Origin of the sequence: Streptomyces cyanogenus, from assembly GCF_017526105.1 — a bacterium.
Classification (GTDB): domain Bacteria; phylum Actinomycetota; class Actinomycetes; order Streptomycetales; family Streptomycetaceae; genus Streptomyces; species Streptomyces cyanogenus.
Genome location: NZ_CP071839.1, coordinates 4,903,762 through 4,959,927, shown reverse-complemented (window position 1 = coordinate 4,959,927; position 56,166 = coordinate 4,903,762). Strand labels below are relative to the sequence as shown.

Here is a 56,166-nt window from a genome sequence, read left to right as displayed (position 1 = left end):
CGCCGGGGAGTTCGGCGCGCTGGTCGGTCGTCATGCCGGCCAGGCGCGGGACCCAGGCCTCCAGGGACTCGCGCTTGAGTTCCCGCTGGACGTAGAGGCCCTCGGCGCTGCGGGCGGCGCCGGCGATGCGGGCGAGCTGCTTGAAGGTCTTGGAGGTGGCGACCACGTGGTCGGGGGCGCCGATGCGGCTGAATTCGCCGACCGTGCGGGCGATCTCCGTGCGGACGTGCCGGCGCAGGACGCGGACGTCCTCGGGGGCGGGCGGGTCACCGGGCAGCCAGCCGGCGGTGAGGCGGCCGGCGCCGAGCGGCAGGGAGACCGCCGCGTCCGGCTCCTCGTCCATGCCGTAGGCGATCTCCAGGGAGCCGCCGCCGATGTCCAGGACCAGGAGCTTGCCGGCGGACCAGCCGAACCAGCGGCGGACGGCGAGGAAGGTGAGCCGGGCCTCCTCCTCGCCGGTGAGCACCTGGAGCCGTACGCCGGTCTCCTCGGCCACGCGCGCGAGGACGTCGTCGGCGTTGGTGGCCTCGCGGACGGCGGAGGTCGCGAACGGCAGCAGGTCCTCGACGCCCTTGTCCTCGGCGGCCTGGAGCGCGTCCTGTACGACGGCGATCAGCTTGTCGATGCCTTCGTCGCCTATGGCACCGCTGTCGTCGAGGAGCTGGGCGAGCCGAAGTTCGACCTTGTGCGAGTGCGCGGGCAGCGGGCGCGCGCCGGGATGGGCGTCGACCACCAGCAGATGCACCGTGTTCGAACCCACGTCCAGGACACCTAGTCTCATGTACGGAACGCTACTGCCAGAACGTCCGTGCTCGGTCCCCGGAGCGGTGCCCGGCCACTTACCCTGGACGGGTGCCAAAGACGAAAAAGGCGAAGGTCGGCAAGGTCGACAAGGCGGACAAAGCTCACAAGTCCGCCAAAGCTGCCAAGGAGGCGAAGATGAGCGACGAGAAGGGGCTCGACTTCGCCCGCGCCTGGGTGGAGTTTCCCGATCCGGCGGACGACGAGCAGGTGTTCCGCTGCGATCTGACATGGCTGACCTCTCGCTGGAACTGCATCTTCGGCAGTGGCTGCCAGGGCATTCAGGCGGGGCGCGCGGACGACGGGTGCTGCACGCTGGGGGCGCACTTCTCCGACGAGGACGACGAGAAGCGGGTCGCCGAGCATGTGGCGCGGCTCACGCCGGAGATCTGGCAGCACCATGCCGAGGGCACGCGCACCGGGTGGGTCTCCGAGGACGAGGACGGCTCCCGGCAGACGCGGCCCTTCCAGGGGTCGTGCATCTTCCAGAACCGGCCCGGCTTCCCGGGCGGGGCGGGCTGCTCGCTGCACATCCTGGCGCTGAAGGAGGGGCGCGAGCCGCTGGAGACCAAGCCGGACGTGTGCTGGCAGCTGCCGATCCGGCGGACGTACGACTGGATCGACCGGCCGGACGACACGCGGGTGCTGCAGGTGTCGATCGGGGAGTACGACCGCCGGGGCTGGGGGCCGGGCGGGCACGACCTGCACTGGTGGTGCACCTCGGCCACGTCGGCGCACGGCGCGGGTGAGCCGGTGTACGTCTCCTACCGGGCCGAGCTGACGGAACTGATGGGCAAGGCCGGCTACGACCGCCTGGTCGAGCTCTGCGAACAGCGCCTGGCATCCCAACTCCCCCTCCTGGCCCCCCACCCGGCCGACCCCGCCCCCTGACAGGCCTCACCACAGGGCACCACCCCGGGGCTCATCGCCGACCCCCCCGGGGCCCCGGCAGCCGGGGCCCCGCGGAGCAAGCCGCCTGCGGGGCGGGACGCCTGCGGAGTGGGCCCCCTGAGGAAGCGGGACGCCCGCGGAGGCGGGACGCCTGCGGAACGGGCCGCCTGCGGAATGGGCTCCGTGTGGGGGCGGGCCGCCCGACCCGCCCGCCCGAAAGGCTCCCCCGCCCACAATCGCCGCCGCCTGGCCCAGACCCCGCCGGCGGCCGCCCAGGCCCCTCCCGCCCCGGCATCCGGCCACCCCCCGACGAGCGGCTGGCAGGCACCGATCCCCCTGGCTGACCGGATTCCCGCCCCGGCTGAGCAGCTCCCACACCGGCCACCGTCCACCACAGGGCAGAGGGCTGACGGCACCCACCCACCTGGCTGACCGGATTCCCGCCCGGCCGAGCAGCTCCCACACCGGCACCGGCCACTACCCGACAGAGGCAGGCTCGGCCGACCAGCCTCCCGCCCCGACGCCCCGCCCAGCCACGCGACCGAGGCTGACGGAAGCCCACCCGCCCCGGCCGACCAGCCTCCAGCCCGGGCTGAGCAGTTCCCACACCGGCCACCGTCCACCACAGGGCAGAGGGCTGACGGCACCCACCCACCTGGCTGACCGGATTCCCGCCCGGCCGAGCAGCTCCCACACCGGCCACCGTCCACCACACGGCAGAGAGCTGACAGCACCCACCCACCCGGCCGACCAACCCCCGGCACCCGACCGTCCGCGCCCCCCGGGAAGGCCGTCGGTGGGAGCGTGGTGCTGGAGCGGGGCCTAGCTGTTCGACGGGCTTGGGGTTTCTGGGGTGCTCGGGGTGGGTGCGGGCGGCTCGGAGGCCGTGGGAGACGGGGTCGGCGGGGGCGGGGTGGGATCCGTGGACGGTGGGGACTGGGTGGTCGGCGGGGCTGTGGGGGGCGCGCTGGGCGCGGTCGAAGGGGGCATGGCGGTCGGGCGGGAGGTGGGGCGGGTGGGAGCCGTGCCGTAGCCGTCGATGGTGACCACCGCGCCCGCCGGTGCCACGGCCACGCGTGCGTGCCAGTGACCGGACGGCTCGCGCAGGTGATCGACGTACACCTTGACCGTCAACGTCTGCCCCGGCCGGAGGGTTCCCGAGGACCGGCTGAAGTAGAGCCACTCGGCCGACGTGGTCACCGACCAGCGGACCTCGGACGCCCCGGACGCCGTGAGGGTGATCAGCGTCGTGTCGCCGTCATTGGCGGCGCCGACGGCCAGCTGCCCCGCCCCCTGCCCGCCCCTGCCGCCGACGCTGACGACCTCCACCGAGACGTCCGCCTTGCCGTCCTTGCCGATCCGGGCACCCGGCTTCAGGCTGGCGTTCCCCGCGTTCTCGTAGCCGCCGGCCGTGTCGCTGCCCAGCGCGTCGGGGCCCTGCGCCTCGCGCGCGGTCGCGGAGTGACCGTCGTCCCCGGCCGGCCCGCCCCGGTAGGCGGCCCACAGCGCGAGCACCGGCGCGGCGACCACCGTGGCCACGACCGTCGTCGTGACGGCCCGCGCGCGGAGCCGGTCCCGGCGGGCCGCGCGGTCCTTGGGGTCCATCGGGAAGCCACGCCGGTCGAAGCGGGGTACGGCCGCGCCCCGCGCGCGCGGGTGGTGGGCCAGGGCCATGTGGAGGGCCGCGCGCGGGGCCTCCAGGACGGGCAGCTCGGCGGGGGTGACCGTGGCGCCGGGCCAGTGGCCGGAGGCGGCGCGCTCGGCGGTGCGCCGGCAGCGCGGGCAGTCGTCGACGTGCCGGACCAGCTCCCGGCGCAGGGCCGTGCTGAGGACCAGCCGGCTGTCGCCGGTGAGGTGGGCCACACCCGGACAGCCGCCCGTGTGGACGACGGCGAGGGCCGCGCGGGTCCGTTCGACCTCACAGGCGGCGGAGGCGAGCAGCTCGCGCGCGGCGGCGGGCTCCATGCCGAGGACGGCGGCGACCTCGGGCGTGGCGAGGTGGTGCCGTACGGCGAGTTCCAGCGCCTCGCGCTGCTCGGGCGTCGTACCGGCCGCCTCCGGCCATGCCAGCAGGGCGAGTTCGCGGCGCCGCTCCTCCTGGACGTCCGGTGCGACGGGCGGGCCCGGGACCGCTTTCCCGGCTCCGCCGCGGCCCGCCGCGTGCGTGGCCTGACGTTTCTGCTTGGCCTCGGCCAGTTTCCGCAGGCAGGCCCAGCGGGCCAGGGCGTACAGCCAGGCCCTGCGGTCGCCGGCGGCCACCGGGAGCCGGTGGCCGCGCCGCTCGGCCAGGGCGAGGACGTCACCGAGGGCGGCGGTGGCCGTGTCGTGGTCGCACAGGACCGACAGGCAGTAGGTGAACAGGCCGTCCAGGTGCGGCTCGTAGCGCGCCGGCGTGCGCTGGGCGACGGTGCGCGCGGCGGCACGGTCGCGCGCCTCTCGCTCTGCACGCCGCGCTTCCCGCGCTTCACGCGTCTCGCGGTGCGCCCGGTGCGCGCCGGTCGTGCGGGTCGTGGTCTCCGGACTGCTGCTCATCACCCGTGCGACCGTAGGCGGCGGCGGAGTGCCCGTTCTGGAACCTTGAGCACTTTTAATCCGTACGGGTGAAACGATCCCTCATAAGGGGACAGGAGCCCTTCGTTCCGCGGCTGGATCCCGGTGGGCGATGGCCCGTCAGGCACCGCCCGTCCGTGCTCCCCGGCCCTTCGTACCCGGCTCCCGGGCGCGTTGTCAGTGCCGCGGGCTACGGTTTCCGCATGGCTGCCCGTACCAAGACCACCAAGGACCGCCCGTCCTACCGCTGCACCGAGTGCGGCTGGCAGACGGCCAAGTGGCTCGGCCGCTGCCCGGAATGCCAGGCCTGGGGCACGGTCGAGGAGTACGGCGCGCCCGCGGTCCGTACGACGGCTCCGGGCCGTGTCTCCGCCTCCGCGCTGCCCATCGGCCAGGTAGACGGCCGGCAGGCCACCGCCCGCTCGACCGGCGTGCCCGAGCTGGACCGGGTGCTCGGCGGCGGTCTGGTGCCGGGCGCGGTCGCCCTGCTCGCGGGCGAGCCGGGCGTCGGCAAGTCCACCCTGCTGCTGGACGTGGCCGCCAAGTCGGCGAGCGCCGAGCACCGCACCCTCTATGTGACCGGTGAGGAGTCGGCGAGCCAGGTGCGGCTGCGCGCCGACCGCATCGGCGCCCTCGACGACCACCTCTACCTGGCCGCCGAGACCGACCTGTCCGCGGTCCTGGGCCACCTGGACGAGGTGAAGCCGTCCCTGCTGATCCTGGACTCGGTGCAGACGGTCGCCTCCCCGGAGATCGAGGGCGCGCCCGGCGGCATGGCCCAGGTGAGGGAGGTGGCGGGCGCCCTGATCCGGGCCTCGAAGGAGCGCGGCATGTCCACCCTCCTGGTGGGCCACGTCACCAAGGACGGCGCGATCGCCGGTCCCCGCCTGCTGGAGCACCTGGTCGACGTGGTCCTGCACTTCGAGGGCGACCGGCACGCGCGCCTGCGCCTGGTGCGGGGCGTGAAGAACCGCTACGGGGCGACGGACGAGGTCGGCTGCTTCGAGCTGCACGACGAGGGCATCACGGGCCTCGCCGATCCCAGCGGCCTGTTCCTGACCCGCCGCGCCGAGCCGGTCCCGGGCACCTGCCTGACCGTCACCCTGGAGGGCCGCCGTCCGCTGGTGGCCGAGGTGCAGGCGCTGACCGTCGACTCCCAGATCCCCTCCCCGCGCCGTACGACGTCCGGCCTGGAGACCTCCCGCGTCTCGATGATGCTGGCCGTCCTGGAGCAGCGCGGCCGGATCAGCGCGCTCGGCAAGCGGGACATCTACTCGGCGACGGTCGGCGGGGTGAAGCTGTCGGAGCCGGCCGCCGATCTCGCGATCGCGCTCGCCCTGGCCTCCGCCGCCAGCGACACCCCGCTGCCGAAGAACCTGGTGGCGATCGGCGAGGTGGGGCTCGCGGGCGAGGTCAGACGGGTCACGGGCGTGCAGCGCAGGCTCGCCGAGGCGCACCGGCTGGGCTTCACGCACGCGCTCGTACCGACCGATCCGGGGAAGGTGCCGCACGGCATGAAGGTCCTGGAAGTCGCCGACATGGGGGACGCGCTCCGGGTCCTGCCGCGCACCCGTCGCCGAGAGGCCCCACGGGAGGCGGAGGAGCGCCGGTAGACTTTGCCCTGGTCTCGCCCGTCCGTACGAACCGAGTGCGGGGAGGGGGGCGCGTCAGAACCTGCGACCGGAGGAGTGCAGTGGCAGCCAACGACCGGGCAGCAGCTCCCGGAAAGTCCGGTGGGAGTGCCGGTTCCGATGGCCTGATGCGCGCCTCGCTGAGCGCCGTGGCACCTGGTACGGCGCTGCGTGACGGCTTGGAGCGGGTCCTGCGCGGCAACACCGGCGGGCTCATCGTGCTCGGCTCCGACAAGACGGTCGAGGCGATGTGCACGGGCGGCTTCGTGCTGGACGTGGAGTTCACCGCCACCCGGCTGCGGGAGCTGTGCAAGCTGGACGGCGGCATCGTGCTGTCGTCGGACCTGTCGAAGATCCTGCGCGCGGGTGTGCAGCTGGTGCCGGACCCGACGATCCCGACGGAGGAGACGGGCACACGGCACCGCACGGCGGACCGCGTCTCGAAGCAGGTCGGCTTCCCGGTCGTCTCGGTCTCCCAGTCGATGCGGCTGATCGCCCTGTACGTGGACGGTCAGCGGCGCGTGCTGGAGGACTCGGCGGCGATCCTGTCCCGCGCGAACCAGGCGCTGGCCACCCTGGAGCGGTACAAGCTCCGGCTGGACGAGGTCGCGGGCACGCTGTCGGCGCTGGAGATCGAGGACCTGGTGACGGTCCGGGACGTGTCGGCGGTCGCCCAGCGGCTGGAGATGGTCCGCCGGATCGCCACCGAGATCGCCGAGTACGTGGTCGAGCTGGGCACGGACGGCCGGCTTCTCGCCCTGCAGCTGGAGGAGTTGATCGCCGGCGTCGAGCCCGACCGCGAGCTGGTCGTGAGGGACTACGTCCCGGAGCCCACGGCCAAGCGGTCCCGCACGGTCGAGGAGGCGCTGGCCGAGCTGGACGCCCTCACCCACGCGGAGCTTCTCGAACTCGGCACGGTGGCACGGGCGCTGGGCTACACCGGGTCTCCCGAGACCCTCGACTCGGCCGTCTCCCCGCGGGGCTTCCGGCTGCTGGCCAAGGTTCCGCGCCTTCCGGGTGCCATCATCGACCGGCTGGTGGAGCACTTCGGGGGCCTGCAGAAGCTGCTGGCCGCGAGCGTCGACGACCTGCAGACCGTGGACGGGGTCGGCGAGGCCCGCGCGCGGAGCGTGCGCGAGGGGCTGTCCCGGCTGGCCGAGTCCTCGATTCTGGAGCGCTACGTCTGAGATTCGGCCGGGCCGCCCAGGAGCTCGGGGGCCGGGGGACGTACGGCGGCTGGAGGTGCGTGGGGGCGTTCGCGCAGTTCCCCGCGCCGCCCGTCTCAGTCGGCCGACAGCACGAACGAGGCCTGCGCCTTGCCGAATCCGGGGGCCTTGGCCTCCAGCAGGTACGTACCCGGCTTCGCCGAACCCCCGGAGGGCGTCGCGCAGTGGGCCGCGCTCGGCGTGCGGTCCCACTTCACGGTGTAGGTGATGCTCTTGCCGGCCGGTACCCGGAACACCAGGCTCCCCGGGCCCTCGGGGCAGTCGGCCGAGGACCAGAACGTGTCGTCGCCGTCCGCCGGCGTGATGGTCAACACCGCCTTCTTCGGACCGAGATCCACCTTGCAGTCGGCCGACGAGCTGTTCTTCGCGCTCAGTTCGAAGGTCGGCGTCTGGTCCGGCGAGTAGGAGTTGTGCACGCTGCGCAGGCCCAACGTGACCGCGCCCGAGGTGCAGTCGGGCAGCGAGGAGGACGCCGGGAGCGTGTCGCCCGTACCGACGCCGCCGCCCCCGGCAGCCGTACCCGAGCCGCCACCGGAACCGGATCCCGAGGAGCCGTCGGTCGAGCCGTCCGAGCCGCCGCCACCGGAGGCGGAACCGGAGCCGCCGCCGCTGGAGTCCCCGCCGCCCGACTCCTCGCGGCCGCCCGGGCGTTGGCTGATGGCGGGGCCGGACGAGCCGGGACCCGGCGTGATGGTGTGGGTGGGATTCTTGCCGTCGGACCCGTCGGCGTTCTTCCTGCCGTCACCGCCGCCGGCGGTGACGATCCACGTGATCACCAGCGCCAACAGGGCGACCACGGACAGCAGTACGACCCTCCGACGCCAGTAGATGGAGGAGGGAAGCGGCCCGACCGGATTGCGCAGAGATCCCACGGCGCAAACTGTACGAGAGATCGTCGCGCAGGCTTGCGCCACCCGCCGCGCCGGCGTGAACTTTTCCGGATCATCATCCCGGCAACTGCCGGAGACGACACGGTTCTTCACATTCCGCCACGCTCGGTGACCGTACGGTCACCCATCCTGCCCGCCAACCCGTGGCAGGATCGGAAGGCCATGACTGAGAAGCTGCACGCCCCCGTGATCGCCTGGTTCGACGCCCACGCCCGCGACCTCCCCTGGCGCCGCCCGGAGGCGGGCCCGTGGGGCGTGATGGTCAGCGAGTTCATGCTCCAGCAGACCCCGGTGAACCGGGTGCTGCCCGTCTACGAGGAGTGGCTGTCCCGCTGGCCGCGCCCGGCCGACCTCGCGAAGGAGGCGCCGGGCGAGGCGGTGCGCGCCTGGGGCCGGCTCGGCTACCCGCGCCGCGCGCTGCGCCTGCACGGTGCCGCGGTCGCCATAACGGAGCGGCACGGCGGGGACGTACCGACGGACCACGCGCAGCTGCTGGCGCTGCCCGGCATCGGTGAGTACACGGCCGCCGCGGTGGCCTCGTTCGCGTACGGGCAGCGGCACCCGGTGCTGGACACCAATGTCCGCCGGGTCCTGGCGCGGGCGGTGACGGGGGTGCAGTACCCGCCGAACGCGACCACGGCGGCCGAGCGGCGCCTGGCGCGGGAGCTGCTGCCCCAGGACGAGCGGACCGCCGCGCGGTGGGCCGCCGCCTCCATGGAGCTCGGGGCGCTGGTGTGCACGGCGAAGAACGAGGGGTGCGGGCGGTGCCCGATCGCCACGCAGTGCGCCTGGCGGCTCGCGGGCAAGCCGGAGCACGCGGGCCCGCCGCGCCGGGGGCAGACGTACGCCGGCACGGACCGGCAGGTGCGCGGCAAGCTGCTGGCCGTGCTGCGGGAGGCGCACGCGCCGGTGCCGCAGGCGGTGCTGGACCGGGTGTGGCACGAGCCGGTGCAGCGGGCCCGGGCGCTCGACGGGCTGGTCTCGGACGGTCTGGTGGAGCCGCTGCCGGGCGGCCTGTATCGGCTGCCGCTGGGCTGACGCACAGCCAGGTCACAGCGCGGCGGCGGCTGTTACGCGCCCCCGAGGCCGACAAAGCCCCATGTAAAGGGACATTCAGGCCGCTCTCCTTACCCCGCTCGTACTTCCGTTACACAACCGACGGATAGCCGATTGCCAGCCGCAGGCTGGTTCGCACAGCCCCGTGACAACCACTCCGTAGCTTCTTCTCCGTGCCCGGCGGACCACCGGGCGCGGGAACAGCAGGACTTCCGGCCCGAGCCGGAAGCACAACGGGGAACGGAGGCGGTTGAACATGGCCCAGGGCGAGGTGCTCGAATTCGAGGAGTACGTCCGCACCCGGCAGGACGCGCTGCTGCGCAGCGCACGCCGGCTGGTCCCGGACCCGGTCGACGCCCAGGACCTGCTGCAGACCGCGCTGGTACGGACGTACGGCCGCTGGGAGGGCATCGCCGACAAGCGGCTCGCCGACGCCTATCTGCGCCGGGTCATGATCAACACCCGGACCGAGTGGTGGCGGGCGCGCAAACTGGAGGAGGTGCCCACCGAGCAGCTGCCGGACGCCTCCGTGGAGGACTCGACCGAGCAGCACGCCGACCGGGCCCTGCTGATGGATGTCATGAAGGTGCTCGCACCGAAGCAGCGCAGTGTCGTGGTGCTGCGACACTGGGAGCAGATGTCCACAGAGGAGACGGCCGCTGCCCTCGGCATGTCGGCCGGTACGGTCAAGAGCACGCTGCACCGGGCGCTCGCCCGGCTCCGTGAGGAGCTGGAGGCCCGCGATCTGGACGCACGCGCGCTGGAGCGTGAGGAGCGGGAGCGTTGCGCGGCCTGACCGGGGCCGGGCCCGACCGGGCCCGAAGCAGTACACAGGCGGTGATCGCGGTGGGGGCCGCGCTCGCCGCCCTCGCCCTTTTCGTCGCCGCGTGCGGCAGTGGGGGCACGGGCGCGCGGGACGAGGGCCCGGCGCACGCCTCGGCGGTGGCCGGAGCCGTCGACTCCCCCTCCCCCAGACTGGCGGAGAACTACCGGCGGGTGGATCCGGTGGCGCTGGTCAAGGGCGACCCGGAGGTGTCGGGCGCGGTCAAGCGGGAGCTGAAGCCGTGCAACGGCGACGAGTACCCGGTCGACGTCTCCTACGGCAATCTGACCGACGGACCGGTGGACGACGTCGTCGTCAACGTACTGACCTGTGCCGACGCGGTCGGCATCGGCTCGTACGTGTACCGGGACGACGACGGCTCGTTCAGGAACGTCTTCAGGAGCGAGGAGTCCCCGGTCTACGCCGAGATCGACCAGGGTGTCCTGTCGGTGACGCGGCAGTACTACGAGAAGGGCGACCCGATCTCCACCCCGTCCGGTGAGATCGTGACCCCGTACAGATGGACCGAGGGACGGTTCACCCCGGGGCAGTCCACCCGCAACGAGTACAGCAAGTCGGCCGGCGGGGGTCCGACGCCCGTGCCGGACAGCTGACACCCCCGTAGGACCCTCCCCTGACCCCACGACACCATGAGGACTGAGAGCACCGGGATGGCAGACCAGACCCACGTCCTGTTCGTCGAGGACGACGACGTCATCCGCGAGGCCACCCAGCTCGCGCTGGAGCGGGACGGCTTCGCGGTCACCGCCATGCCCGACGGCCTGTCGGGCCTGGAGGCGTTCCGGGCGGACCGCCCCGACATCGCGCTGCTGGACGTCATGGTGCCGGGCCTGGACGGCGTCAGCCTGTGCCGCCGGATCCGGGACGAGTCGACCGTGCCGGTGATCATGCTGTCGGCGCGCGCCGACTCCATCGACGTCGTCCTGGGCCTGGAGGCGGGCGCCGACGACTACGTGACCAAGCCCTTCGACGGGGCCGTGCTGGTCGCCCGGATCCGCGCGGTGCTGCGCCGCTTCGGCCACGCCGGCGGGTCCGTGCAGGACGGGTCCGCCTCCGAGGCCGGCGGCGGCACGCTGACCTTCGGCGACCTGGAGGTCGACACCGACGGCATGGAGGTGCGCCGGGCCGGGCGGCCGGTGGCGCTGACGCCGACCGAGATGCGGCTGCTGCTGGAGTTCTCCTCCGCGCCGGGGACCGTGCTCTCCCGCGACAAGCTGCTGGAGCGCGTGTGGGACTACGGCTGGGGCGGGGACACCCGGGTCGTGGACGTGCATGTGCAGCGGCTGCGGCAGAAGATCGGCCAGGACCGGATCGAGACGGTCCGCGGCTTCGGCTACAAGCTGAAGGCCTGAGCGGAGCGGCGGTATGCGGGGGTTTCTGCGGCACCAGGTCCGGCGCATGGAGCGCGTGGGCCTGCGCACCGGACTCAGATGGAAGGTCAGCGCGGCGATCGCGCTGGTGGCCGGGCTGGTCGCGATCGTGCTGAGCCTGGTCGTGCACAACGCGGCCCGCGTCTCGATGCTGGACAACGCGCGCGAGCTGGCCAATGACCGGCTCAAGATGGCCCAGCGCAACTACGAGCTGAACCGGGGGCGGGTCTTCCCCTACATCAAGGTCGACGACCCGGAGCTGCCGGCCACGCTGCGCGAGAAGGTCGAGCGGGGCCGCCGGGCCAGCGATGTCTCCGAGCACGACGGCGTGGCGGACATCTGGGCGGCCGTCCCGGTGAAGGACGGGCATGTGCTGTCCCTGCACAGCCATCTGGCCGACCGCAGCACCGACATGCTCCGGGACCTGGACCAGGCCCTGGTGATCGGCTCGGTCGCGGTGGTGCTCGGCGGCAGCGCGCTGGGCGTGCTGATCGGCGGGCAGCTGTCCCGCCGGCTGCGCAAGGCGGCGGACGCCGCGACCCAGACCGCCAACGGCGTGACCGACATCCGGGTGCAGGAGGCCATCGGCGGGGTCGTACGGGACGAGGCCGACGAACTCGCGCGCGCGGTGGACGCCATGGCGGACGCGCTGCGGCAGCGTCTGGAGGCCGAGCGGCGGGTCACCGCCGACATCGCGCACGAGCTGCGCACCCCGGTGACGGGGCTGCTGACGGCCGCCGAGCTGCTGCCGCCGGGCCGGCCCACGGAACTGGTCCTGGACCGGGCCAAGGCCATGCGCACCCTGGTCGAGGACGTCCTGGAGGTGGCCCGGCTGGACGGTGCCTCGGAGCGGGCGGAGCTGCAGGACATCATGCTCGGCGAGTTCGTGACGCGCCGGGTCGCGGCGAAGGACCCGGACGTGGCCGTACGGGTGGTGCACGAGTCGGAGGTCACCACCGACCCGCGGCGGCTGGAGCGGGTGCTGTTCAACCTGCTGGCCAACGCCGCCCGGCACGGCCGGCCGCCCGTGGAGGTGACCGTGGAGGGCCGCGTCATCCGGGTCCGCGACCACGGCCCCGGCTTCCCGGAGGAGCTGCTCGCCGAGGGACCCAGCCGGTTCCGCACCGGCAGCAAGGACCGCGCCGGGCAGGGCCACGGGCTCGGGCTGACCATCGCGGCGGGCCAGGCCCGGGTACTGGGCGCCCGCCTGACCTTCCGCAACGTACGTCCCGGGGGCGCGGCCCCCGGTATCCCCGCGGAGGGCGCGGTGGCCGTCCTGTGGCTGCCGGAACACGCCCCGACCGACACGGGCAGCTACCCGATGCTGCCGACGTCGGGCAGCAGCTAGTCCCGAGACCTGTCGTCGGGATCGTGCTGATCGTGCCGGGTTCGCGGGGGCCGGCATCGCGCTCCGCGCCCGTTGTCGTCGGTTGCCCCGGGGCCCCCTCCGCCGTGCGGTGCACGGCACCGGACCCCGCTCACTGCGGCCTGATCCCGGCTGAAGCCCCTGGCCGGGGGGCCGCGGCAGCCGACCCGCACGGCCGGCTCGGTGGACCGGGGCGCCCCGGCGGCTCAGGTCGTGGCCAGCACCAGTTCCTCCGCTCTGGACGGGCGCAGTCCGTCCGGGCGGGCGGTGAAGTAGCGGCGGGTGAGTTCCTCCGCCGGTATGTGGCGGGCGTCGCGGAAGCCGGTGCCGCGGATCAGGTCCAGTATCTGCGGGGGCGTGAAGTAGCTGAGGAACGGTGTGCCGGCGGCGCGCGCGCCCCGCTCCGCCGCCTGGTGGAAGGGCCGCAGCGCGGGCTCGACGTCCTCGGCCGGCCGCAGGAACGTGGTGGCGAGCACGGAGCCCGGGGCGAGCGTCGCCACCTGCCGGAAGCTCGCCTCGACGGCGTCCCGGGTGAGGTACATGGTCACGCCGGTGCAGGCCACGACCGCCGGGCGGCCCGGGTCGAGACCGGCCGCGAGCAGCCGCCCCCACCAGTCGCCCTCGAAGTCCACGGGGACCAGCCGCAGCCAGTCGGGGACGCCGTAGCCGAGGTCGGTGAGCCGCCGGCGCTTCCACTCCTGCGGCCCGGGCCGGTCGGCCTCGAACACCCGCAGGCCCGCGGCGATCTCCGGCCGGCGCTGGGCGAAGGTGTCCAGGCCGGCGCCGAGGAGGACGTACTGGTCCACGCCCCGGGCGGCCTGCTCCGCCACGAGGTCCTCCACGAACCGGGCACGGGCCGCGATGGACGCCCGCACCGGCCTAGTCTCCCGTTCGTCCATGTCGGGCCGGGAGCGCCAGTCGTCGCCGGGATCCGCCAGCCGCAGCCCGATCTCGTCCTCGATGACGTGCGGCGGTGGATCGGCCCGCAGATGCAGCGCCCTCCACAGCGCGGTCCGCACCGCCGTGTGGTCCGGCAGCACGGCCGGCCGCGCGGTCACCCGAAGTCCTTGGAGAAGTCCAGCTCCTCGCTGCGCTGGGTCAGCGAGTACCAGTTGCCGTTGTCGTCGCGGAAGATCGCCTCGATGCCGTACGGCCGCTCCTTCGGCTCCTGGACGAACTCCACTCCGCGTGCCTTGAACGTCTCGTAGTCACCCCGGCAGTCGTCCGTGTGGAAAGCGCCGGCGCCCAGCACTCCCTTGGCGACCAGCTTCTTCAGCGCCTCGGCGGACTCGGGGTCCAGGCCGGGGCCGTCCAGGCTCATCAGCGCCAGCTCCAGGCCGGGCTGGTCCTTGGCGCCGACGGTGATCCAGCGCATGTCGCCCAGGGCGAGGTCGGTGCGCACCTCGAAGCCCAGCTTCTCGGTGAAGAAGGCCTTCGTCCGCTGCTGGTCGGTGGTCCACACGGTGCTGATGGCCAGGCCTTTGATCATGGCTGCGCTCTCCTGTCGCGAGGCTGCTGTTCCTGCTCGTCACCGTAGGCAGGGCCGGCAGCCGCGCGCTTCTTCGATGTTGCGGTGTTGAAACCGCCGGCCCAGAGCATGGCGTAGCAGCCGGGTATGAGGGCGGCGCCGCGGCCGACGTGCTCGGTCCGGTACCCGCTCGGGGTGAGGCCCGTACGCGCCTTGAAGCGGGCGGAGAAGGTGCCGAGGCTGCTGAATCCGACCAGGGTGCAGATCTCGGTCACCGTGAGGTTGGCGCTGCGCAGCAGTTCCTCCGCGCGCTCGATCCTTCGGTGCGTCAGGTACTGGCCGGGCGTCTCGCCGTACGCCTCCTTGAAGGCGCGCAGGAAGTGGTACCGCGAGTACCCGGCGTGGGCCGCCACCGCGTCCAGGTCGAGCTCCGGGTCGGCCCAGTCCCGGTCCATGGCGTCCTTGGCCAGGCGCAGGCGGCGGATCTTGTCCATGCACCGATGGTGGCACGGGGGTCTGACATCACACCCGAACCGGCCTCGACCAGCACGGACACCGCAGACTCACCAGCGGGCGGGAACGGCCGAAGGCCCCGGCGGCGGACACGCACCGGGGCCTTCGGACTCGGGGCTTTCAGACGGCCTCCACCACGGCCTGCGGCGCCGCGTCGGCACCCTCCGCGGAGGGCTTCGGGCCGCCCTTGAGCGGCACCTCCTTGACGAACAGCGCCGCGATCAGCACCACGAGCGCGATGCCGGCGCCGAGCAGGAACGCCGCGTGCGTGCCCGAGGACACCGCGTGCTGGTAGGCCTCGCGCGCGACCGCCGGCAGCTTCTGCAGGCTCTTGGCGTCCAGCTGCGCCGACTTCTCGGTGATGTTCTTGCCCAGCGCGCCGGCCCGCTCGGCCATGACGTCCTGCACCCGGTGGTTGAACAGGGCGCCCATGATGGCCACGCCGAAAGAGGAGCCGAGCGTACGGAACAGGGTGGTCGAGGAGGACGCGACGCCCATGTCCTTCATCTCCACGCTGTTCTGCGCGACCAGCATGGTGATCTGCATCAGGCAGCCCATGCCCGCGCCGACGACGGCCATGTAGATGCCGGACGTCAGCCGGGTCGTACCGGTGTCCATCAGGGACAGCAGATACATGCCGACGATCATCAGGACACCGCCGGCGATCGGGAAGATCTTGTACCGGCCGCTGTTGGTGGTGACCCGCCCGGCGACCATCGAGGTCACGAGCATCGCGCCGAGCATCGGCAGGAGCAGCAGACCGGAGTTGGTCGCGGAGGCACCCTGTACGGCCTGCTGGTACAGCGGCAGGAACAGGGTGGCGCCGAACATCACGAAGCCGGTGATGAAGCCGATGACCGACATCAGCGTGAAGTTGCGGCTCCTGAAGATGTGCAGCGGCAGCACCGGCTCGGCGGCCCTGGTCTGCCAGAAGACGAACCCGACCAGCGCGGCCACGCCGATGCCGATCAGCTCCATGATCCGCGCGGAGGTCCAGGCGTACTCGGTGCCGCCCCACGTGGTGACCAGCACGATGGAGGTGATGCCGACGGTCAGCAGGACGACGCCCAGGTAGTCGATGCCGGCCTTGGACCGCTTCCTCGGCAGGTGCAGCACGGCGGTGACCAGGGCGAGGGCGACCGCGCCCAGCGGCAGGTTGATGTAGAAGGCCCAGCGCCAGCCCCAGTTGTCGGTGATGGTGCCGCCGACCAGCGGGCCGCCGATCATCGCCAGCGCCATGACGCCGGCCATCATGCCCTGGTACTTGCCCCGCTCCCGCGGCGGGATCAGGTCGCCGATGATCGCCATGACGCCGACCATCAGACCGCCGGCGCCCAGACCCTGCACGGCCCGGAACCCGATCAGCTGGCCCATGTCCTGGGCCATGCCGCTCAGCGCCGAGCCGATGAGGAAGATCACGATCGAGCTGAGGAAGGCGCCCTTGCGCCCGTACATGTCGCCGAGCTTGCCCCAGATCGGGGTGGAGGCCGCGGTGGCCAGGGTGTAGCCGGTGACGACCCAGGAAAGGTGTTCCAGGCCGCCCAGTTCGCCCACGATCGTGGGCATCGCCGTGCCGACGATCATGTTGTCGAGCATCGCGAGCATCATCGCGATCATGAGTGCGAGCAGCACAACTCGCACACTCCTGGGCTGTTTGCCCTCTGTGGTGGATTCGACCGTGTCCGCCATCGTCTTCCCGATTCCCCCGGGGCGGCTACTTACTTGCCGCCCGGCTAGTTGTCACTACACTGGGAAGGTAGACGCGCTACTAGCCGGGCGTCAAGTAAGTTTCCGCGGGAGCGCGAGGAGTACGAGGATGGGCGTCACCATGGACGGCACCAAACAGCAGCGCCGCGGCAACACCCGCCAGCGCATCCAGGACGTGGCGCTCGCACTCTTCGCGGAGCAGGGCTACGAGAAGACCTCCCTGCGCGAGATCGCCGAGCGTCTCGACGTCACGAAGGCGGCCCTGTACTACCACTTCAAGACGAAGGAAGAGATCATCGTCAGCCTCTTCGAGGATCTGACGAAGCCGATCCTGGAACTGATCGAGTGGGGCAGGGGGCAGCCGCACACGCTGGAGACCAAGCAGGAGATCATCCGCCGCTACAGCGAGGCGCTCCAGGACGCGGAGCCGCTGTTCCGTTTCATGCAGGAGAACCAGGCGACGGTACGGGAACTGCGCATCGGCGACACCTTCAAGGACCGGATGCGCGGCCTGCGGGACATCCTCATCAACCCGGAGGCGGACCTGGTCGACCAGGTCCGCTCCGTCAGCGCGATGTTCACGCTGCATGCCGGGATGTTCGTGATGCAGGACATCGAAGGCGACCCCGAGAAGAAGCGCGAGGCCGTTCTCGAGGTCGCCTTGGACCTGATCACACAGGCGCACGAGCACGCCCGCGGGACGGATTAGATTCGTTCGGACCAGGCCCGGCCCGATCCGAACGACGGGCTCCGGGTCAGACCTTCACGCCATGGGCGCGCAGGAACGCCACCGGGTCGACGGCCGAGCCGTAGTTGGGGGTCGTCCGGATCTCGAAGTGCAGGTGCGGACCCGTGGAGTTGCCGGTGGAGCCGGACAGGGCGATGTGCTGGCCGGTCTTCACGATCTGGCCGGGCCTGACGTCGACCCGGGACAGGTGCGCGTACTGCGAGTACGTGCCGTTGCCGTGCTGGATGACGACGGCGTTGCCGTACGCCGGGCCGTCACCGGCGCCGTTGGGGCCGGCCTTGACGACGGTGCCGCCGTGCGCGGCGACGACCTCGGTACCGGTCGGCACGGCGAAGTCCTGGCCGCTGTGCTTGGCGGCCCAGTGGCTGCCGGCCTGCGCGAAGCTCGCGGAGAGCGTGTAGCTCTTCACCGGGTCGACCCAGGAGCCGGCGGACGCGGTGGCGGCGCTCGCGACCCCGGTACCCAGCACGGCCGCGGCGCCGAGTCCGGCAGCCAGGACGGTCACACGGGCACGGAGCGAGGACGAGCGGGAAGAGCGGGACGTGAAGCGCTGGATCATCGGGACCTCGTGGGCTCGGGAACAGATCGGCCACCCGGCGCACAGACGTCCGGGGGACGTCCGGCCAAGCGGCCATCCCTTGGTAACCGACCACGCCATCCATCCCAAAACGGTGCATCTACGGCAGCAGCTAGTAGACGACCGCGAATCCAGCCACTTTCTTGACAGCCCGCCCTTCCGGCCGACAAGCCCGTGACGACGGGAATCTCCCGTGCGGGATTCCAGGGTGAAAGTCCGTTTCTGTCCCGATTTGCCGGGATACTAGATCCCACTAACCCGGCTAGTACCGGACATTTCGCATGTGCCCCTTATCACCGGCATTCCAAACCGACGATCACGGAAATGTGACGCAGACCTCTAGGCGCCTACCCTCCAGTAACCCTACGGTTCCCCTCGCGCCATCCTCGCCTCAGATCATACCCCTGACATTCGAAGACGCGAGAGGACCCCCCACCGATGACCAGACGCCCCTGGGCGCGCCGCATCTCCGTGACCGCCGTCTCCGTGGCCGCCCTGGCCGCGACGGCCGCCCCGGCCGAGGCGGCGACCACGAGCACCGCCTCCGCGAAGGTCGACTACGCCACCTGGCAGAAGGACTGCCAGACCGTCATGGACCAGGCGCTTCCGTACCTGAAGGACCGCATCGCCGCCGCCCGGCCCGGCGAGAAGCAGGCGATCGTCCTCGACATCGACAACACCACGCTGGAGACCGACTTCGGCTTCAGCTACCCCCAGCCGGCCAACAGGCCGGTCCTGGACGTCGCCCGGTACGCCCAGCAGCACGGCGTCTCCCTGTTCTTCGTCACGGCCCGCCCCGGCGTCCTGTACTGGCCCACCGAGTACAACCTCGAACACGACGGCTACGACGTCTCCGGCCTCTACGTCCGCGGCCTGTTCGACCTCTTCAAGGACGTCGCCGCCTACAAGACCGCCCAGCGCGTCGACATCGAGAACGACGGCTACACGATCATCGCCAACATCGGCAACAGTGCCACCGACCTGTCCGGCGGGCACGCCGAGAAGACCTTCAAACTGCCCGACTACGACGGACAGTTGTCGTAACACGGACGCAGACTCGGCACGGGCCGCGGGCTCGGCACGGACCCGCGCCGGGAACGCCGAAGGGGCCGGTGCCCGAAGGCACCGGCCCCTTGTGCTCGGCCGCTCCGCAGGAGGCTTACGCGTCCTTGCTCAGGTTGGGACCGGGCCCACCCGCGGCCTGCTCGATCGGCGGGACGTCCGGGAGAGCCGACTTCTCCTCACCCCGGAAGGTGAAGGTCTGGGACTCGCCCTCACCCTCGGTGTCCACGACCACGATGTGACCGGGGCGCAGCTCGCCGAAGAGGATCTTCTCCGACAGCGAGTCCTCGATCTCGCGCTGGATCGTGCGACGCAGCGGACGCGCGCCCAGCACCGGGTCGTAACCCTTCTTGGACAGCAGCTCCTTGGCGGACTGGGAGAGCTCGATGCCCATGTCCCGGTCCTTCAGGCGCTCGTCCACCTTGCCGATCATCAGGTCGACGATCCGCAGGATGTCCGCCTGCGTCAGCTGCGGGAACACGACCACGTCGTCGACGCGGTTGAGGAACTCGGGACGGAAGTGCTGCTTGAGCTCGTCCGACACCTTGTTCTTCATGCGCTCGTAGTTGGTCTTCGTGTCACCCGAGGCCGCGAAGCCCAGGTTGAAGCCCTTGGAGATGTCCCGGGTGCCGAGGTTGGTCGTCATGATGATGACCGTGTTCTTGAAGTCCACGACCCGGCCCTGGGAGTCGGTCAGGCGACCGTCCTCCAGGATCTGCAGCAGCGAGTTGAAGATGTCCGGGTGGGCCTTCTCGACCTCGTCGAAGAGGACGACGGAGAACGGCTTGCGGCGCACCTTCTCGGTCAGCTGGCCGCCCTCCTCGTAGCCCACGTATCCGGGGGGCGAACCGAAGAGGCGCGACACCGTGTGCTTCTCGCTGAACTCCGACATGTCGAGGGAGATCAGCGCGTCCTCGTCACCGAAGAGGAACTCGGCGAGCGCCTTGGACAGCTCGGTCTTACCGACACCGGACGGGCCGGCGAAGATGAACGAACCACCGGGACGCTTGGGGTCCTTCAGACCGGCGCGCGTGCGGCGGATCGCCTTCGACAGCGCCTTGACGGCGTCGTTCTGGCCGATGACCCGCTTGTGGAGCTCGTCCTCCATGCGGAGCAGGCGGCTGGACTCCTCCTCGGTCAGCTTGAAGACCGGGATGCCGGTGGCCGTGGCGAGGACCTCGGCGATCAGCTCGCCGTCGACCTCGGCGACGACGTCCATGTCGCCGGCCTTCCACTCCTTCTCCCGCTTGGCCTTGGCGGCCAGGAGCTGCTTCTCCTTGTCGCGCAGGGAGGCGGCCTTCTCGAAGTCCTGCGAGTCGATCGCGGACTCCTTGTCCCGGCGGACGGCGGCGATCTTCTCGTCGAACTCGCGCAGGTCCGGCGGAGCGGTCATCCGGCGGATGCGCATCCGGGAACCGGCCTCGTCGATCAGGTCGATCGCCTTGTCCGGCAGGAAGCGGTCGGAGATGTACCGGTCGGCCAGGGTGGCCGCCTGGACCAGGGCCTCGTCCGTGATGGAGACGCGGTGGTGCGCCTCGTACCGGTCGCGCAGACCCTTGAGGATCTCGATCGTGTGCGGCAGGGACGGCTCGGCGACCTGGATGGGCTGGAAGCGGCGCTCCAGGGCCGCGTCCTTCTCCAGGTGCTTGCGGTACTCGTCCAGCGTGGTCGCACCGATGGTCTGCAGCTCACCGCGGGCCAGCATCGGCTTCAGGATGGAGGCCGCGTCGATGGCGCCCTCGGCGGCACCCGCACCGACCAGCGTGTGCAGCTCGTCGATGAACAGGATGATGTCGCCGCGGGTGCGGATCTCCTTGAGCACCTTCTTCAGGCGCTCCTCGAAGTCACCGCGGTAGCGGGAGCCGGCGACCAGCGCGCCGAGGTCCAGCGTGTAGAGGTGCTTGTCCTTGAGGGTCTCGGGCACCTCGCCCTTGACGATGGCCTGGGCGAGGCCCTCGACGACGGCGGTCTTGCCGACGCCGGGCTCACCGATCAGCACCGGGTTGTTCTTGGTACGGCGGGACAGCACCTGCATGACCCGCTCGATCTCCTTCTCGCGCCCGATGACCGGGTCGAGCTTGGACTCACGAGCGGCCTGGGTGAGGTTCCGGCCGAACTGGTCCAGGACGAGGGAGGTCGAAGGCGTGCCCTCGGCCGGGCCGCCCGCGGTGGCGGTCTCCTTGCCCTGGTAACCGGAGAGCAGCTGGATGACCTGCTGCCGCACCCGGTTGAGGTCTGCGCCCAGCTTGACCAGGACCTGGGCGGCGACGCCCTCGCCCTCGCGGATCAGGCCGAGCAGGATGTGTTCCGTGCCGATGTAGTTGTGGCCCAGCTGAAGAGCCTCGCGGAGCGACAGCTCCAGGACCTTCTTGGCACGGGGGGTGAAGGGGATGTGCCCGGACGGGGCCTGCTGGCCCTGACCGATGATCTCCTCCACCTGCTGACGGACCGCCTCAAGCGAAATGCCGAGGCTCTCCAGGGCCTTAGCGGCGACACCTTCGCCCTCGTGGATGAGACCCAGGAGGATGTGCTCGGTGCCGATGTAGTTGTGGTTGAGCATCCGGGCTTCTTCCTGAGCCAGGACGACAACCCGCCGCGCGCGGTCGGTGAACCTCTCGAACATCGTTAATCGCTCCTCAGAGCGGTCAGGCAGTGGGGGGAACTTCCCCTCCCTGTCCTTCCGCAGCTTAGTCCCGCAAGCGGGGACCGCTCATTCCAACTGCCGACACCGTCGATGGCCTCCTGACCGTGTGCGCCGACATCTGCTCCAACCCGATGGTGCGAGACGATGTTCCCGCAGGCCAGGCAGTTACCCCAGTCGCCAGTACGCCGTTGGCGAACGTGAGACGGCCTGTCCTGCGTGTCGCCCCCTCCCACTAGGCATGTCTTACCCGCAGGGACTGACACTCCATGCGGCGCGCACCGGTTCCCTCCGCTATGGGCGAACAACCTTGCGCCTGCCCGGACCCCCACGCGCCCCGTCTTCCGGCACTCTGCGCAGCGGACGGGACACCCAGCGTAACCCGAAGGGGGGTTCGCCGTTTCACTTGGCATGGTTGGCTCGGTCCCCATGACTTCCACGGTCCCCCTTCCTCGCCGGCCTCTCGACCCGGGCGTACCGATCGCCGGTGTCTCCTCCGAAGACCCGGACGCCCGGGCCCGGCACTGGTACGAGAACGATCTGGGGTGGCCGACAGTGCCCGGACGGCCGTTGCGGCTGCTCACGGGGGTGCTGTTCGACGTGCTGGACGTGCCGGCCGAGGCGGGCGCGCAGGCGCTCCGGCATCTCGCGCCGGGCTCCCCGGTGGCCCTGCGGGGCGACCGGATGGAGCTGCTGGTGGCCGCGGGCGGCGCCGAGGAGCTGCCCGGGCTGCTGGACTGGCTGGAGTGGGCCGCCGTGCGCCTGGACCTGCGGGTCCTCGGCACGGGCGACACCCTGGAAGCACCACGTCCGCCCGCCGGGACCGCCGCCTTACGGCCCGGTGGGCCTGACTCGCGACCTGGGAGGCCGCGATCCACAGGGCCCGGCTCACGGTCGCGTGACTTCGCGCAGGGGGCCGCCGTGTGGCTGCGGCCCCCTGAGCCCGGACGCGAGGTCGAGGCCTCGCTGCCGGCCATGCCGGCCGTGCCGGCCGTATCCCCCGTGGGACGCGAGGGGAGCGCCCCCGATCTCGTACGACTGGTGGACACGGTGGCAGCACACTGTCACCGGGTCCGGCTGCGGCGCGCGTGCGCCTGGCATTCCGCCGACCGGCGGGATCAGCCGTTGGCCTTCTCGTAGGCCTCACGGATGGACGCGGGAACCCGGCCGCGGTCGTTGACCTCGTAACCGTTCTCCTTGGCCCAGGCGCGGATCGCCGCGGTGTCCTGGCTGCCGCCCGAAGCGGCACGTGCCTTTCCACGCCCACCGGAGGAGCGGCCACCGGTACGACGCCCGCCCTTCACATAGGGATCAAGAAGGCTGCGCAGCTTGTCCGCATTGGCAGTCGTGAGATCGATCTCGTACGTCTTGCGCCGTCCAGCGCGAACGTCACGGTCTCGTCCGCCTCGCCGCCGTCGAGGTCGTCGACAAGAAGGACCTGAACCTTCTGTGCCACCGCTTTTCCTTTCATCGATAACGTTGAGGACCAGGGGGTGTGCGGCGTCCGCCGTTTCGCCGTCCCTGTTATATGCAGTACTGCAGTACGTCGGAAAGCAAACCGCTTTTGCCGGAAAAACACAAACCCTCGGGAGTGACCCAGCGGACGACCCGCGCCCGGAAACATGCGCGTTTCGGACATAGGGCACCGGGGCAATGAGGATCACAGATGCAGAAGCATCCGGCTGTTGCCCAAGGTGTTCGGCTTCACTCGTTCGAGACCCAGGAACTCGGCGACGCCCTCGTCATAGGAACGCAACAGCTCCGCGTACACATCGGTGTCGACCGGCGTCTCGCCGATCTCCACGAAGCCGTGCTTCCCGAAGAAGTCCACTTCGAAGGTCAGGCAGAAAACGCGCCGAACGCCGAGCCAGCGTGCGGTCTGGAGCAACTTCTCCAGCAACTGATGGCCGACGCCGGCGCCCTTGAGGCCGGGCTTCACCGCCAGAGTGCGGACTTCCGCCAGGTCCTCCCACATGACGTGCAGCGCACCGCAGCCGACCACCTCGGCGTTGTCGTCGCGTTCCGCGACCCAGAACTCCTGGATGTCCTCGTAAAGGGTGACCGTGGCTTTGTCGAGCAGGATGCGGTCGCGGACGTAGGCGTCGAGGAGGCGGCGCACGGCCGGGACATCGCTGGTCCGGGCCCGCCGGACGGTGATGGCTTTTGCGGAGACTTCGGGACGCTCTGCTGACATGAGCGGACGCTATCGCCCGGCCGTGTCCTCTGCCGCGCCGGGGTTCTCCTCTTGACGGGCTTCGGGCGCTTCCTGCCGGCGGGCTTCGGGGGCTTCCCGGGTTTCTTCCGGGCCCTGGACGATGCGTACGGCGTCCCTGAGGGCCTGGCGCTGTTCCTCGCTCATCATGCCGAAGAAGGCGACGAGAGCGGCGGCGGGGTTGTCGCTCTGCGACCAGGCGTCGTTCATCAGGGCGGCGGCGTACGCGGCGCGGGTCGACACGGCCTCATATCGATAGGCCCGGCCTTCCGCCTCACGGCGGACCCAGCCCTTCTGATGGAGATTGTCCAAAACCGTCATCACGGTGGTGTACGCGATGGAGCGTTCCTGCTGCAGGTCTTCCAGGACTTCTCGAACGGTCACCGGGCGGTTCCACTTCCACACCCGCGTCATGACCGCGTCTTCGAGTTCTCCCAATGGGCGAGGCACACCTCAGAACAGTAGTAGGAGATCCCGGTCATGGCGTGCCGGACGTGCGTTAGGACTACAAAAGCGAACAAAAAGGACGTACGACTCGCAAAGCGCGGAGGCTCCGGGAGTCGTACGCGGGGGACGGCCGACGGGGCGGCCGGGGCGTGCCGAAGGTCTGCGGCCCGCTCAGGCGTCGCTGCCGGCGGAGGACTTACGGGCACCCTCCACGCGCGCGAGGGCGGCGTCGACGGCCGCGTCCTCCTTGGCCTTGGCGGCCCCGCCCTGGGTCTTCACGATCACCCTGACCACACCGATGAAGAACACGGCCATGACGACCGGAGGCACGAGCGCGGAGACGTAGTCCATGCCTCCAGAGTAGCCACGGAGCCCCGGCAGACCGGGCCGGGGTGCACGAAACCGCCCATCGCGTCGCGAAGGCCGCCGACGGTGATTCAGTCCCACGGGGGACCCACACCCGGCCCACGGGAGCCGCATGCGCGCCTCGGGCGGGGAGACAGGCCGACGAGCCGACCCGCGACCGGCCCGGGGCTTCCGGCGGAGGCGGCGGGCCGGCCACGGTCGATGGGCGAGCGGCAGGCGGGGGCGGCGGGCCGGCCACGGTCGATGGGCGAGCCGCAGGCGGCGGCGGCGAACGGCCCGCGGTCACCGGTGAACCTCAGGCGGGGGCGGCAAGCGGCCCGCGGTCGACCGGTGAACCTCAGGCGGAGGTCGGCGATCCGGCCCACGGCCGACCGGCCAACCTCAGGCGGAGGTCGGCGACCTGGCCCGCGGCCAGCCTCAGGCGGAGGTCGGCGAGCTGGCCCGCGGCCGACCGGGTCTCCCTCGGAGGCGGCGGGCTAGCCCGCCGCCAGCTGGTGGGCCTCCGGGGGCGTCGGCTTGCGGCGTGGGAAGACCTCGCCCGGCGTCGGGATGGGCCGCTTCGGCGTCGCGGGCTCCGGTGCGGGCCGCTCCGCGGGGCCGGGTGCCGGCTTCGGCCGGGGCTTGTCCGCGGGCTTCTGCGGGGTCTCGGACGGCTCCTCGGCCTCTCCCTCGCCCTGGCGCACCCCGGCCTCCCCGGCGCCGCCCGCAAGGGCCAGCAGGCGCGTCCGCGCGGGCGGCACGGCCGGCGCCGGCACCTTCCGGGCGCCCTGCGCGAACCGCGCCCGTACGTCCTGCTCGGCCAGCGCCCGGCAGCGGTCCAGCAGCACCGCCGCCGCGGGGTTCCCGCGCAGCGCGCCCAGCGCGGCGAGATCGTCCGGCGTCGGCCGGTACCCCGCCCCGAGCGCCTCCTCCAGGAGGGCCGTGTAGCCGGCGACGGCGCCCGGCAGGGCGGCCCGGTAGCGGTCCAGGTCGGCCACCAGGAAGGCGCGCAGCCTGGCCCCCTCGGACATCGCCTCGTCGAGCGACTCGGCGAGCCGGAAGCAGTCCTGCACGTCCTCGGCGGAGGCGTGGCCGGGGTGAAGGGCGAGGGCGAGGGCGCGGCGGAGCACACGCAGCTCCTCCACGCCGAACGCCATGCCGCCGCGGGATCCGTATGGCGTGGGCATGCGGCGACGCTACCGACTAATCGGACAAAAGTGAGGAATGCGGATGTTGTTTCACCGCGTGTCGTTCCGGCTTTCCCTCGTCCGGTGCCACCGGCGGGGGCCGGCACCCGCACGGGCACCGGCCGTCCCTCACAGCCGCGAGACGTTCCGCTCGTACACCAGGCGCAGCCCGATCAGCGTCAGCCACGGCTGGTGCTCGTCGATCACCGAGGACTCCCCCAGCACCATCGGCGCGAGCCCGCCCGTGGCGATCACCGTGACGTCGTCGGGGTCGTCGGCCAGCTCCCGCGCCATCCGGCCGACCACGCCGTCGACCTGTCCGGCGAACCCGTACACGATGCCCGACTGCATGGCCTCGACGGTGTTCTTGCCGATCACGTTCCTGGGCCTGGCCACCTCGATCTTCCGCAGCTGCGCGGCCTTGACCCCCAGGGCCTCCACCGAGATCTCGATGCCGGGGGCGATGACCCCGCCGACGTACTCCCCGCGCGCGGAGACCGCGTCGAACGTGGTCGCCGTACCGAAGTCCACGACGATCGCCGGGCCGCCGTACAGCTCGTTCGCCGCGACCGCGTTGATGATGCGGTCGGCGCCGACCTCCTTGGGGTTGTCGAACTGGATCGGCACGCCGGTCTTCACTCCCGGCTCGACCAGCACCGCGGGCACGTCGCCGTAGTACCGCCGGGTGACCTCGCGCAGCTCGTGCAGCACCGACGGCACGGTCGCGCAGATCGCGATGCCGTCGATGCCGTCGCCCAGTTCCTCGCCGAGCAGCGGGTGCATGCCCATCAGGCCCTGGAGCAGCACCGCCAGCTCGTCCGCCGTGCGGCGCGCGTCCGTGGAGATGCGCCAGTGCTCGACGATGTCCTCGCCGTCGAACAGGCCGAGGACGGTGTGCGTGTTGCCGACGTCGATCGTGAGCAGCATGGCCGTTACTCCGCCTCGCGCAGGTCCAGGCCGATGTCCAGGATCGGCGAGGAGTGCGTGAGCGCGCCCACGGCCAGGAAGTCCACGCCCGTCTCCGCGTACGCGCGCGCGTTGGCGAGCGTCAGCCGCCCGGAGGCCTCCAGCAGTGCCCGCCCGCCGACGATGCCGACGGCCTCCTCGCACTCGCCGGGCGTGAAGTTGTCCAGCAGGATCAGGTCGGCGCCCGCGTCCACGACCTCGCGCAGCTGGTGCAGGGTGTCGACCTCGACCTCGATCGGCACCTCCGGGAAGGCCTGCCGTACGGCCTTGAAGGCCTGCGCGACGCCGCCGGCGGCCACGACGTGGTTGTCCTTCACCAGGGCCGCGTCCGAGAGCGACATGCGGTGGTTGACGCCCCCGCCGCAGCGCACGGCGAACTTCTCCAGCGACCGCAGGCCCGGGGTGGTCTTGCGGGTGTCCCGGACGCGGGCCTTGGTGCCCTCCAGCGCGTCCGCCCACGCGCGCGTGGCCGTCGCGATGCCGGACAGCCGGCACAGGATGTTCAGCGCGCTGCGCTCGGCGGTGAGCAGGTCACGCGTGCGCGTGGTGACCGACAGCAGCTTCTGCCCGGCCTCGATGCGGTCGCCGTCCTCCACGTGCCGCTCGACCTCGAACTCGTCCGTGCAGACCACGGAGAGCACGGCCTCGGCGACCCTGAGGCCGGCCACGACGCCCGCCTCGCGCGCGGTGAAGTCGGCGGTGGCCACCGCGTCCTCGGGGATGGTCGACACGGTGGTCACGTCGACACCGCCGTCCAGGTCCTCCTGGATGGCGACGTTGGCGATGTCCTCGACCTCGACCGGGTCGAGTCCCGCAGCGGCCAGCAGCTCGGCGAGCGCGGGGTCGAGCCCGCACTCCAGGTACTCCTCGTCACCCTCGGCGCCGCAGGCGCAGCCGTCGCCGCAGCCGCCGGTCGAGGCGAGGGGAAGGTCGTCGGTGCTCACGTCTGTCACTGCTCCTGGGGCGCTGTTACCGGATAGGGGGGAAGTCTGCGGTGTCGGTGGTGCGTACGGCCAGCGACCGGTCCGGATTGAGCCGTACGACGATGTGGCGCCGCCAGTGGGTGTCGTCGCGCTCGGCGCGGTCCTCGCGCCAGTGGCAGCCGCGGGTCTCCTCGCGCAGCCGGGCGGCGGTGACCAGGACCCGGGCCACGCACATGAGGTTCGTCGCCTCCCAGGTGTCCACGCCGGGCTCGGCGGTCTTGCCGTTCTCCTCCAGCGCGTCCCGGGCCTCGGCGTGCAGCTTCTGGAGCTGGTCGGCGGCCCGGGCGAGGGACTCCTCGGAGCGCAGCACGCCGGCGCCCTCGGTCATGATCCGCTGGATGGCGAACCGGGTCTCGGGGGCGAGCAGCGGGTGCGCGGGCTTGCCGGGCTCCGGGACCGGTGCCGGCACGCGCGCGTGGAGGCCGCTCCCGGCGTGGGCGGCGGCGATGTCGGCGGCGATCCGCTCGGCGTAGACGAGCCCCTCCAGGAGGGAGTTGGAGGCGAGCCGGTTGGCGCCGTGCACGCCGGTGCACGCGACCTCTCCGCATGCGTACAGGCCGGGCACGGTGGTCCGGCCCCGGGCGTCGGTACGGACGCCTCCGGAGGCGTAGTGGGCGGCCGGGGCGATCGGGATGGGCTCGGTGACCGGGTCGATGCCGTTGGCCCGGCAGGCGGCCAGGATGGTCGGGAAACGGTGCTCCCACATGTCGGCGCCGAAGTGCCGGGCGTCCAGGAACATGTGCTCGGCGTCCTGCTCCTGCATCCGCCGCATGATGCCCTTGGCGACGATGTCCCGCGGCGCCAGCTCGGCCAGCTCGTGCTGCCCGACCATGAAGCGCACGCCGTCCGCGTCGACCAGGTGGGCGCCCTCGCCGCGCACCGCCTCCGAGACCAGCGGCTGCTGCCCTTCCGCGTCCGCGCCGAGGAACAGCACGGTCGGGTGGAACTGCACGAACTCCAGGTCGCTGATCTCCGCGCCCGCGCGCAGTGCCAGCGCCACGCCGTCGCCGGTCGACACGTACGGGTTGGTGGTCGCGGAGAACACCTGGCCCATGCCGCCGGTCGCGAGGACCACGGCGGGCGCGTGCACGGCGCCCACGCCGTCGTGCTGGCCCTCGCCCATCACGTGCAGGGTGACCCCGGCCGTACGCCCCTCGGCGTCCGTCAGCAGGTCCAGCACCAGTGCGTTCTCGACGGTGCGCAGCCCGCGCGCGCGGACGGCCTCGACGAGGGCCCGGGAGATCTCCGCGCCGGTGGCGTCGCCGCCGGCGTGCGCGATCCGGCGGCGGTGGTGGCCGCCCTCGCGGGTGAGTTCCAGTTCTCCTTCGGAGGACTCGTCGAAGTGCGCGCCGGTGTCGATGAGCCGCCGTACCGCGTCGGGGCCCTCGGTGACGAGGATCCGTACGGCCTCCTCGTCGCAGAGTCCCGCGCCCGCCACGAGCGTGTCGGCCAGGTGCTCCTCGGGGGTGTCGCCCTCGCCGAGGGCGGCGGCGATGCCGCCCTGCGCCCAGCGCGTGGAGCCGTCGTCCAGGCGGGCCTTGGTGACGACGACCGTGGTCAGCCCGGCGGCCTCGCAGCGCAGGGCCGCGGTCAGGCCGGCCACCCCGGAGCCGACCACGACCACGTCCGCGGAGATGGCCCAGCCGGGTGCGGGCGCGTGCAGTCGTATGCCTGTGCTGGTCACGAGGCGGCTCCGAAGATGAGGGGGAGGTTGTCGATCAGCCGGGTCGAGCCGACCCGGGCTGCGACGGCGAGGACGGCCTCGCCGGTGAAGTCGTCGCCGATCTCGGTGAAGTCGGCGGGGTCGACCAGCGCCAGGTAGTCGAGCTTCAGCGGCGGGTCGAGGCGGGCGGCCTCGTCCAGGACCTGGCGGGCGGCGGCGCGGACGGCCGCCGGGCCGCCGGGCGCGGCGGTGGCCACCGCGTGCGCGTCGGCCGCCGCGCGGGACTCGCCTATGGCGCTCAGCGCCTCGGCACGCGCGTGCGTGGAGGGCACTTCCCGGGCCCGGGCGCGCAGCGCCTCCTGCGCCGCGTGCCGGTCCCGGCCGGCGAACAGCGCGCGGGACAGCGCGAGCGCGGTACGCCGCTCGTCCGGCGCGAGGTAGCGGTTGCGGCTGGACAGGGCGAGCCCGTCCTCCTCGCGCACGGTCGGTACGGCGACGATCTCGACGCCGAAGTTCAGGTCCCGCACCATGCGCCGGATCAGGGCCAGCTGCTGGGCGTCCTTCTGGCCGAACAGGGCGACGTCGGGGCGGGTGAGGTGCAGCAGCTTGGCGACGACGGTGAGCATGCCGTCGAAGTGCCCGGGCCGCGAGGCGCCCTCCAGGCGCTCGCCCATGGGTCCGGCGGTGATGCGCACCTGGGGTTCGCCGCCGGGGTAGACCTCGTCCGCCGAGGGCGCGAACACGGCGTCTGCGCCGGACTGCTCGGCCAGCTTCAGGTCGGCGTCCAGGGTGCGCGGGTAGCGGTCGAGGTCCTCCCCCGCGCCGAACTGCAGCGGGTTGACGAAGACGGTGACGACGACCTCGCCGTCCGGGCCGGCGATCTCCCGCGCGGTGCGGATCAGGGTCGCGTGGCCCTCGTGCAGGGCACCCATGGTCATCACGACGGCACGGCGGCCGTGGCGCACGCGCGCGTGCAGCTCTTCGGCGGTGCTCAGCAGGGTGGTCATCGGTCGTTCCCCTCGGTGCCGGTCGTGCCGTCGGTGCCGTGCGTGCCGTCGGTGCCGTCGCCTTCTCGGCCGCCGGGGCCTGCGTGGCCTGCGTCGGCGAGTACCCCGAGGAGGTCCTCGGCGAGCTCCGGCTTCAGCAGGCCGTGCGCGAGCGCGCGGTCCGCGGTCGCGCGGGCCATCGCCAGATAGCCCACCACGGTCTGCGGGGCATGCCTGCGCAGCTCGGTGACGTGCGCGGCGACCGTACCGGCGTCCCCGCGCGCGACCGGCCCGGTCAGGGCGGCGTCACCGGAGCGCAGGGCGTTGTCCAGGGCGGCGCCGAGCAGCGGGCCGAGCATCCGGTCGGGGGCCGTCACACCGGCCGTGCGCAGCAGCTCCATGGACTGGGCGACCAGGGTCACCAGGTGGTTGGCGCCGAGCGCGAGGGCCGCGTGGTACAGCGGGCGGTTCTGCTCGCTGATCCACTCCGGCTCGCCGCCCATCTCGATCACCAGGGCCTCGGCGGCCAGCCGCAGCTCCTCGGGCGCGGTGACGCCGAAGGAGCAGCCCGCGAGGCGCTGGACGTCCACCGGCGTGCCGGTGAAGGTCATCGCGGGGTGCAGGGCCAGGGGCAGCGCGCCCGCGCGCAGGGCCGGGTCGAGGACCTTCGTGCCGTACCGGCCGGAGGTGTGCACGAGCAGTTGTCCGGGCCGTACCGCGCCGGTCTCGGCGAGCCCGGCGACCAGGCCGGGCAGGGCGTCGTCGGGGACCGTGAGCAGCACCAGGTCGGCGCGCTGGAGAACCTCGGCGGGCGGCACCAGCGGGACGTCCGGGAGCATCGTCTCGGCACGCCTGCGGGAGGCGTCGGAGACTCCCGAGACGGCCACCGGGCGGTGCCCGGCGAGCTGGAGGGACGCGGCCAGGGCGGGGCCCACGCGGCCGGCGCCGACGACACCGACGGTGAGCCGCGCGGGGCGGTCCTTGAGGTCTGGCTGGTGGACTGTACTCACGCGACGGCGGCCTTCCCGTTCCAGTCCGCTCTGGGTACCGGACGATTTCTCGTCATGTTAACGCTATCGGGTACCACGGCGGCCGGCTGTGCACAGGCTGTGGGTTTCACCACGCGCCCGTCGCGCCCGCGCGCGGAAGTCACGGGAGCCCCTCCCGGCGCCCGCGCGCGGAAACCCTGGTGCCCCTCCCGGTGCCCGCGCGGCATGATCCACGGCATGACCGACAGGGCTGAGCAGGACACGGACCAGGACACCGGGCAGGACATGGAGCGGCAGACGCGGGAACGGTTGCGGGAGCGGCGCGCGGCGGCCCAGCGACAGGCCCGGCGGGTACTGTCCCGCGCGGACTGGGGAAGCTCGATCCGCGACCGTCTCGCGCACCTGATGGACGCGGCGGACGAGGTGTACGACCTGGACGAGCCGGCCGACGTCTACGGCAACCGGATCGTGGCGGCCCTGGAGGAGCGGATCGCCGCGCTGCTGGGCACGGAGGGCGCCGCGTTCTTCCCGACGGGCACCATGGCCCAGCAGGTGGCCCTGCGCTGCTGGGCGGCCCGCACCGGCGATCCGACGGTGGCCCTGCACCCCCTGTCCCATCCCGAGGTGCACGAGCGGCACGCCTTCAGCCAGGTCAGCGGCTTGCGCCCGGTCAGGGTGGGCGAGGGGCGCCGACTGCCCACGGCGGCCGAGATACGCGACGTCGAGGAGCCCTTCGGGGCGCTGATGCTGGAACTGCCCCTCAGGGACGCCGGTTTCGTGCTGCCCACGTGGGAGGAGCTCACCGAGGTCGTCGAGGCGGCCCGGGAACGCGAGGCGGTGGTGCACTTCGACGGCGCCCGCCTGTGGGAGTGCACCGAGCACTTCGGGCGCCCTCTTCAGGACATCGCGGGCCTCGCCGACAGCGTCTACGTGTCGCTGTACAAGTCCGTCGGCGGCTTCGGCGGCGCCGCGCTCGCCGGCCCGGTGACGCTGGTGGAGGAGGCGAAGACCTGGCGGCACCGGTACGGCGGCATGGTCTTCCAGCAGTTCCCGACCGCCCTGTCCGCGCTGATCGGCCTGGAGCGCGAGCTGCCCCGGCTGCCCGGGTACGTCCGGCACGCGCGCGTGGTGGCCGCCGCGCTGCGCGAGGGCTTCGCGGCGGCCGGGGTGCCCTGGGCCCGCGTCCACCCGGAGGTGCCGCACACCCACGAGTTCCAGGTCTGGCTGCCGTACGAGCCCGGCGTGGCGGCCGAGGCGGCCGTGCGGCAGGCCGAGGAGACGTCGGTGCTGCTCTTCGCGAACGCCTGGGACGACGGCGGTCCCGGCCTCGCGTTCACGGAGGTCGTCGTCCGTTCCGCCGGCCTGGAGTGGACGGCGGACGACGTCCGCGCGGCCGTACGGGACTTCGTGGACCGCCTGCCGGACCCGGCGTGACCGCGCGCGGGCCCGGGGGCTAGCCGAGTGCGCGGGGGCGCAGCCAACGAGCCAGCGTGCGCCTGAGCCACCCGCGTGCCGGGCGTTCGCCGATGGCCGCGCGGAAGCGCCGGTGGTCGCGCAGCTCGCGGACGAGGCCGAGGTCGTGGCGGCCCGGCGCGGGCGGTTCGGGCTCGCCGTGCAGACGGGCGCGGTAGCTGTCGAGGAGGTACTGCTGGGTGACGCTCATGGCGGATCGCCTTCTCGGGACGGTACTGGTGGTCACTAGCCGTCACCGAGCGCTCGGTGACTGATCGGGCTCCGCGGCTGCCCCGGTGCCCTCAGCCTGCCTCCCGGTCCGCACCGGTGTGCCGTGGATTGACGGCTGCCGTCAATCCACGCGGGCACTGTCAGTGGGCGGGTGCACGATGGGGGGCATGAGCGTGACCATCGACATCACCGGGCTGCCCTTGGAGCGGGTGTGCGTCGTGCCCTCTCCGCTGGCGGAGCTGGGGATGGCGTTGCACGCGCTGAGCGAGCCCGGCCACCACCCCGAGCTGCGCGGCTGGGCGACCGCCGTCTCCTCCCGGCTGGACCCCTGCCTGGCCGACCGGTTGTGCGAGGCGGACTTCTTGTGGCGTACGACGTTCTCGGACGTCTTCGCCCCCTTCGCCGGCCTCCCGGGCGGACGCGCGACTCCCGGGGCCACGCTCGCCGAGGAGCTGGACCAGCTGGACAAGTTGACGGACGAGCAGTTCGTCAACGCCGCCCTGGAGTTCACCTGCCAGCTGCGCTACGACGTCCGGGAACCCGGCCCGCTGGACGACCCGGAGCTGCGCCGGCGCTCGCTGGAACTGGCCGCCGCGCGCGGGGCCGTGCAGGAGCGGTTCACGCGCCGCCTGCTGACCGATCCGCCGGCCGTCCGCGCCTGGTTCCGGCAGCTGATGCTCGACTGCGACGACGCCTTCTTCGCCGACACCTGGGCCCGCGTCCAGCCTCAGCTGGCCGCGGACGCCCGGCACAAGACCGAACTGCTGCGCCGCAAGGGCCTGGGCGAGGCCCTCGCGTCCCTGTCCGGGGCCGTCTCGCTGGACGAGGAGGCCGGCCTCGTCACGGTCGACAAGCTGCTGGTGGGCCGCACCGCCACCGGCGACGGCGGCCTGGTGCTGGTGCCGACCAGCCTCGGCTGGCCGCACGTGATGGTCCTGCACCGGTACGGCTGGCAGCCCTCCATCGCCTACCCGGCGAGCGTTCCCCGGCCGCAGGCCCCGTCCGTGGAGCAGCTCACGCGCCGGCTGGAGGCGCTGGCGCACCCGGTGCGGATGCGGCTGTGCCGGCACCTCGCGCGCGCCCCGCACACCACCAGCGAACTGGCCGACGCGCACGGCATGTCGGCACCCGAGATATCCCGGCACCTGACGGTGCTCAAGAAGGCCGGTCTGGTCACCGACTGCCGGCGCGGCCGGTACGTCCAGCACCAGCTGGACCTGTCGACGGTGGCCCGGCTGGGCAGCGACTTCATCGAGGGCGTCCTGCGCTGAGGCCCCGGCCCGTGCGCCGTACGCGCGCGGACGCCGTCCGCCGGATCCCGTACCGGCCCGGGGCGTCGGCCGTCAGCCGTGGCCGCCGGCCCGCACCAGCCCCGTCTCGTACGCCAGGACGACCACCTGCACCCGGTCGCGCAGACCCAGCTTGGTCAGGATGCGGCCCACATGGGTCTTCACGGTCGCCTCGCTCAGCACCAGCCGGGCCGCGATCTCGCCGTTGGACAGGCCCTGCGCGACCAGCACCATCACCTCGCGCTCGCGCTCGGTGAGCCGTTCCAGCTCCTTGTGCCGGGGCTCCTTGCCGACGGAGGGCAGCATCGGCGCGAAACGGTCCAGCAGGCGCCGGGTGGTGGAGGGCGCCACGACCGCGTCACCGCTGTGCACGGCACGGATGGCGGCCAGGAGATCGCCGGGCGGCACGTCCTTGAGCATGAAGCCGGATGCGCCCGCCTTCAGCCCGGAGAAGGCGTACTCGTCCAGGTCGAACGTGGTCAGGATGAGCACCTTCGGCGGCTCGGCCTCGGAGCAGATCCGCCGGGTGGCCTCCACACCGTCCAGCTTCGGCATCCGGACGTCCATCAGGACGACGTCGACGGGGGTGGACCGCAGCACCTGGAGGGCCTCCACGCCGTCGCCCGCCTCCGCGACGACCTCCATGTCCGGCTGCGCTGCGAGCACCATCCGGAACCCGGTGCGCAGCAGCACCTGGTCGTCGACGAGCATCACGCGGATCGTCATCGGGCCTCTTTCGTCGGGTGCGGGGTGTGGCTTCAGGGGAGGGTGTCACAGGCGCCGGCGGAGGGCGCCCGGTTGTGTCAGTGGGCCGGTTTGAGCGGCAGCAGGGCGCTGATGCGGAATCCTCCGCCCGGGCGCGGGCCGGCGTCCAGGGTGCCGCCGACCATGCCGACGCGCTCGCGCATACCGATCAGGCCGTGGCCCTGTCCGTCGGCGCCGCCCTCCTCGTACAGCTCGTGCGGCGCGCCCTTGCCGTCGTCCTCGACCAGCAGGCCGAGACCGTCGTCGAAGTAGACCAGGCGCACGCTCGCGCCCGCGTCCGGCCCGCCGTGCTTGCGGGTGTTGGTGAGCGCTTCCTGGACGATCCGGTACGCGGTCAGCTCCACGCCGCTGGGCAGCGGGCGCGGGGTGCCCTCCACCTTGAAGTCGACCGGCAGGCCGGAGCTGCGGCACTGCTCGACGAGGTCGTCGATCTGCTCGACGTCGGGCTGCGGGACGTACTCCCCGCTCTCCTGGTGCTCGCCGGTGCGCAGCACGCCCAGCAGGCGGCGCATCTCGGCCAGGGCCTGGCGGCCGGTGGAGGAGATCGTCTCCAGGGCCTTGCGCGCCTGGTCGGGCGCGGTGTCCATGACGTAGGCGGCGCCGTCGGCCTGCACCACCATCACCGACACGTTGTGCGCGACCACGTCGTGCAGCTCGCGTGCGATCCGGGCGCGCTCGGCGGCCACCGCGACCTTGGACTGCGCCTCGCGCTCCTTCTCCAGACAGGCCGCGCGCTCCTCCAGCTGGGCGAAGTAGGCGCGCCGCGTGCGCATGGAGTCGCCGAGCACCCAGGCCAGCGCGAAGGGCACCGTCTGGAAGACGGCCAGGGCGATGTGCCCGGCGAAACTGGCCTGCTCGGCCGGCCAGCGGATCTGGGCCACGGTCGCCGCGCAGAGGCTGACGGCGAGGGAGAGCCGGGAGGCCCAGCGCGCGCCGACCGCCGCGACCGTGTAGGTGATCACCAGCATGGCGAAGTCGGAGACGGTCGTCTCGATGTCCAGGACCAGCTGGGCCAGCCCGACCACGAGGGCGACCAGGAGCATCGGCTCCGGGAAGCGGCGGCGCAGCGCCACGACGACGCCCAGCACGGCGGCCACGGCCAGCCCCTCGGCGATGGTCCCGTGATGACCCGGCACCCGGTTGAGGTTGACCACGCTCAGCGCGGACACCGCGAGCAGGGCGACGGCCCAGAAGGTGTCGACCCAGGTCGGGTGGCGGCGGAGGAAGTCATAGAGGCGCTGCACGTAACCCAGCGTAGGGAAACCAGATGCGTGCAGGGGTCAACCGAAGGGCCGATCCGCGCCCGGGGCGCATACTCCGCAAGGTGGATGCCGTGATCATCTGGTTGCCTAGTCTGGTGCGGTGACCGATGAGACGACGGCGGGCTCCCGCGCGCATCCCGGGCCGCGCGGTTGGCGCGCTGCGGCCCAGGCCGCCCTGTACGGCCCCGGCGGCTTCTACCGGCGCCCGGAGGGCCCGGCCGGCCACTTCCGTACGTCCGTGCACGCCTCCGCCCTGTTCGCGCGGGCCGTGGCCCGGCTGCTGTGCCGGGTCGACGCGGCACTCGGCCGGCCCGCGGTGCTGGACTTCGTCGACATGGGCGCCGGGCGGGGGGAGCTGGCCGGCGGGGTGCTCGCCGCGCTGCCGGCCGACGTGGCGGCACGCGTGCGCGCCAGTGCCGTGGAGATCGCCGACCGCCCGGCCGGCCTGGACGAACGCATCACCTGGCGGAGCGACCTCCCGGACGCGGTCGCCGGGCTGCTGTTCGCCAACGAATGGCTCGACAACGTGCCCGTGGACGTCGTGGAGGTGGACTCCGCGGGCGTGCCCCGGCTGGTCCTCGTGGCGGAGGACGGCTCCGAGCGGCTCGGGGAACCCGTGACGGGCGCCGCCGCCGACTGGCTCGCCCGCTGGTGGCCGCTGCCGGCCGAGGAGGGCCTGCGGGCGGAGATCGGGCTGCCCCGGGACCGCGCCTGGGCGGCGGCCGTGGACCGGGTGGTCCGGGGTCTGGCGGTGGCTGTGGACTACGCCCACACGCTGGACACCCGCCCCCCGTTCGGCACCCTCACCGGCTTCCGGGAGGGCCGGGAGACGGCGCCGGTGCCGGACGGGTCGTGCGACATCACGGCACACGTCGCCTTGGACGCGTGCGCTGCGGCCCCTGCTCCGACGCGCACGCCCTCCGGCACGACGCACACGCCCTCGGACACAGCGCGCACACCCGCCGACGCGCCCCTCACCCAGGAGCGCACCACGCTCCACACGCCTCCTGGCACGGCGCAAGCGCCCCCAAACGAAGCGCACGGGACCACTGGGGCAGCACGCGAACTTCCCGCCGCGCGCCTCCTCACGCAACGCGCCGCTCTGCACGCCCTCGACCTCACCGGCGCACGCCCCTCGCTGGCGCTGGCCTCCACGGACCCCGCCGCCTATGTGCGCGCGCTGGCGAGCGCGGGCGAGGCCGCCGAGCTGACGGCACCGGGCGGCCTCGGCGACTTCGGCTGGCTGCTCCAGCCGGTCGGCATCCCGGACCCCTTGGAACAGGGGCAGTGGCCGGGTCAACCGCAGCAGCCGCAGCCGAACCGCCCGCAGCAACAGCGACCGGAGCAGGCGCCGAGGCACCCGCAGGACCCGCCGGGCCGGTAGGCCGCACCACGCGGCCTACCGGTGAGCCGCGCCATCCCGCCGGCCGACCCACTCACCACCCGGCCGGCCGACCCACCCCGCCGGCCGCCCACTCACCGCCGGCGCCTACTTGTCGATGTCGCCGACCACGAAGAACATCGAGCCCAGGATCGCCACCATGTCCGCCACCAGCGTCCCCGGCAGCAGCTCGGTCAGCGCCTGGATGTTGTTGTACGAGGCCGAGCGCAGCTTCAGCCGGTACGGGGTCTTCTCGCCCTTGCTGACGAGGTAGTAACCGTTGATCCCGAGCGGGTTCTCGGTCCACGCGTACGTGTGCCCCTCGGGCGCCTTCAGCACCTTCGGCAACCGCTGGTTGATCGGCCCCGGAGGCAGCTCGGCGAGCCGGTCCAGGCAGGCGTCGGCGAGGTCCAGCGCGTTGTGGGTCTGCGCCAGCAGCACCTCGAAACGGGCGAGGCAGTCGCCCTCGCTCCGGGTCACCACCTCCAGGGTGTCCTGGAGCTCGCCGTAGGCCAGGTACGGCTCGTCGCGGCGCAGGTCGAAGTCGACGCCCGAGCCGCGCGCGATGGGCCCGCTCACGCCGTAGGCGTGCACCGTCTCGGGCGCGAGCGTGCCCACGCCCCGGGTGCGCCCCCGGAAGATCTCGTTGCCGAGCACCAGGTCGTCGAAGACGTCCATGCGGGAGCGCACGTCGGCGACGGCGGCACGCGCGCGTGCGGTCCAGCCGGCCGGCAGGTCCTCCTTGAGGCCGCCGACGCGGTTGAACATGTAGTGCATGCGCCCGCCGGAGACCTCCTCCATGACGTTCTGGAGCACCTCGCGTTCCCGGAACGCGTAGAACACCGGCGTGATCCCGCCCAGCTCCAGCGGGTAGGAGCCGAGGAACATCAGGTGGTTCAGCACCCGGTTCAGCTCGGCGAGCAGGGTGCGCGTCCACACCGCACGCTCGGGGACCTCCATGCCGAGCATCCGCTCCACGGCGAGGACCACGCCCAGCTCGTTCGAGAACGCCGACAGCCAGTCGTGGCGGTTGGCGAGCACGATGATCTGCCGGTAGTCGCGTGCCTCGAAGAGCTTCTCGGCGCCGCGGTGCATGTAGCCGATGACCGGCTCCGCGTGCACGATGCGCTCGCCGTCCAGCACGAGCCTGAGCCGCAGCACGCCGTGCGTGGACGGGTGCTGAGGCCCGATGTTGAGCACCATGTCGGTGCTCTCCGCCGCGCCGCCGATGCCGACCGTGGTCTCCGTCGTAGGAGTCATGGCCCCAGTTTCCCCTACGTACGCTGGCCTCATGGAAACGGGGAGGCTCGAAGGGTCCGGAGCGCCGGCGGACCAGCCGGTGTGGCGGGGGCTACAGCCCGGGCTGCTGCGCGTGCGCCGACTGCTGCTGGTGGGGTGGACGGGGGTGCTCGCGGTGGCCGCGGGGCTGCTGCCCGGGCTCCTGGCGGGGCCCGCGTGGGCGGCCTGCGCGCTGCTGCCGCCGGTGTGCGCGGCCTGGTGCTGGCGGCTGCTGGGGCGCAACTGGCGCTCCTGGCGGTACGCCGAGCGCGCCGACGACCTGCTGATCAGCCGCGGTGTGCTGTGGCGCGAGGAGACGGTGGTGCCGTACGGGCGCATGCAGCTGGTGGAGGTGACCTCCGGGCCCCTGGAGCGGCGCTTCGGGCTGGCCACCGTACAGCTGCACACGGCCGCAGCCGCGACCGACGCGACCATCCCCGGCCTGGACCCGGCCGAGGCGGAGCGTCTGCGTGACCGGCTGACCGAGCTGGGCGAGGCACGATCGGCGGGCCTGTGACGTCCCCCGGCCGCCCCGACGGCATACCGGAGCCCCCGCCCGTCACCGAGCGCCGGCTGCACCCGGTCACGCCCTTCCGCCGCGCCTGGGCGCCGCTGACCGTACTGACCGGCTGGGCGGTGCACGATCCGGGCGGCGCCCAGGAGCAGTTCGCGCGGCTGACCGGCACCGTGCTGCTGCTGGGACTGGCGGTACTGGTGCCGGCGGCCGGTCTCTACGGCTTCCTGTCCTGGTGGTTCACGCACTACGCCGTCACCGGCACCGAGCTGCGCATACGGACCGGGCTGCTGTTCCGGCGCACCGCGCACATCCGGCTGGAGCGCATCCAGGCCGTGGACGTCTCCCGTCCGCTCCTCGCGCGCGTGGCGGGCGTCGCCAAGCTCCGGATCGATGTCGTCGGCACCGACGACAAGGACGAGCTGGCCTTCCTGGGCGAGCGGGAGGCGCGCGCCCTGCGCGCGGAGCTGCTGGCGCGCGCGGCCGGCTTCGCGCCCGAGACCGCGCACGAGGTCGGCGAGGCGCCCGCGCAGGTGCTCCTGCACGTGCCGCCGCGCGAGCTGGCACGCGCCCTGCTGCTGACGGGCGCCACCTGGGGTGCGCTGTGCGCCGCACTCGTCGTCCCGACCGTGCTGTGGCTCGTCACCGGCAACCTGTGGACCGTGCTCGCCAGCGCCCTGCCGCTGTTCGGCGCGGCCGGCGCGAGCAGTGCGGGCCGGTTCGTCACCGAGTTCGACTGGACGGTGAGCGAGTCCCCGGACGGGCTGCGCATCGACCACGGGCTGCTCGACCGGGCGCACGAGACGGTGCCGCCCGGCCGGGTGCAGACCGTACGGATCGTGGAGCCGCTGCTGTGGCGGCGCTGGGGGTCCCGCCGCTCGGGCGGAGCCGAGAGCGGGGGAGGCTGGGTGCGGGTGGAGCTGGACGTGGCCGGCTCCGACAACTCGGTGCTGATACCGGTCGCCCCGCGCGCGGTCGCCGAGTCCGTCGTCGCGCGCGTGCTGCCCGGCGTGACGGTGCCCCGGGAGCTGTCACGGGCGCCGCGGCGGGCCCGGTGGTGCGTGCCGGTGTGGTGGCGGGGGCACCGGCTCGCGGTCACCGGCGCGGTGTTCGCCGCCCGGAGCGGTCTGCTGTGCCGCCGGCTCTCCCTCGTGCCGCACGCGAAGGTGCAGAGCGTACGGCTCACCCAGGGGCCCTGGATGCGCCGTCGGGGGCTCGCCGACGTTCACGTGGACACCGGGGCCGGCAAGACCGTGACGGCCCGCCTGCGCGACGCCCAGGAGGCCGCGCGCCTCCTGCACGAGCAGGCGGAACGCTCCCGCACGGGCCGTCGCAACGCCCGCCCCGACCGTTGGATGGCCACCGGCCGGCCCCTCCGCCGCACCGACGCACGGGGCCCGGCTCCCTCGCGGGGAGACCGGGCCCGGTAGTACGGCTGACAGGGGCTCAGGAAGCCGCGCTGCGCAGGCGCTGGACGTCGATCTGTTCGGTCTCGTCGTGCGCCGTCAGGTCGATGATCTGCCCGACCTCCCGGGACCGCGCGTCGGCGGGCTTGAAGCCGGCCTCGGACTCGGCCTTGTGCACGGCGAGCGCCTCCGGTCCGACGACGTCGGCGAGGTCCTCGTTCTGCACGGAGTCCAGCGTGGCCTTCGGCGTGCCCTTCTGGGTGCCGAAGAAGTCGAACCCGCCCTCGACCGCCGGCCGCCGCGCGGGCGCCGGCGGTACGACGGCCACCGCGGTCGGCACCGTGAAGTGTCCGGCGGGCGGCTGCCCCGCGGGCCGGGCGGCCTCGACCGCCCGGGAGGCGTCCGCGCCGTCCGTCACGGTCTGCGGGGCGCCTTCTCCTTTGGCGACGGACCCGGCCTCGGGCTTGTGCTCCGCGGGAGCCTCCGGCGCGTCGTCCACGGCGTCGGCATCGGTCACGGCGTCGGCATCGGCATCGGCATCGGCAAGCGCATCCGCCTCGGCGGGCTCCGGCACCGCCTGCGGCTCGTGGTCCGCCACCGTGTCCGGCTCGGCCCCGGACGCCACGACGCCCTCCACGCCCTCCGCCTCGGCGTCGGACTCGGCCTCGACGCCGGGCTCGGGGTCGGGCTCCGACTCGCCCCGCGCCCCCCGGCCGAACCGGGCCAGGGCGGTCAGGGCCTGCCGGTAGAGCTGAGCGCCCTCGGGCGAGAACACCGCGTACGCCGTCGGCTCGTCATCGGAGCCGGCCGTCTCCGGCCCGGCGCTCCGCGCGGGCGGCAGCGCGGGCGCCGACGAGGGCTCGGGCACCGCCGCTTCGATCTCCAGCAGCCGCCTCCCCTCCAGGGCGCTGGCGCGCTCGGTCTCCGCGGTGGCGTAGCGGCGCAGCAGGGCGGCGTGCTCGTTGCGCAGGCCCGCCAGCTCGGCCCGCTTGGCGCGCAACCGCTGCTCCAGCTTGGTGCGCAGTTCGCGGGACTCTTCCAGGTCGGTCTCCAGTTCGGCGACCCGTTCCTCGTACCGCCACTCGTCGCCGGCACGCGCGCGCGTGAGTTCGGCGACCTGCTTGCCCGCCTGAGCGTCCCAGCGGCGCATCACGACCGCGCCGACGACCGCCGTGGCGGCGGCCGCTGCGGCCAGCGCCCGCACCACTGTGACCTCGGAGAACACCCAGGGACCCAGCGCGCAGACGACGGAGACGCCGGCGATCGCCGACGGGGGCAACAGCCGGTGCAGAGGCGGGGAATGGCGGTGGCGTCCACGTGGCATGGCCAGAAACTTACCGCGCGTAGGCGAATCGTGGGTCCCCGCACCGTAAAAACCCGGCCACACCCTGGGCCTCACCGGGCGTCGGTGCCTAGTCCGCTCAGCGGTCACTGAGCCGCCCGCTGATCCACTGGAGGGTCGGCGGGATCTCGCGCCGCCAGGTGTTGAAGTTGTGCCCGCCGCTGTCGAGGATGATCGACGAGATCCGGGTCAGGTTCGTGGCCTGCACCCGCTCGATGAACTTCGTCGTGGCCTTGTAGTTGTGTTCGCCGACCTTGCTGCTGGTCACGAGCAGCGCGGTGTCCGGCGCCTCCTCGTGCTGGAGCAGCCAGAACAGGTCGGCACGGTTCTGCCGCTTCTTGTCGCCGTGGAAGAGGTCGCCGGTGGTCGGGTCGATCGGCGCCTTGTAGTACGGCGAGAGGCCCGCGCCGGCCGCGTAGACGTAGGGGTGGTGCATGGCGAGCTTGAGGGCGCAGTAGCCGCCGGTGGAGTCACCGATGACGCCCCAGCTGCCCGGCCGCTTGCCGGCCCGGTAGTGCGTGAGGACGGCGTCCGGAAGGTCCTTCGCAAAAAACGTTTCCGCCTGGGGCCCGCCCGGCACGTCCACGCATTCCGTGTCCCGCGGCGGCGCCACGGTCGGCCGCAGCATCACCAGGATCATCGGCTGCATCCGCCCGTCCTTGGCGAGCCCCTGCGCCGTGCTCGGGTAGTTCAGCTTGTCGACCAGTGACCGCGCGGTGCCCGGGTAGCCGGTCAGCACGACCGCCGTCGGGAACGTACGCGTGCGGTACTGCGGCTGGAAGTACTCCGGCGGCAGGTACACGTACGCGGGCGTGACGATGTGGGTCTTACGGCCGACGATGTCGACCTTCTGGATCTGGCCGCCTATCTCCGGCCGCGAGGCGCGCACGCCGGGCACGTCGGAGGTGGAGACCACCTGGAGCGGGCCGCCGCTGCTGCCGTGGGCCGAGTGGTCGATGACCACCCCCTGGTCGGTCTCCTTGCCGAACAGGTCGGCCCAGCTGGCGTAGAAGCCGAACGCCTGGTTGGCGGCGAGCCCTACGGTGGCGAAGAGCGCCAACTGGGTGGACAGCAGCAGGCCGACCCGTCCGCTGACGGCCCGCCAGCTCTGCCGCGCCAGCCGCGGCCACAGCCACACCGTGCCGATGAACAGCACGACAGCGACCAGAATCGCCAGCACCAGCACTTTGTTGCTCGTGAGACCCATGGCTGTTTCCTGCCTGCGCTTTCCGCCCGTTCCCGCCCCACATCGTCGCGTGGGCTTGCCCGGGGCTTTCCTTGGCCTTTGACCCGACTTTCCGGTGGGGAGTGAACCTCTCCCCCCGAGACACCGTCCTAGAGGGCGCAATGTCGCCGGACGCCCGATCGGGCCCGGGTCCAAGGTCTCTCGCAGAACTACGGGATGCGATGTCTGTCAGGATAGATGGGGAAATGTCGGGCGGGGTTCCGGGCCGATCAAGCCGGGCGCGGCGCATACTGCGCGGCCCGCGTCCCGAGGCCGTTCCCGCTCTGGTCGGCCGGGCCGCCGCGCTCGTGGGCGTCCTGGACATCGCCGCGGGCGTCTTCCCGCGCTTCCGGCACAGCCGTATGCACGCTATCGCCGAGGTGCTGCCGGGCTCGTTCGGCCCCTTCGCGGCGGCGCTCTCGCTCAGCGCGGGCGTGCTGTTGCTGCTGCTGGCGCACGGGCTCAAGCGGCGCAAGCGGCGCGCGTGGCGGGCCGCGGTCGCGCTGCTTCCGGCGGGCGCCGTGGCGCAGTTCGCGTACCGGCACTCGGTCGTCGGCGTGCTCATCGCGGTCGCGCTGCTGGTGCCGCTGCTGCGCCACCGGCAGCAGTTCGAGGCCCTGCCCGACCCGCGCAGCAGGTGGCGCGCGCTCGCCAACTTCGTCCTCATGAGCGCCGGTTCCGTCGCCCTCGGCCTGGTCATCGTCAGCGTCCACCCGGACCGGACGATCGGTGACCCGAGCCTGGCCGACCGGCTGACGCACGTCATCTACGGCCTGTTCGGCTTCGAGGGCCCGGTCGACTACCAGGGCAACACCTCCTGGACGGTCGCGTTCTCCCTCGGTGCCCTCGGCTGGATCACCGCGGCCACCACCATCTACCTGGCCTTCCGCCCGGAGCACCCGGCCGCGCGCCTCACCGAGGAGGACGAGTCCCGGCTGCGGGAGCTGCTGGCCAAGCACGGCGGGCGCGACTCGCTCGGCCACTTCGCGCTGCGCCGCGACAAGGCGGTCGTGTTCTCGCCCAGCGGCAAGGCCGCGGTCACCTACCGGGTCGTGTCCGGCGTGATGCTCGCCAGCGGCGACCCCATCGGGGACGTCGAGGCCTGGCCGGGCGCCATCGAGCGCTTCATGGACGAGGCCAAGGCCCACTCCTGGACGCCCGCGGTCATGGGCTGCTCGGAGACGGGCGGTGAGGTGTGGACCCGTGAGACCGGCCTGGACGCCCTTGAACTGGGTGACGAGGCGGTGGTGGACGTGGCGGATTTCTCGCTCGCCGGACGCGCGATGCGCAACGTGCGCCAGATGGTCAAGCGCATCGAGCGGGCCGGCTACGAAACCCGGGTCCGGCGCATCCGTGACCTCGGCGAGGCCGAGCTGGAGCGGATCCGCCGGGCGGCGGAGGACTGGCGCGGCACGGACACCGAGCGCGGCTTCTCCATGGCGCTCGGCCGCATCGGCGACCCCTCCGACGGCGACTGCCTGATCGCCACCGCCCACAAGCAGGACGACGAGCCGGGCGAGTACGGCGACTTGAAGGCGATCCTCCACTTCGTGCCCTGGGGCCGGGACGGCGCCTCGCTGGACCTGATGCGCCGTGACCGCAGCGCCGACCCCGGCATGAACGAACTGCTCATCGTCGCCGCCCTGCAGGCCGCCCCCAAGCTCGGCATCACCCGGGTCTCGCTGAACTTCGCGATGTTCCGCTCGGCCCTCGCGCGCGGGGAGAAGATCGGCGCCGGTCCGGTGCTGCGCGCCTGGCGCGGGTTGCTGGTGTTCCTCTCGCGCTGGTTCCAGATCGAGTCGCTGTACAAGTTCAACGCCAAGTTCCAGCCCCGCTGGGAGCCGCGGTTCGTGGTCTACCGCGCCTCCGCCGACCTGCCCCGCATCGGTTTCGCCGCCATGCAGGCGGAGGGGTTCGTCAACCTCGCGCTGCCGATGCCGCGGTTCCTGCGCGGACGCCGGGCCGCCGCAGGGCGCCCCTGCGCGCACGCCGTGGCCGAACGGGACGTCCAAGCGGCCTGAGCCGCGGACACGCCGGAGGATACGGCCCCGAGGACGGCCGTGGGCCCGGCCGGAGGCAGGCCGACAGCCGGGGGAGGGAGCCCCTCCCCTCCGGCCCGGGAGCTTCCGCCCGGGCCGCCGCGCGTTCCCGGCATCCGCCTGGGCCTACGCTGAACGTATGAACAACCTCAGCGGGCGCGGCCGAGTGGCCGGCCTTCCGGCATGGGACCGGTGCGCGGTCATGGGGGTCGTGAACGTGACCCCCGACTCCTTCTCCGACGGCGGCCGCTGGTTCGACACGACCGTCGCCGTCAAGCACGGCCTGGACCTGGTCGCCGAGGGCGCGGACCTGGTCGACGTCGGCGGAGAGTCCACCCGGCCCGGCGCCACGCGCGTGGACGAGGCCGAGGAACTGCGGCGGGTCATCCCCGTGGTGCGCGGCCTCGCCGGCGAGGGAGTCGTCGTCTCCGTCGACACCATGCGCGCCTCCGTCGCCGAACAGTCCCTCGCGGCCGGCGCCGCCCTCGTCAACGACGTCAGCGGCGGCCTCGCCGACCCCGCGATGATCCCGGTGGTCGCCGAGGCGGGCGCCCCCTTCGTCGTCATGCACTGGCGCGGCTTCCTCCAGGGCGGCAACGTCCAGGGCGTCTACGAGGACGTCGTCGGCGAGGTCGTGGACGAACTGCACGCGCGCGTGGAGGCCGTGCTGGCCGGCGGCATCGCCCCCGACCGCGTCGTCGTCGACCCCGGCCTCGGCTTCTCCAAGCAGGCCGAGCACGATCTCGCGCTCCTCGCCCACCTGGACCGGCTGCGCGCCCTCGGCCACCCCCTGCTGGTCGCCGCCTCCCGCAAGCGGTTCCTCGGCCGGGTCCTGGCCGGACCGGAGGGCGCTCCCCCGCCGGCCCGGGAGCGCGACGCGGCCACGGCCGCCGTCTCCGCGCTGGCCGCGCACGCCGGCGCCTGGGCGGTGCGCGTGCACGAGGTGCGCGCCACGGCGGACGCGGTACGCGTCGCACGGGCGGTGGAGACCGCGCGCAGGGCAGACCCCGCGCCCGGGACGGACAGCGAGCGCCGGGCGGAAGGAGAGCGGTGAGCGCCCCCCATACCGACGTGGAGCAGGTGGAGGCCGCCAACACCGCCTTCTACGAGGCACTCGAACGCGGCGACTTCGAGGAGGTCTCCTCGCTCTGGCTGACCCCGGCCGACCTGGGCGTGGACGAGACCTACCACGACCCCGCGGACACCGGCGTGATCTCCTGCGTGCACCCGGGCTGGCCGGTGCTCACCGGCCGCGGCGAGGTCCTCCGGTCGTACGCCCTGATCATGGCCAACACGGACTACATCCAGTTCTTCCTCACCGACGTGCACGTCTCCGTGACCGGCGACACCGCGCTGGTGACCTGCACGGAGAACATCCTGAGCGGCGGCCCCGCCCAGGAGGGCGCGGAACTGGGCCCGCTGGTCGGCCAGCTCGTCGTCGCCACGAACGTGTTCCGGCGCACGCCCTCCGGCTGGAAGCTGTGGTCCCACCACGCCTCCCCGGTGCTGGCCGAGTCGGACGACGGCGACGAGGACGACCAGGTGAACGGCGTGAACCCGGACGACGACCCCCTCGCCTGACAGCGGCCCGGCAGGAGCCCCTGACGCGCGAATCCGTCACGGGAAGTGGTTGGAATCACCTACCCCGGGGTAGTAGCGGCTACCAGCCCATGACAGGGCCGGGTTCCCCAGGGGAAACATCCGGTGAACCCTCGGGGGAGGGGGCCCGCGCCCACGCCCCCGCGGCCCGGCCCTGTCGGTGCCCGCAGGTAGATTCGTCTGAGGCCGGTGTGCCGCCCGCACGCGGTACGGGCCGGTCGTTCCCGACGATTGCAGGAGTGATTCGCGTGGATCGTGTCGCGCTGCGCGGCCTCAAGGCCCGCGGGCATCACGGTGTGTTCCCCAAGGAGCGCGAGGAGGGCCAGACCTTCATCGTGGACCTCGTCCTCGGCCTGGACACCCGGCCGGCCGCGGCCGACGACGACCTGGCGAAGACCGTGCACTACGGCATCGTGGCCGAGGAGGTCGTGGCCGTGGTCGAGGGCGAACCGGTGAACCTCATCGAGACCCTCGCCGAGCGGATCGCCCGGACCTGCCTGAAGCACGAAGGGGTCGAGGAGGTCGAGGTCCGCGTGCACAAGCCGGACGCCCCGATCACCGTTCCCTTCGACGACGTGACCGTCACCATCACCCGGAGCCGAGCATGACCCGACCTTTCCGCCAGGGTCACAGCGACCCGACCGTCCAGCCGGTGCCCGCCTCGGTCGTCGAGCAGGTGGACGCCGCCGACACGACGCTGAGCAACCCGAAGTGGGCCGTGATCTCCATCGGCTCGAACCTCGGCAACCGCCTGGAGACCCTCCAGGGTGCCGTCGACGCCCTGGAGGACACCCCGGGCGTCCGGGTGAAGGCCGTCTCCCCGGTGTACGAGACCGAGCCGTGGGGCGTGGAGCCGGGCAGCCAGCCGTCGTACTTCAACGCGGTCGTGGTCCTCAGGACGACCCTGCCCCCCTCGTCCCTGCTGGAGCGGGCGCACGCCGTGGAGGAGGCCTTCCACCGCGTCCGGGACGAGCGCTGGGGCCCGCGCACGCTGGACGTCGACATCGTCGCCTACGCCGACGTCACCTCGGACGACCCGCACCTCACCCTGCCCCACCCGCGTGCCCACGAGCGCGCGTTCGTGCTCGCGCCCTGGCACGACGTGGACCCGCAGGCACAGCTCCCCGGCCGCGGCACGGTGGCCGATCTGCTGTCCGGCGTCACCCGTGAGGGCGTGGCGCCGCGCGCGGACCTGGAACTCCGGCTGCCCGAGTAGTCGTTAAGGTCGAGACGGATCAAGACCACGACGACCACCGTCCGTCCGGGACGGCCCGGGTGGAGCGGCCCGGGATGGTCCGGGGGAACTGAAGGGACACCGTGAGAGAGCTGCGCATCAGGGTGCTGGCGGGCGTGTTCGTCGTGGCCGGCGTCCTGTCCTGGGCGGGCGCCCGCCTCTGGAACTCGATCGGGACCCTCCCCAGCGTCCCCCTGGCCGCTCCCGTGGTCCTCGCGCTGATCGCGGTGGTCCTGCTGTCCACGGCGCTCTCGCTGCGCGCCCGGCTGAAGGCCCAGCGCGAGCGCCGGCCCGGCGCCAAGGGCGTCGACCCGCTGATGGCCGCCCGCGCGGTCGTCTTCGGTCAGGCCAGCGCCCTGGTCGCCGCCCTGGTCGCCGGCATGTACGGCGGCACGGGCGTCTTCCTGCTGGAACTGCTGGAGATCCCGCCCCGCCGGGACCAGGCGATCTACGCCGGTCTCTCGGTGCTGGCCGGGCTCGGCGTGATAGCGGCCGCCCTGTTCCTGGAGCGGGTCTGCAAGCTCCCGGAGGACGACGACCAGAACCGCCCGGGGGCGGAGCCGGTGGCCTGAACCCCGGCCCCGCCCCGGAGCGCGGTCAGCGCGCCATGATGAGGCTCATCGCCTCGTTCCGCGTGGCCGCGTCCCGCAGCTGACCGCGCACGGCGGACGTTATGGTCTTCGCGCCCGGCTTGCGGATGCCGCGCATGGACATGCACATGTGCTCGCACTCGACCACGACGATGACGCCGCGCGGCTCCAGGATGTCCATCAGGGAGTCCGCGATCTGCGTGGTGAGGCGCTCCTGCACCTGCGGCCGGCGGGCGTAGACGTCGACGAGGCGGGCGAGCTTGGACAGGCCGGTGATCTTTCCGGTCTCGGACGGGATGTAGCCGACGTGGGCGACGCCCCGGAACGGCACCAGATGGTGCTCACAGGTCGAGTACACCTCGATGTCCTTCACCAGGACCATCTCGTCGTGCCCCAGGTCGAACGTCGTCGTCAGGACGTCCTCCGGCTGCTGCCACAGGCCGGCGAAGATCTCCTTGTAGGCCCGCGCGACCCGGGCCGGTGTCTCCCGCAGCCCCTCGCGATCCGGGTCCTCACCGACCGCGATCAGCAGCTCCCGCACGGCGTTCTCGGCGCGCTTCTCGTCGAACTCGCCGATGCGGCCCTCGCCGTCCAGCGTCACCGGGTCGGTCATCTGGTTCCTCGTTCCTCTGCCTTGCACGCGCGGTATGCCTCGCGTTCCCTCTGCGGACATGCGAAATGCCGCGCCCCCCAGGCTAGAACCTGGGGGGCGCGGCATTCATTCCGGGCCTGCCGGCCGGAACACGGCCGGCTCGCCGTCAGCTCTCCCGGCGGTCCTCCGGGGACTGCTCGGTCACCGGGGCGGACTCCGCCGGCGTCGACTTGGCCGTGCTGATCGCCGCCGTCGCGCCGTTCGCACCGTTGGTCAGTGCCAGCTCCTTCGGGGAGAGCACCGGCGGGCGGGTGGACGGGGTGCGGCGGGAGGAGCCGGTCCAGGCGGGCCGCGGCGGGCGCTTGACGATCGGAGCGAAGATCTCGGCGATCTCCTCCTTGCCCAGCGTCTCCTTCTCCAGCAGCTGGAGGACGAGGTTGTCGAGCACGTCGCGGTTCTCGACCAGGATCTCCCAGGCCTCGTTGTGCGCGGTCTCGATCAGCTTCTTGACCTCCTCGTCCACCAGCGCGGCGACCTCTTCCGAGTAGTCGCGCTGGTGAGCCATCTCACGGCCGAGGAAGGGCTCGCTGTTGTCGCCACCGAACTTGATCGCGCCGAGGCGCTCGGTCATGCCGTACTGCGTGACCATCGCGCGGGCCAGGTTGGTGGCCTTCTCGATGTCGTTCGCGGCGCCGGTGGTCGGGTCGTGGAAGACCAGTTCCTCGGCCGCCCGGCCGCCCAGCATGTAGGCGAGCTGGTCGAGCATCTCGTTGCGGGTGGTCGAGTACTTGTCCTCGTCCGGCAGGACCATCGTGTAGCCGAGGGCGCGGCCGCGGGACAGGATCGTGATCTTGTGGACCGGGTCGGAGTTCGGCGAGGCCGCCGCGACCAGGGCGTGACCGCCCTCGTGGTACGCGGTGATCTTCTTCTCCTTGTCCGACATGATCCGGGTCCGCTTCTGCGGGCCCGCGACCACGCGGTCGATCGCCTCGTCCAGCGCCTTGTTGTCGATCAGCTTCTGGTCACCGCGGGCGGTGAGCAGCGCGGCCTCGTTCAGCACGTTGGCGAGGTCGGCACCGGTCATGCCCGGGGTGCGGCGGGCCACGGCGGACAGGTCGACGTCGGGCGCGACCGGCTTGCCCTTCTGGTGGACCTTGAGGATCTCCAGGCGGCCCTGGAGGTCCGGCGGGTCGACCGCGATCTGCCGGTCGAAGCGGCCGGGGCGCAGCAGCGCCGGGTCGAGGATGTCCGGGCGGTTCGTGGCGGCGATCAGGATGACGCCGCCCTTGACGTCGAAGCCGTCCATCTCGACCAGCAGCTGGTTCAGCGTCTGCTCGCGCTCGTCGTGACCGCCGCCGAGGCCGGCGCCGCGGTGGCGGCCGACCGCGTCGATCTCGTCGACGAAGACGATCGCCGGGGCGTTCGCCTTGGCCTGCTCGAACAGGTCACGGACCCGGGAGGCACCGACACCGACGAACATCTCGACGAAGTCGGAACCGGAGATCGAGTAGAAGGGGACGCCCGCCTCGCCGGCGACGGCGCGCGCGAGCAGGGTCTTGCCGGTACCCGGGCGGCCGTAGAGCAGCACACCCTTGGGGATCTTGGCGCCGACGGCCTGGAACTTGGCCGGCTCCTGGAGGAACTCCTTGATCTCCTGGAGCTCCTCGACGGCCTCGTCGCAGCCCGCGACGTCGGAGAAGGTCGTCTTCGGGGTGTCCTTGGTGATGAGCTTCGCCTTGGACTTGCCGAAGTTCATGACCCGGGAGCCGCCGCCCTGCATCTGGTTCATCAGGAACAGGAAGACGACCACGATCAGAACGAAGGGCAGCAGGGAGAGCAGGACGCCGACGAACGGGTTCTGCTTGGACGGCGAGACCGTGTAGCCGTCCGGAATCTGCTTGTCCTGGTACTTGGTCTGCAGCGAGCCGGCGAGCTGTACGCCCTGGTCGCCGATGTAGCTCGCCTGGATCTTCGAGCTGCCGTCGACCTTCTGGCCGTCCTTGAGGGTGACCTTGATGGTCTGCTCGTCGCCTGTGGTCAGTTTGGCCGACTGGACCCTGTTGTCATTGATCGCCGCAACGACCTGGCCGGTGTCCACCGTCTTGTAGCCGCCGGACGAGCCGACGACCTGCATCAACACGACCACGGAAAGGACGGCCAGCACGATCCACATGACCGGCCCACGGAAGTATCGCTTCACGTCCATCCATACGGAGCGGTGCCGCCCCGTCCCTCCTGCCATAGTGAGTTTGATAAGACAGTTCTTCTGACGGTACCCCAGCAATGTTGCCCGAAGCCGCACGGAGCCGTTTCGACGGCTGGGAATCCCGTCTCTGCATGCTCCAACGGAACGGAACCCGCTGGGGTTCCCGATCGTCCTACCGGGCTTGGGCCGAGTGGCTCAGCCCGCGGCCCGGGGCGGCTCAGCCGCCGTAGACGTGAGGCGCGAGAGTACCGACGAACGGCAGGTTGCGGTACTTCTCGGCGTAGTCGAGGCCGTAGCCGACGACGAACTCGTTGGGGATGTCGAAGCCGACCCACTCCACGTCGATGGCGACCTTGGCGGCGTCCGGCTTGCGCAGCAGCGTGCACACCTTCAGGGAGGCGGGCTCGCGGGAGCCGAGGTTGTTGATCAGCCAGGACAGGGTCAGGCCGGAGTCGATGATGTCCTCGACGATCAGGACGTGCTTGCCCTTGATGTCGGTGTCGAGGTCCTTGAGGATGCGCACGACCCCGGAGGACTGGGTGCCCGCGCCGTAGGAGGACACGGCCATCCAGTCCATGGTGACGGGGGTGGACAGCGCCCGGGCGAGGTCGGCCATGACCATCACCGCGCCCTTGAGGACGCCGACGATCAGCAGGTCCTTGCCCGCGTACTCCGCGTCGATCTTCGCGGCCAGCTCGGCCAGCTTCGCGTCGATCTCTTCCTTGGTGATGAGCACCTGCTGGAGGTCGGCACCCATGTCTTTCGCGTCCACCCGCATCACTTTCGGTCGTCCCGCACTTAAGGCCGCGTGCGCGGCCACCGGCTCCGGCCGCATGCACGGCCTCCGGCTGCCCGGCCCGCCGGAGGGTCGCTCCGGGAGGTCGGCATTCAGCCTTGCCGAATCACCAGTCTGCCACCCTGCCGCTGGGCGACGACCCGGCCCGGGAGATTGATGGCTCCCTGGCCGCGCCAGCCGGTGATCAGGCGGTCGACTTCCTCGATGTGGCGGGCGAACAGCGCACCGGCCGGGGCACCGGCCTCGATGGCGGCCCGGCGCAGGATCCGGCGGCGCACGGCGGGCGGGAGGGCGTACAGCTTGGCGCACTCCAGCAGACCGGCGGCGTCCCGTACCGAGGCCTCGGCCTGGCGGGCCCAGGCGTCCAGGGCGTCGGCGTCGTCGCGGGAGAGCTGGGCGGTGCGGGCGAGCGCCTCCACGACCCCCTTGCCGAGGGCCTTCTCCAGGGCGGGCAGACCCTCGTGCCGGAGCCGGGAGCGGGTGTAGGCGGGGTCGGCGTTGTGCGGGTCGTCCCAGACGGGCAGGGACTGGACCATGCAGGCCTTGCGGGCGGTCTGCCGGTCCAGGTGCAGGAAGGGCCGCCGGTAACGGCCGCCGGCCCCCGAGACCGCGGCCATGCCCGACAGGGAGCGGATGCCGGAGCCGCGGGCGAGGCCCAGCAGGACGGTCTCGGCCTGGTCGTCGCGGGTGTGGCCGAGCAGGACGGCGGCGGCGCCGTGGCGTTCGGCGGCGGCGTCCAGGGCGGCGTAGCGGGCGTCCCGGGCGGCGGCCTCGGGGCCTCCCTCGCGGCCGACGGTCACGGCGACGGACTCGACCGGATCGAGTCCCAGTCCGCGCAGCCGCAGGGCGACCTCGTCGGCGCGGAGGTCGGAGCCGGGCTGGAGACCGTGGTCGACGGTGACCCCGCCGGCCCGGATGCCGAGCTTGGGGGCCTCGAAGGCGAGGGCGGAGGCGAGGGCCATGGAGTCGGCGCCGCCGGAGCACGCGACGAGGACGAGCGGGGAGGGGAGCCGCTCGGCCGGCCGGTCCGGACGCGCGCCGGAGAACTGCAGGCCCGGGTGCACGCGGGAGGTCTGGTGGTCGTTCAGGATGTCGTGGAGGACGCGGCGGACCGCCAGGCGTATCGCCGCGACCGCAGGATGGGGACCCATGTCCGGTTCCCTTCATGAAGTTTTCGGGGGGTGAGCCCGAGACGGTCACTCAGAGTGTGTAGATGGTGACAGAAGCGGGCCGTTCCCCGAGCATTGCACGCCTACGCATGGCTCACGGTCCCTCGGACGGGTGATTGGAGGGGCGTTCGCCTGCCGTCGGCCGGATTCGTTTCACGACTCCCCCACGCCGCTCACGCCTCGGGCCTGCGGTGCACCCGTGCGACCCAGTCCGCCGGTTTGGCGATCTCCGCCTTGGTGGGCAGGGTGTTGGGCGAGGTCCACACGCGGTTGAAGCCGTCGACGCCGACCTGCTCGACCACGGACCGTACGAACCGTTCGCCGTCCCGGTACTGCCTGAGTTTGGCATCCAGACCGAGCAGCTTGCGCAGGGCCATGTCCAGACGGGAGGCGCCCTTGGCGCGGCGCTGCTGGAACTTCTCGCGGATCTCCGCGACGGTCGGTACGACGCTCGGGCCGACGCCGTCCATGACGTAGTCGGCGTGCCCCTCCAGCAGGGACATCACGGCCGTCAGACGGCCGAGGATCTCCCGCTGGGCGGGGGTCTGCACCAGCTCCACGAAGGAGCGTCCGCCGTCCTCCTCCTCGCCCTCGGGCCGGCCGCCGGCGAGGGACTGGGCCGCCTCCCTGATGCGCTCCAGGAAGGTCATCGGATCGACGTCGGTCTCGGCCAAGAACGACTGGATTTCGCCCTCCAGGTGGTCCCGGAGCCAGGGCACGGCGGTGAACTGCGTGCGGTGGGTCTCCTCGTGCAGGCACACCCACAGCCGGAAGTCGTGCGGCTCGACGTCGAGTTCGCGCTCGACGTGGACGATGTTGGGCGCCACGAGCAGCAGCCGGCCGCCGCCGTTCTCGCCGGACGGGAGGTCGCGGGCGGCCGGGGCGAAGGTCTCGTACTGGCCGAGGACACGGGAGGACAGGAACGACAGGAGCATGCCGAGCTCCACGCCGGTGACCTTGCCGCCGACGGCGCCGAGGACCGCGCTGCCCGGGTTGCTGCCGCGCCGTTCCTGCATCTTCTCCAGGAGCGGTTTGAGGATCTCCCGGAAGCCGGCGACGTTGGCGCGGACCCAGCCGGGCCGGTCGACGACGAGGACGGGGGTGTCGTGGGTGTCCTCGGTGCCCATACGAGTGAAGCCCCGGACGTGTCCCTCCGAGGCTTTCGCGTGCCGGCGCAGCTCCGCGACGACGGACCTGGCCTCGTCGCGGCTGACGTCGGGACCGGGACGTACGAGCCGTGTCGCGGTTGCCACCGCGAGGTTCCAGTCGACCATCCCGGGAGATGCGGTGCCGCCGAAGCCAGTCATGCTGTCAACCGTACGTGAGCGCTCCCGCTTCGGGCAGGCCATGGGGGCCGGCGGGTACCGGAGGCGTGGGCAGGTCCCCCGGTACGGCGGACCACGCCGACGGCGGACCGTGCCCGTGGCGGACCGGGCCCACGGCGGCGCGGGTAGCCCCACGGCAGCGCGAGCGGCCCACGGCAACGCGCCCGGTCCACGGCAACGCGGGTAGCTCACGGCGGCGCGGGTGGCCCACGGCGGCGCGGGTGAACCACGGCAGCGCGGGCAGGCCACGAGAGCGCGGGTAGCCCCACGGCAGCGCGGGCCACTCACGGCAGCGCGGGTAGCTCACGGCAACGCGGGCGGCCCACAGCAACGCGGGTAGCCCACGGCGGCGCGGCGGCGGTGCGCCGGTTGCGGCCGTCAGCCCGCCAGCGCCGTCGCCGCCTTGTCCAGGGCCGCCTGGGCCCCCACGGCGTCGGTCGTGTCCGAGGCCAGGAAGGCGAAGGCCAGGAGACGGCCGTCCTTGTCCACGACCGTGCCGGCGAGGGTGTTCACGCCGGTCAGGGTGCCGGTCTTGGCGCGTACGACACCGGCGGCGCCGTCGGTGTAGCGGGTGCTCAGGGTGCCGGTGAAGCCGGCCACGGGGAGGCCGGTGAGGACCGGGCGGAGGCCGGGGCGGTGCGGGTCGCCGGCCTTGACCAGCAGGGCCGTCAGGAGGTCGGCCGTGAGCCGGTCGTCGCGGTCGAGGCCGCTGCCGTCGTGGAAGGCGGCCCCCGCCATGGGCAGGCCGAGCTTGCGCAGCTGCGTGGCGATGGCCTCGGCCCCGCCGTCGAAGCTCGCCGGCTGCCCGCCGGCCAGGGCGGTGTGCCGGGCCAGGGCCTCCGCGATGTCGTTGTCGCTGTTGGTCAGCATGCGTTCGACCAGGGCGGACAGCGGGGGTGAGGAGACCGTCGCGAGGGTCTCCGCGCGCGTGCTGGCCTTCGAGGGGCCGGGGGACGTGGTGGTGATGCCGGCGTCCTTCAGGAAGCCGGCGAACCTGGCCGCCGCGTCCGCCGCCGGGTCGGCCACGCGGGTGACCGGGCCGCGGTCCGAGCCGTCGGTGCGGCCCTCGTCGACGGTGAGGGCGCTGACCGGGGCGAGGTTGTCGTTGACGCCGATGGGGTGCAGGGCCGGGCCGGTGAACAGGGTGGTGTCGTAGGACAGGGTGATCTCGTGGATGCCGCGCCGGTCCAGGGCCCCGGCGGTGTCCGCCGCCAGCGCCCGCAGGCCGGCCCAGCCGTCGGGCCGGGTGTGCGCGGTGAGGGTGGGGTCACCGCCGCCGACCAGGACGAGTTCCCGGGTGTCGGGTTCCAGGGCGGTACGGGTGGTGAGGCGGTGGTCGGGGCCGAGGGCGG

At 72.5% G+C, this 56,166-nt stretch carries 52 protein-coding genes and 1 pseudogene (2 of these 53 cut by a window edge); 22 read left to right on the top strand and 31 right to left on the bottom strand.

Annotation, left to right across the window (positions count from 1 at the left end):
• Positions 1-781: the 5' portion of a Ppx/GppA family phosphatase gene (locus tag S1361_RS22290; protein ID WP_208033567.1), read on the bottom strand. Its footprint begins 152 nt before the window's first position; 781 of the gene's 933 nt are visible here — the first part of the coding sequence; the start codon lies at positions 779-781; its stop codon lies beyond the left edge, outside the window.
• Positions 782-852: 71 nt separating this feature from the next.
• On the opposite strand from S1361_RS22290, the gene S1361_RS22285 reads away from it, so the two are divergent.
• Positions 853-1,692 carry a DUF3109 family protein gene (locus S1361_RS22285; protein WP_208033566.1) on the top strand — a complete coding sequence of 280 codons (840 nt, stop codon included), beginning with the start codon at positions 853-855 and terminating at the stop codon, positions 1,690-1,692.
• An 822-nt stretch (positions 1,693-2,514) separates the two neighbouring features.
• Here S1361_RS22285 and S1361_RS22280 read toward each other — a convergent pair.
• Positions 2,515-4,227, bottom strand: a complete 1,713-nt coding sequence (locus S1361_RS22280; RefSeq protein WP_208033565.1) for a BACON domain-containing protein — start codon at positions 4,225-4,227, stop codon at positions 2,515-2,517.
• A gap of 218 nt (positions 4,228-4,445) precedes the next feature.
• On the opposite strand from S1361_RS22280, the gene radA reads away from it, so the two are divergent.
• Positions 4,446-5,855 carry a DNA repair protein RadA gene (gene radA / locus S1361_RS22275; protein ID WP_208033564.1) on the top strand — a complete coding sequence of 470 codons (1,410 nt, stop codon included), beginning with the start codon at positions 4,446-4,448 and terminating at the stop codon, positions 5,853-5,855.
• Positions 5,856-5,935: 80 nt separating this feature from the next.
• Complete coding sequence (disA, locus tag S1361_RS22270) at positions 5,936-7,060, top strand: DNA integrity scanning diadenylate cyclase DisA (RefSeq protein WP_031165137.1); 1,125 nt, start codon at positions 5,936-5,938, stop codon at positions 7,058-7,060.
• Between the two features lie 95 nt (positions 7,061-7,155).
• Here the strand turns inward: disA and S1361_RS22265 are convergent, their stop codons facing one another.
• Positions 7,156-7,971: a hypothetical protein gene (locus S1361_RS22265; RefSeq protein WP_208033563.1), complete on the bottom strand. Its 816-nt coding sequence runs from the start codon at positions 7,969-7,971 to the stop codon at positions 7,156-7,158.
• 180 nt (positions 7,972-8,151) lie between these two features.
• Between S1361_RS22265 and S1361_RS22260 the strand changes: the two genes are divergently transcribed.
• The 5 genes from S1361_RS22260 (at position 8,152) to cseC (ending at position 12,607) form a co-directional block, all read left to right on the top strand.
• Positions 8,152-9,027 carry an HhH-GPD family protein gene (locus tag S1361_RS22260; RefSeq protein WP_208033562.1) on the top strand — a complete coding sequence of 292 codons (876 nt, stop codon included), beginning with the start codon at positions 8,152-8,154 and terminating at the stop codon, positions 9,025-9,027.
• Between the two features lie 274 nt (positions 9,028-9,301).
• Entirely contained in the window at positions 9,302-9,841 is a 540-nt protein-coding gene (locus S1361_RS22255; RefSeq protein WP_055703482.1) for a SigE family RNA polymerase sigma factor, read from the top strand.
• Entirely contained in the window at positions 9,829-10,482 is a 654-nt protein-coding gene (locus tag S1361_RS22250) for a hypothetical protein (protein ID WP_243769262.1), read from the top strand. The genes S1361_RS22255 and S1361_RS22250 overlap by 13 nt, the downstream gene beginning before the upstream one ends.
• Before the next feature lie 57 nt (positions 10,483-10,539).
• Positions 10,540-11,241, top strand: coding sequence for a two-component system response regulator CseB (cseB, locus tag S1361_RS22245; RefSeq protein WP_208033561.1), 702 nt, complete (start codon positions 10,540-10,542; stop codon positions 11,239-11,241).
• A gap of 13 nt (positions 11,242-11,254) precedes the next feature.
• On the top strand, positions 11,255-12,607 hold the full coding sequence (gene cseC / locus S1361_RS22240; protein WP_208033560.1) for a two-component system sensor histidine kinase CseC: 1,353 nt from the start codon (positions 11,255-11,257) through the stop codon (positions 12,605-12,607).
• Positions 12,608-12,831: 224 nt separating this feature from the next.
• On the opposite strand, the gene S1361_RS22235 is transcribed toward cseC, so the two are convergent.
• The 4 genes from S1361_RS22235 to S1361_RS22220 all read right to left on the bottom strand — a co-directional run bounded on the left by S1361_RS22235 (position 12,832) and on the right by S1361_RS22220 (position 16,295).
• Positions 12,832-13,683, bottom strand: coding sequence for a class I SAM-dependent methyltransferase (locus S1361_RS22235; RefSeq protein WP_208033559.1), 852 nt, complete (start codon positions 13,681-13,683; stop codon positions 12,832-12,834).
• The gene (locus S1361_RS22230) at positions 13,680-14,114 is read right to left on the bottom strand and encodes a VOC family protein (protein ID WP_208033558.1); all 435 of its coding nucleotides are present in this window, start codon (positions 14,112-14,114) and stop codon (positions 13,680-13,682) included. The genes S1361_RS22235 and S1361_RS22230 overlap by 4 nt, the downstream gene beginning before the upstream one ends.
• On the bottom strand, positions 14,111-14,587 hold the full coding sequence (locus S1361_RS22225) for a helix-turn-helix transcriptional regulator (RefSeq protein WP_208033557.1): 477 nt from the start codon (positions 14,585-14,587) through the stop codon (positions 14,111-14,113). The genes S1361_RS22230 and S1361_RS22225 overlap by 4 nt, the downstream gene beginning before the upstream one ends.
• 139 nt (positions 14,588-14,726) lie before the next feature.
• On the bottom strand, positions 14,727-16,295 hold the full coding sequence (locus S1361_RS22220; protein ID WP_208033556.1) for an MDR family MFS transporter: 1,569 nt from the start codon (positions 16,293-16,295) through the stop codon (positions 14,727-14,729).
• Between the two features lie 127 nt (positions 16,296-16,422).
• Between S1361_RS22220 and S1361_RS22215 the strand changes: the two genes are divergently transcribed.
• On the top strand, positions 16,423-17,022 hold the full coding sequence (locus S1361_RS22215; protein ID WP_208033555.1) for a TetR/AcrR family transcriptional regulator: 600 nt from the start codon (positions 16,423-16,425) through the stop codon (positions 17,020-17,022).
• Positions 17,023-17,068: 46 nt separating this feature from the next.
• Here S1361_RS22215 and S1361_RS22210 read toward each other — a convergent pair whose 3' ends face one another.
• Complete coding sequence (locus S1361_RS22210) at positions 17,069-17,620, bottom strand: M23 family metallopeptidase (RefSeq protein ID WP_208033554.1); 552 nt, start codon at positions 17,618-17,620, stop codon at positions 17,069-17,071.
• A gap of 456 nt (positions 17,621-18,076) precedes the next feature.
• Here S1361_RS22210 and S1361_RS22205 point away from each other — a divergent pair, with 456 nt between their 5' ends.
• Positions 18,077-18,682: an HAD family acid phosphatase gene (locus tag S1361_RS22205; protein WP_208033553.1), complete on the top strand. Its 606-nt coding sequence runs from the start codon at positions 18,077-18,079 to the stop codon at positions 18,680-18,682.
• Between the two features lie 115 nt (positions 18,683-18,797).
• Here S1361_RS22205 and S1361_RS22200 read toward each other — a convergent pair whose 3' ends face one another.
• Positions 18,798-21,323, bottom strand: coding sequence for an ATP-dependent Clp protease ATP-binding subunit (locus S1361_RS22200; RefSeq protein ID WP_208033552.1), 2,526 nt, complete (start codon positions 21,321-21,323; stop codon positions 18,798-18,800).
• A 447-nt stretch (positions 21,324-21,770) separates the two neighbouring features.
• Here S1361_RS22200 and S1361_RS22195 point away from each other — a divergent pair, with 447 nt between their 5' ends.
• Entirely contained in the window at positions 21,771-22,481 is a 711-nt protein-coding gene (locus tag S1361_RS22195; protein ID WP_243769261.1) for an SCO3374 family protein, read from the top strand.
• Here S1361_RS22195 and S1361_RS22190 read toward each other — a convergent pair.
• The 10 genes and pseudogenes from S1361_RS22190 to S1361_RS22145 form a co-directional block, all read right to left on the bottom strand.
• A pseudogene (locus S1361_RS22190) lies at positions 22,460-22,797 on the bottom strand (histone-like nucleoid-structuring protein Lsr2). The gene S1361_RS22195 and the pseudogene S1361_RS22190 sit on opposite strands and share 22 nt — an antisense overlap.
• Before the next feature lie 204 nt (positions 22,798-23,001).
• Positions 23,002-23,535: an amino-acid N-acetyltransferase gene (locus tag S1361_RS22185; protein WP_030651520.1), complete on the bottom strand. Its 534-nt coding sequence runs from the start codon at positions 23,533-23,535 to the stop codon at positions 23,002-23,004.
• 9 nt (positions 23,536-23,544) lie between these two features.
• The gene (locus S1361_RS22180; protein WP_243769260.1) at positions 23,545-23,967 is read right to left on the bottom strand and encodes a BlaI/MecI/CopY family transcriptional regulator; all 423 of its coding nucleotides are present in this window, start codon (positions 23,965-23,967) and stop codon (positions 23,545-23,547) included.
• 204 nt (positions 23,968-24,171) lie between these two features.
• On the bottom strand, positions 24,172-24,351 hold the full coding sequence (locus S1361_RS22175; protein WP_208033549.1) for a hypothetical protein: 180 nt from the start codon (positions 24,349-24,351) through the stop codon (positions 24,172-24,174).
• Positions 24,352-24,842: 491 nt separating this feature from the next.
• Positions 24,843-25,502, bottom strand: a complete 660-nt coding sequence (locus S1361_RS22170) for a flagellar biosynthesis protein FlhF (protein WP_208036716.1) — start codon at positions 25,500-25,502, stop codon at positions 24,843-24,845.
• A gap of 159 nt (positions 25,503-25,661) precedes the next feature.
• Positions 25,662-26,459 (bottom strand): type III pantothenate kinase, encoded by a 798-nt coding sequence (locus S1361_RS22165; RefSeq protein ID WP_189982221.1) that lies wholly within the window; start codon positions 26,457-26,459, stop codon positions 25,662-25,664.
• Between the two features lie 5 nt (positions 26,460-26,464).
• Positions 26,465-27,442, bottom strand: coding sequence for a carboxylating nicotinate-nucleotide diphosphorylase (gene nadC / locus S1361_RS22160; protein ID WP_208033548.1), 978 nt, complete (start codon positions 27,440-27,442; stop codon positions 26,465-26,467).
• A gap of 25 nt (positions 27,443-27,467) precedes the next feature.
• Positions 27,468-29,165, bottom strand: coding sequence for an L-aspartate oxidase (locus tag S1361_RS22155; RefSeq protein ID WP_208033547.1), 1,698 nt, complete (start codon positions 29,163-29,165; stop codon positions 27,468-27,470).
• The gene (gene panC / locus S1361_RS22150) at positions 29,162-30,151 is read right to left on the bottom strand and encodes a pantoate--beta-alanine ligase (protein WP_208033546.1); all 990 of its coding nucleotides are present in this window, start codon (positions 30,149-30,151) and stop codon (positions 29,162-29,164) included. Before panC ends, S1361_RS22155 begins: the two co-directional genes overlap by 4 nt.
• Entirely contained in the window at positions 30,148-31,140 is a 993-nt protein-coding gene (locus S1361_RS22145; protein ID WP_208033545.1) for a Rossmann-like and DUF2520 domain-containing protein, read from the bottom strand. Before S1361_RS22145 ends, panC begins: the two co-directional genes overlap by 4 nt.
• A gap of 216 nt (positions 31,141-31,356) precedes the next feature.
• Here S1361_RS22145 and S1361_RS22140 point away from each other — a divergent pair, with 216 nt between their 5' ends.
• Positions 31,357-32,553: a threonine aldolase family protein gene (locus S1361_RS22140; protein WP_243769259.1), complete on the top strand. Its 1,197-nt coding sequence runs from the start codon at positions 31,357-31,359 to the stop codon at positions 32,551-32,553.
• A gap of 19 nt (positions 32,554-32,572) precedes the next feature.
• Here S1361_RS22140 and S1361_RS22135 read toward each other — a convergent pair whose 3' ends face one another.
• Positions 32,573-32,782, bottom strand: coding sequence for a hypothetical protein (locus S1361_RS22135; protein WP_208033543.1), 210 nt, complete (start codon positions 32,780-32,782; stop codon positions 32,573-32,575).
• Between the two features lie 187 nt (positions 32,783-32,969).
• Here S1361_RS22135 and S1361_RS22130 point away from each other — a divergent pair, with 187 nt between their 5' ends.
• The gene (locus S1361_RS22130) at positions 32,970-34,073 is read left to right on the top strand and encodes a DUF5937 family protein (RefSeq protein WP_208033542.1); all 1,104 of its coding nucleotides are present in this window, start codon (positions 32,970-32,972) and stop codon (positions 34,071-34,073) included.
• 72 nt (positions 34,074-34,145) lie between these two features.
• Here S1361_RS22130 and S1361_RS22125 read toward each other — a convergent pair whose 3' ends face one another.
• Positions 34,146-34,817, bottom strand: coding sequence for a response regulator transcription factor (locus tag S1361_RS22125; protein ID WP_208033541.1), 672 nt, complete (start codon positions 34,815-34,817; stop codon positions 34,146-34,148).
• Between the two features lie 77 nt (positions 34,818-34,894).
• The gene (locus tag S1361_RS22120; protein ID WP_208033540.1) at positions 34,895-36,100 is read right to left on the bottom strand and encodes a sensor histidine kinase; all 1,206 of its coding nucleotides are present in this window, start codon (positions 36,098-36,100) and stop codon (positions 34,895-34,897) included.
• Positions 36,101-36,218: 118 nt separating this feature from the next.
• Here S1361_RS22120 and S1361_RS22115 point away from each other — a divergent pair, with 118 nt between their 5' ends.
• On the top strand, positions 36,219-37,502 hold the full coding sequence (locus S1361_RS22115; protein ID WP_208033539.1) for an SAM-dependent methyltransferase: 1,284 nt from the start codon (positions 36,219-36,221) through the stop codon (positions 37,500-37,502).
• Positions 37,503-37,607: 105 nt separating this feature from the next.
• Here the strand turns inward: S1361_RS22115 and S1361_RS22110 are convergent, their stop codons facing one another.
• Positions 37,608-38,759: an NADH-quinone oxidoreductase subunit D gene (locus S1361_RS22110; protein ID WP_208033538.1), complete on the bottom strand. Its 1,152-nt coding sequence runs from the start codon at positions 38,757-38,759 to the stop codon at positions 37,608-37,610.
• 31 nt (positions 38,760-38,790) lie between these two features.
• Here S1361_RS22110 and S1361_RS22105 point away from each other — a divergent pair, with 31 nt between their 5' ends.
• Both S1361_RS22105 and S1361_RS22100 read left to right on the top strand, forming a co-directional pair.
• Complete coding sequence (locus S1361_RS22105; RefSeq protein ID WP_208033537.1) at positions 38,791-39,294, top strand: PH domain-containing protein; 504 nt, start codon at positions 38,791-38,793, stop codon at positions 39,292-39,294.
• Complete coding sequence (locus S1361_RS22100; RefSeq protein WP_208033536.1) at positions 39,291-40,721, top strand: PH domain-containing protein; 1,431 nt, start codon at positions 39,291-39,293, stop codon at positions 40,719-40,721. Before S1361_RS22105 ends, S1361_RS22100 begins: the two co-directional genes overlap by 4 nt.
• 16 nt (positions 40,722-40,737) lie before the next feature.
• Here S1361_RS22100 and S1361_RS22095 read toward each other — a convergent pair whose 3' ends face one another.
• Both S1361_RS22095 and S1361_RS22090 read right to left on the bottom strand, forming a co-directional pair.
• Entirely contained in the window at positions 40,738-42,021 is a 1,284-nt protein-coding gene (locus S1361_RS22095) for a hypothetical protein (protein ID WP_208033535.1), read from the bottom strand.
• Between the two features lie 97 nt (positions 42,022-42,118).
• Positions 42,119-43,246, bottom strand: a complete 1,128-nt coding sequence (locus S1361_RS22090; protein WP_208033534.1) for an alpha/beta hydrolase — start codon at positions 43,244-43,246, stop codon at positions 42,119-42,121.
• Positions 43,247-43,470: 224 nt separating this feature from the next.
• On the opposite strand from S1361_RS22090, the gene S1361_RS22085 reads away from it, so the two are divergent.
• The 6 genes from S1361_RS22085 (at position 43,471) to S1361_RS22060 (ending at position 48,708) form a co-directional block, all read left to right on the top strand.
• Positions 43,471-45,285: a phosphatidylglycerol lysyltransferase domain-containing protein gene (locus tag S1361_RS22085; RefSeq protein WP_208033533.1), complete on the top strand. Its 1,815-nt coding sequence runs from the start codon at positions 43,471-43,473 to the stop codon at positions 45,283-45,285.
• 157 nt (positions 45,286-45,442) lie between these two features.
• Positions 45,443-46,357, top strand: a complete 915-nt coding sequence (gene folP, locus S1361_RS22080; protein ID WP_208033532.1) for a dihydropteroate synthase — start codon at positions 45,443-45,445, stop codon at positions 46,355-46,357.
• Positions 46,354-46,884, top strand: a complete 531-nt coding sequence (locus S1361_RS22075; RefSeq protein WP_208033531.1) for a nuclear transport factor 2 family protein — start codon at positions 46,354-46,356, stop codon at positions 46,882-46,884. The genes folP and S1361_RS22075 overlap by 4 nt, the downstream gene beginning before the upstream one ends.
• Positions 46,885-47,150: 266 nt before the next feature.
• Positions 47,151-47,510: a dihydroneopterin aldolase gene (gene folB, locus S1361_RS22070; RefSeq protein ID WP_208033530.1), complete on the top strand. Its 360-nt coding sequence runs from the start codon at positions 47,151-47,153 to the stop codon at positions 47,508-47,510.
• Positions 47,507-48,118 (top strand): 2-amino-4-hydroxy-6-hydroxymethyldihydropteridine diphosphokinase, encoded by a 612-nt coding sequence (folK, locus tag S1361_RS22065; RefSeq protein WP_208033529.1) that lies wholly within the window; start codon positions 47,507-47,509, stop codon positions 48,116-48,118. The genes folB and folK overlap by 4 nt, the downstream gene beginning before the upstream one ends.
• A 101-nt stretch (positions 48,119-48,219) precedes the next feature.
• Entirely contained in the window at positions 48,220-48,708 is a 489-nt protein-coding gene (locus S1361_RS22060) for a DUF3180 domain-containing protein (protein ID WP_208033528.1), read from the top strand.
• Positions 48,709-48,733: 25 nt separating this feature from the next.
• Here the strand turns inward: S1361_RS22060 and folE are convergent, their stop codons facing one another.
• The 6 genes from folE to dacB all read right to left on the bottom strand — a co-directional run.
• Entirely contained in the window at positions 48,734-49,339 is a 606-nt protein-coding gene (folE, locus tag S1361_RS22055) for a GTP cyclohydrolase I FolE (RefSeq protein WP_208033527.1), read from the bottom strand.
• A gap of 145 nt (positions 49,340-49,484) precedes the next feature.
• The gene (ftsH, locus tag S1361_RS22050) at positions 49,485-51,524 is read right to left on the bottom strand and encodes an ATP-dependent zinc metalloprotease FtsH (protein ID WP_208036715.1); all 2,040 of its coding nucleotides are present in this window, start codon (positions 51,522-51,524) and stop codon (positions 49,485-49,487) included.
• 217 nt (positions 51,525-51,741) lie between these two features.
• A complete protein-coding gene (gene hpt / locus S1361_RS22045) occupies positions 51,742-52,302 on the bottom strand; it encodes a hypoxanthine phosphoribosyltransferase (RefSeq protein ID WP_031165039.1) in 561 nt (186 codons plus the stop codon).
• A 110-nt stretch (positions 52,303-52,412) separates the two neighbouring features.
• On the bottom strand, positions 52,413-53,471 hold the full coding sequence (gene tilS / locus S1361_RS22040; RefSeq protein WP_208033526.1) for a tRNA lysidine(34) synthetase TilS: 1,059 nt from the start codon (positions 53,469-53,471) through the stop codon (positions 52,413-52,415).
• A gap of 191 nt (positions 53,472-53,662) precedes the next feature.
• Complete coding sequence (locus S1361_RS22035) at positions 53,663-54,796, bottom strand: zinc-dependent metalloprotease (RefSeq protein ID WP_208033525.1); 1,134 nt, start codon at positions 54,794-54,796, stop codon at positions 53,663-53,665.
• A gap of 396 nt (positions 54,797-55,192) precedes the next feature.
• Positions 55,193-56,166 carry the 3' portion of a D-alanyl-D-alanine carboxypeptidase/D-alanyl-D-alanine endopeptidase gene (gene dacB / locus S1361_RS22030; protein ID WP_208033524.1) on the bottom strand. It continues 583 nt past the right edge of the window, so the window shows 974 of its 1,557 coding nt (coding positions 584-1,557); the start codon falls outside the window, past its right edge — the gene reads right to left on this strand; its stop codon occupies positions 55,193-55,195.

Bases quoted from the DNA above. Each gene is read 5' to 3' on its own strand.
- radA (WP_208033564.1), top strand. From the start codon at position 4,446: ATGGCTGCCCGTACCAAGACCACCAAGGACCGCCCGTCCTACCGCTGC.
- S1361_RS22260 (WP_208033562.1), top strand. From the start codon at position 8,152: ATGACTGAGAAGCTGCACGCCCCCGTGATCGCCTGGTTCGACGCCCAC.
- S1361_RS22255 (WP_055703482.1), top strand. From the start codon at position 9,302: ATGGCCCAGGGCGAGGTGCTCGAATTCGAGGAGTACGTCCGCACCCGG.
- cseB (WP_208033561.1), top strand. From the start codon at position 10,540: ATGGCAGACCAGACCCACGTCCTGTTCGTCGAGGACGACGACGTCATC.
- cseC (WP_208033560.1), top strand. From the start codon at position 11,255: ATGCGGGGGTTTCTGCGGCACCAGGTCCGGCGCATGGAGCGCGTGGGC.
- S1361_RS22230 (WP_208033558.1), bottom strand. From the start codon at position 14,114: ATGATCAAAGGCCTGGCCATCAGCACCGTGTGGACCACCGACCAGCAG.
- S1361_RS22225 (WP_208033557.1), bottom strand. From the start codon at position 14,587: ATGGACAAGATCCGCCGCCTGCGCCTGGCCAAGGACGCCATGGACCGG.
- S1361_RS22220 (WP_208033556.1), bottom strand. From the start codon at position 16,295: ATGGCGGACACGGTCGAATCCACCACAGAGGGCAAACAGCCCAGGAGT.
- S1361_RS22215 (WP_208033555.1), top strand. From the start codon at position 16,423: ATGGGCGTCACCATGGACGGCACCAAACAGCAGCGCCGCGGCAACACC.
- S1361_RS22210 (WP_208033554.1), bottom strand. From the start codon at position 17,620: ATGATCCAGCGCTTCACGTCCCGCTCTTCCCGCTCGTCCTCGCTCCGT.
- S1361_RS22205 (WP_208033553.1), top strand. From the start codon at position 18,077: ATGACCAGACGCCCCTGGGCGCGCCGCATCTCCGTGACCGCCGTCTCC.
- S1361_RS22200 (WP_208033552.1), bottom strand. From the start codon at position 21,323: ATGTTCGAGAGGTTCACCGACCGCGCGCGGCGGGTTGTCGTCCTGGCT.
- S1361_RS22195 (WP_243769261.1), top strand. From the start codon at position 21,771: ATGACTTCCACGGTCCCCCTTCCTCGCCGGCCTCTCGACCCGGGCGTA.
- S1361_RS22185 (WP_030651520.1), bottom strand. From the start codon at position 23,535: ATGTCAGCAGAGCGTCCCGAAGTCTCCGCAAAAGCCATCACCGTCCGG.
- S1361_RS22180 (WP_243769260.1), bottom strand. From the start codon at position 23,967: ATGACGCGGGTGTGGAAGTGGAACCGCCCGGTGACCGTTCGAGAAGTC.
- S1361_RS22175 (WP_208033549.1), bottom strand. From the start codon at position 24,351: ATGGACTACGTCTCCGCGCTCGTGCCTCCGGTCGTCATGGCCGTGTTC.
- S1361_RS22170 (WP_208036716.1), bottom strand. From the start codon at position 25,502: ATGGCGTTCGGCGTGGAGGAGCTGCGTGTGCTCCGCCGCGCCCTCGCC.
- S1361_RS22165 (WP_189982221.1), bottom strand. From the start codon at position 26,459: ATGCTGCTCACGATCGACGTCGGCAACACGCACACCGTCCTCGGCCTG.
- panC (WP_208033546.1), bottom strand. From the start codon at position 30,151: ATGACCACCCTGCTGAGCACCGCCGAAGAGCTGCACGCGCGCGTGCGC.
- S1361_RS22140 (WP_243769259.1), top strand. From the start codon at position 31,357: ATGACCGACAGGGCTGAGCAGGACACGGACCAGGACACCGGGCAGGAC.
- S1361_RS22135 (WP_208033543.1), bottom strand. From the start codon at position 32,782: ATGAGCGTCACCCAGCAGTACCTCCTCGACAGCTACCGCGCCCGTCTG.
- S1361_RS22130 (WP_208033542.1), top strand. From the start codon at position 32,970: ATGAGCGTGACCATCGACATCACCGGGCTGCCCTTGGAGCGGGTGTGC.
- S1361_RS22125 (WP_208033541.1), bottom strand. From the start codon at position 34,817: ATGACGATCCGCGTGATGCTCGTCGACGACCAGGTGCTGCTGCGCACC.
- S1361_RS22110 (WP_208033538.1), bottom strand. From the start codon at position 38,759: ATGACTCCTACGACGGAGACCACGGTCGGCATCGGCGGCGCGGCGGAG.
- S1361_RS22105 (WP_208033537.1), top strand. From the start codon at position 38,791: ATGGAAACGGGGAGGCTCGAAGGGTCCGGAGCGCCGGCGGACCAGCCG.
- S1361_RS22095 (WP_208033535.1), bottom strand. From the start codon at position 42,021: ATGCCACGTGGACGCCACCGCCATTCCCCGCCTCTGCACCGGCTGTTG.
- S1361_RS22090 (WP_208033534.1), bottom strand. From the start codon at position 43,246: ATGGGTCTCACGAGCAACAAAGTGCTGGTGCTGGCGATTCTGGTCGCT.
- S1361_RS22085 (WP_208033533.1), top strand. From the start codon at position 43,471: ATGTCGGGCGGGGTTCCGGGCCGATCAAGCCGGGCGCGGCGCATACTG.
- folP (WP_208033532.1), top strand. From the start codon at position 45,443: ATGAACAACCTCAGCGGGCGCGGCCGAGTGGCCGGCCTTCCGGCATGG.
- folK (WP_208033529.1), top strand. From the start codon at position 47,507: ATGACCCGACCTTTCCGCCAGGGTCACAGCGACCCGACCGTCCAGCCG.
- folE (WP_208033527.1), bottom strand. From the start codon at position 49,339: ATGACCGACCCGGTGACGCTGGACGGCGAGGGCCGCATCGGCGAGTTC.
- ftsH (WP_208036715.1), bottom strand. From the start codon at position 51,524: ATGGACGTGAAGCGATACTTCCGTGGGCCGGTCATGTGGATCGTGCTG.
- hpt (WP_031165039.1), bottom strand. From the start codon at position 52,302: ATGCGGGTGGACGCGAAAGACATGGGTGCCGACCTCCAGCAGGTGCTC.
- tilS (WP_208033526.1), bottom strand. From the start codon at position 53,471: ATGGGTCCCCATCCTGCGGTCGCGGCGATACGCCTGGCGGTCCGCCGC.
- S1361_RS22035 (WP_208033525.1), bottom strand. From the start codon at position 54,796: ATGACTGGCTTCGGCGGCACCGCATCTCCCGGGATGGTCGACTGGAAC.